Annotated in this window: 52 protein-coding genes, 4 tRNA genes and 1 pseudogene (2 of these 57 only partly in view); 21 read left to right on the top strand and 36 right to left on the bottom strand. The window is 67.8% G+C overall.

Going from position 1 to position 56,063, the window contains the following annotated elements:
* Together ssuC and ssuD are read right to left on the bottom strand one after the other, a co-directional pair.
* Nucleotides 1-367, bottom strand: the 5' portion of a protein-coding gene (gene ssuC / locus BM43_RS32395) for an aliphatic sulfonate ABC transporter permease SsuC (RefSeq protein ID WP_025101273.1). Its footprint begins 467 nt before the window's first position; 367 of the gene's 834 nt are visible here — the first part of the coding sequence; it begins with the start codon at nt 365-367; the stop codon falls past the left edge of the window.
* 11 nt (nt 368-378) lie between these two features.
* Complete coding sequence (gene ssuD, locus BM43_RS32390; RefSeq protein ID WP_036051718.1) at nt 379-1,536, bottom strand: FMNH2-dependent alkanesulfonate monooxygenase; 1,158 nt, start codon at nt 1,534-1,536, stop codon at nt 379-381.
* Between the two features lie 378 nt (nt 1,537-1,914).
* Here ssuD and BM43_RS32385 point away from each other — a divergent pair, with 378 nt between their 5' ends.
* Complete coding sequence (locus BM43_RS32385; RefSeq protein WP_036041198.1) at nt 1,915-2,343, top strand: hypothetical protein; 429 nt, start codon at nt 1,915-1,917, stop codon at nt 2,341-2,343.
* A gap of 161 nt (nt 2,344-2,504) precedes the next feature.
* Here the strand turns inward: BM43_RS32385 and BM43_RS32380 are convergent, their stop codons facing one another.
* Complete coding sequence (locus BM43_RS32380; protein ID WP_013697836.1) at nt 2,505-2,843, bottom strand: DMT family transporter; 339 nt, start codon at nt 2,841-2,843, stop codon at nt 2,505-2,507.
* A gap of 6 nt (nt 2,844-2,849) precedes the next feature.
* Nucleotides 2,850-3,328 (bottom strand): annotated as a pseudogene (locus BM43_RS32375) (heme-degrading domain-containing protein).
* Between the two features lie 193 nt (nt 3,329-3,521).
* On the opposite strand from BM43_RS32375, the gene BM43_RS32370 reads away from it, so the two are divergent.
* The 7 genes from BM43_RS32370 (at nt 3,522) to BM43_RS32340 (ending at nt 9,177) form a co-directional block, all read left to right on the top strand.
* Nucleotides 3,522-3,598 (top strand) — tRNA-Met (locus tag BM43_RS32370).
* Nucleotides 3,599-3,815: 217 nt separating this feature from the next.
* On the top strand, nt 3,816-4,361 hold the full coding sequence (locus BM43_RS32365; protein WP_036051719.1) for an NUDIX hydrolase: 546 nt from the start codon (nt 3,816-3,818) through the stop codon (nt 4,359-4,361).
* Nucleotides 4,362-4,371: 10 nt separating this feature from the next.
* Nucleotides 4,372-5,115, top strand: coding sequence for a leucyl/phenylalanyl-tRNA--protein transferase (gene aat / locus BM43_RS32360; RefSeq protein ID WP_036051720.1), 744 nt, complete (start codon nt 4,372-4,374; stop codon nt 5,113-5,115).
* Nucleotides 5,116-5,546: 431 nt separating this feature from the next.
* Nucleotides 5,547-6,404: an arginyltransferase gene (locus BM43_RS32355; protein ID WP_036051722.1), complete on the top strand. Its 858-nt coding sequence runs from the start codon at nt 5,547-5,549 to the stop codon at nt 6,402-6,404.
* A gap of 77 nt (nt 6,405-6,481) precedes the next feature.
* A complete protein-coding gene (locus tag BM43_RS32350; RefSeq protein WP_036051723.1) occupies nt 6,482-7,510 on the top strand; it encodes a quinone-dependent dihydroorotate dehydrogenase in 1,029 nt (342 codons plus the stop codon).
* A gap of 105 nt (nt 7,511-7,615) precedes the next feature.
* On the top strand, nt 7,616-8,410 hold the full coding sequence (locus BM43_RS32345) for a cystine ABC transporter substrate-binding protein (protein ID WP_013697830.1): 795 nt from the start codon (nt 7,616-7,618) through the stop codon (nt 8,408-8,410).
* Between the two features lie 107 nt (nt 8,411-8,517).
* Nucleotides 8,518-9,177 carry an amino acid ABC transporter permease gene (locus BM43_RS32340; protein WP_036051724.1) on the top strand — a complete coding sequence of 220 codons (660 nt, stop codon included), beginning with the start codon at nt 8,518-8,520 and terminating at the stop codon, nt 9,175-9,177.
* 49 nt (nt 9,178-9,226) lie between these two features.
* Here the strand turns inward: BM43_RS32340 and BM43_RS32335 are convergent, their stop codons facing one another.
* The 6 genes from BM43_RS32335 to rnr all read right to left on the bottom strand — a co-directional run bounded on the left by BM43_RS32335 (nt 9,227) and on the right by rnr (nt 16,632).
* The gene (locus BM43_RS32335) at nt 9,227-10,246 is read right to left on the bottom strand and encodes a Gfo/Idh/MocA family protein (RefSeq protein WP_036051725.1); all 1,020 of its coding nucleotides are present in this window, start codon (nt 10,244-10,246) and stop codon (nt 9,227-9,229) included.
* Nucleotides 10,247-10,365: 119 nt separating this feature from the next.
* The gene (locus tag BM43_RS32330) at nt 10,366-11,085 is read right to left on the bottom strand and encodes a FadR/GntR family transcriptional regulator (RefSeq protein WP_013697827.1); all 720 of its coding nucleotides are present in this window, start codon (nt 11,083-11,085) and stop codon (nt 10,366-10,368) included.
* Between the two features lie 340 nt (nt 11,086-11,425).
* On the bottom strand, nt 11,426-12,121 hold the full coding sequence (gene rpiA / locus BM43_RS32325) for a ribose-5-phosphate isomerase RpiA (protein WP_036051727.1): 696 nt from the start codon (nt 12,119-12,121) through the stop codon (nt 11,426-11,428).
* Nucleotides 12,122-12,249: 128 nt separating this feature from the next.
* Nucleotides 12,250-13,230, bottom strand: coding sequence for an N-acetylmuramoyl-L-alanine amidase (locus BM43_RS32320; protein ID WP_230676281.1), 981 nt, complete (start codon nt 13,228-13,230; stop codon nt 12,250-12,252).
* Between the two features lie 24 nt (nt 13,231-13,254).
* Complete coding sequence (rlmB, locus tag BM43_RS32315) at nt 13,255-14,004, bottom strand: 23S rRNA (guanosine(2251)-2'-O)-methyltransferase RlmB (RefSeq protein WP_036051729.1); 750 nt, start codon at nt 14,002-14,004, stop codon at nt 13,255-13,257.
* A gap of 153 nt (nt 14,005-14,157) precedes the next feature.
* The gene (gene rnr / locus BM43_RS32310; protein ID WP_036051730.1) at nt 14,158-16,632 is read right to left on the bottom strand and encodes a ribonuclease R; all 2,475 of its coding nucleotides are present in this window, start codon (nt 16,630-16,632) and stop codon (nt 14,158-14,160) included.
* Between the two features lie 216 nt (nt 16,633-16,848).
* Between rnr and BM43_RS32305 the strand changes: the two genes are divergently transcribed.
* Nucleotides 16,849-16,935, top strand: a tRNA-Leu gene (locus BM43_RS32305).
* A gap of 214 nt (nt 16,936-17,149) precedes the next feature.
* On the opposite strand, the gene BM43_RS32300 is transcribed toward BM43_RS32305, so the two are convergent.
* The 5 genes from BM43_RS32300 to BM43_RS37700 form a co-directional block, all read right to left on the bottom strand.
* Nucleotides 17,150-17,788: a DNA-3-methyladenine glycosylase I gene (locus BM43_RS32300; protein WP_036051731.1), complete on the bottom strand. Its 639-nt coding sequence runs from the start codon at nt 17,786-17,788 to the stop codon at nt 17,150-17,152.
* A gap of 136 nt (nt 17,789-17,924) precedes the next feature.
* Nucleotides 17,925-18,986: an NAD(P)H-dependent flavin oxidoreductase gene (locus BM43_RS32295; protein ID WP_036051733.1), complete on the bottom strand. Its 1,062-nt coding sequence runs from the start codon at nt 18,984-18,986 to the stop codon at nt 17,925-17,927.
* A gap of 163 nt (nt 18,987-19,149) precedes the next feature.
* A complete protein-coding gene (locus BM43_RS32290; RefSeq protein WP_036041216.1) occupies nt 19,150-19,401 on the bottom strand; it encodes a tautomerase family protein in 252 nt (83 codons plus the stop codon).
* Between the two features lie 71 nt (nt 19,402-19,472).
* Nucleotides 19,473-20,186, bottom strand: a complete 714-nt coding sequence (locus BM43_RS32285; RefSeq protein ID WP_036041217.1) for an SDR family NAD(P)-dependent oxidoreductase — start codon at nt 20,184-20,186, stop codon at nt 19,473-19,475.
* 78 nt (nt 20,187-20,264) lie between these two features.
* The gene (locus BM43_RS37700) at nt 20,265-20,963 is read right to left on the bottom strand and encodes a hypothetical protein (RefSeq protein ID WP_111946467.1); all 699 of its coding nucleotides are present in this window, start codon (nt 20,961-20,963) and stop codon (nt 20,265-20,267) included.
* A 77-nt stretch (nt 20,964-21,040) separates the two neighbouring features.
* On the opposite strand from BM43_RS37700, the gene BM43_RS32275 reads away from it, so the two are divergent.
* Nucleotides 21,041-21,928, top strand: coding sequence for a LysR family transcriptional regulator (locus BM43_RS32275; protein WP_036051734.1), 888 nt, complete (start codon nt 21,041-21,043; stop codon nt 21,926-21,928).
* A 55-nt stretch (nt 21,929-21,983) separates the two neighbouring features.
* On the opposite strand, the gene BM43_RS32270 is transcribed toward BM43_RS32275, so the two are convergent.
* Nucleotides 21,984-22,718 carry an alanyl-tRNA editing protein gene (locus BM43_RS32270; RefSeq protein WP_036051736.1) on the bottom strand — a complete coding sequence of 245 codons (735 nt, stop codon included), beginning with the start codon at nt 22,716-22,718 and terminating at the stop codon, nt 21,984-21,986.
* A 175-nt stretch (nt 22,719-22,893) separates the two neighbouring features.
* Between BM43_RS32270 and BM43_RS32265 the strand changes: the two genes are divergently transcribed.
* Both BM43_RS32265 and BM43_RS32260 read left to right on the top strand, forming a co-directional pair.
* Nucleotides 22,894-22,980, top strand: a tRNA-Leu gene (locus BM43_RS32265).
* A 180-nt stretch (nt 22,981-23,160) separates the two neighbouring features.
* A tRNA-Leu gene (locus tag BM43_RS32260) sits at nt 23,161-23,247 on the top strand.
* 65 nt (nt 23,248-23,312) lie between these two features.
* Here BM43_RS32260 and BM43_RS32255 read toward each other — a convergent pair.
* From BM43_RS32255 to BM43_RS32245, 3 genes are all read right to left on the bottom strand, one after another.
* Nucleotides 23,313-24,998 carry a SulP family inorganic anion transporter gene (locus tag BM43_RS32255; RefSeq protein ID WP_036053494.1) on the bottom strand — a complete coding sequence of 562 codons (1,686 nt, stop codon included), beginning with the start codon at nt 24,996-24,998 and terminating at the stop codon, nt 23,313-23,315.
* Between the two features lie 31 nt (nt 24,999-25,029).
* Nucleotides 25,030-25,656, bottom strand: coding sequence for a ParB-like protein (locus BM43_RS32250; protein ID WP_036041224.1), 627 nt, complete (start codon nt 25,654-25,656; stop codon nt 25,030-25,032).
* A 101-nt stretch (nt 25,657-25,757) separates the two neighbouring features.
* Complete coding sequence (locus BM43_RS32245; protein WP_036051738.1) at nt 25,758-26,312, bottom strand: GNAT family N-acetyltransferase; 555 nt, start codon at nt 26,310-26,312, stop codon at nt 25,758-25,760.
* Between the two features lie 270 nt (nt 26,313-26,582).
* On the opposite strand from BM43_RS32245, the gene BM43_RS32240 reads away from it, so the two are divergent.
* The 5 genes from BM43_RS32240 to hfq all read left to right on the top strand — a co-directional run bounded on the left by BM43_RS32240 (nt 26,583) and on the right by hfq (nt 32,651).
* The gene (locus tag BM43_RS32240; RefSeq protein WP_025102162.1) at nt 26,583-27,803 is read left to right on the top strand and encodes an MFS transporter; all 1,221 of its coding nucleotides are present in this window, start codon (nt 26,583-26,585) and stop codon (nt 27,801-27,803) included.
* Between the two features lie 214 nt (nt 27,804-28,017).
* On the top strand, nt 28,018-28,815 hold the full coding sequence (locus tag BM43_RS32235; protein WP_036053496.1) for a TetR/AcrR family transcriptional regulator: 798 nt from the start codon (nt 28,018-28,020) through the stop codon (nt 28,813-28,815).
* Between the two features lie 108 nt (nt 28,816-28,923).
* Nucleotides 28,924-30,678, top strand: a complete 1,755-nt coding sequence (locus BM43_RS32230) for an AMP-binding protein (protein WP_036051739.1) — start codon at nt 28,924-28,926, stop codon at nt 30,676-30,678.
* A 32-nt stretch (nt 30,679-30,710) separates the two neighbouring features.
* Nucleotides 30,711-31,643, top strand: a complete 933-nt coding sequence (locus BM43_RS32225) for a DUF1571 domain-containing protein (RefSeq protein WP_036041236.1) — start codon at nt 30,711-30,713, stop codon at nt 31,641-31,643.
* Between the two features lie 411 nt (nt 31,644-32,054).
* Complete coding sequence (hfq, locus tag BM43_RS32220; RefSeq protein ID WP_036041239.1) at nt 32,055-32,651, top strand: RNA chaperone Hfq; 597 nt, start codon at nt 32,055-32,057, stop codon at nt 32,649-32,651.
* Between the two features lie 119 nt (nt 32,652-32,770).
* Here the strand turns inward: hfq and BM43_RS32215 are convergent, their stop codons facing one another.
* From BM43_RS32215 to BM43_RS32150, 14 genes are all read right to left on the bottom strand, one after another.
* Nucleotides 32,771-33,502, bottom strand: coding sequence for a DUF2968 domain-containing protein (locus BM43_RS32215; protein WP_017921110.1), 732 nt, complete (start codon nt 33,500-33,502; stop codon nt 32,771-32,773).
* Nucleotides 33,503-33,551: 49 nt separating this feature from the next.
* The gene (locus BM43_RS32210; protein ID WP_013697807.1) at nt 33,552-34,946 is read right to left on the bottom strand and encodes a sigma 54-interacting transcriptional regulator; all 1,395 of its coding nucleotides are present in this window, start codon (nt 34,944-34,946) and stop codon (nt 33,552-33,554) included.
* 25 nt (nt 34,947-34,971) lie between these two features.
* Nucleotides 34,972-36,852 (bottom strand): TadG family pilus assembly protein, encoded by a 1,881-nt coding sequence (locus BM43_RS32205; RefSeq protein ID WP_036051740.1) that lies wholly within the window; start codon nt 36,850-36,852, stop codon nt 34,972-34,974.
* A 20-nt stretch (nt 36,853-36,872) separates the two neighbouring features.
* A complete protein-coding gene (locus tag BM43_RS42525) occupies nt 36,873-37,541 on the bottom strand; it encodes a DUF3613 domain-containing protein (protein WP_267908801.1) in 669 nt (222 codons plus the stop codon).
* Between the two features lie 20 nt (nt 37,542-37,561).
* Nucleotides 37,562-38,416, bottom strand: a complete 855-nt coding sequence (locus BM43_RS32190; RefSeq protein WP_036051743.1) for a tetratricopeptide repeat protein — start codon at nt 38,414-38,416, stop codon at nt 37,562-37,564.
* Nucleotides 38,417-38,443: 27 nt separating this feature from the next.
* Nucleotides 38,444-39,430: a type II secretion system F family protein gene (locus BM43_RS32185; protein WP_025101200.1), complete on the bottom strand. Its 987-nt coding sequence runs from the start codon at nt 39,428-39,430 to the stop codon at nt 38,444-38,446.
* Nucleotides 39,431-39,440: 10 nt separating this feature from the next.
* Nucleotides 39,441-40,448, bottom strand: a complete 1,008-nt coding sequence (locus tag BM43_RS32180) for a type II secretion system F family protein (RefSeq protein WP_036051745.1) — start codon at nt 40,446-40,448, stop codon at nt 39,441-39,443.
* Nucleotides 40,441-41,784, bottom strand: coding sequence for a TadA family conjugal transfer-associated ATPase (locus BM43_RS32175; protein ID WP_036051746.1), 1,344 nt, complete (start codon nt 41,782-41,784; stop codon nt 40,441-40,443). The genes BM43_RS32180 and BM43_RS32175 overlap by 8 nt, the downstream gene beginning before the upstream one ends.
* Before the next feature lie 3 nt (nt 41,785-41,787).
* Nucleotides 41,788-43,041 carry a fimbrial protein gene (locus BM43_RS32170; protein ID WP_036053497.1) on the bottom strand — a complete coding sequence of 418 codons (1,254 nt, stop codon included), beginning with the start codon at nt 43,039-43,041 and terminating at the stop codon, nt 41,788-41,790.
* Between the two features lie 75 nt (nt 43,042-43,116).
* Nucleotides 43,117-44,556 carry a type II and III secretion system protein family protein gene (locus tag BM43_RS32165; protein ID WP_036051747.1) on the bottom strand — a complete coding sequence of 480 codons (1,440 nt, stop codon included), beginning with the start codon at nt 44,554-44,556 and terminating at the stop codon, nt 43,117-43,119.
* Between the two features lie 65 nt (nt 44,557-44,621).
* On the bottom strand, nt 44,622-45,548 hold the full coding sequence (gene cpaB / locus BM43_RS32160) for a Flp pilus assembly protein CpaB (RefSeq protein ID WP_036051749.1): 927 nt from the start codon (nt 45,546-45,548) through the stop codon (nt 44,622-44,624).
* A gap of 100 nt (nt 45,549-45,648) precedes the next feature.
* Nucleotides 45,649-46,119: a TadE/TadG family type IV pilus assembly protein gene (locus tag BM43_RS32155; protein ID WP_036051751.1), complete on the bottom strand. Its 471-nt coding sequence runs from the start codon at nt 46,117-46,119 to the stop codon at nt 45,649-45,651.
* Nucleotides 46,116-46,616: an A24 family peptidase gene (locus BM43_RS39640; RefSeq protein WP_080741954.1), complete on the bottom strand. Its 501-nt coding sequence runs from the start codon at nt 46,614-46,616 to the stop codon at nt 46,116-46,118. The genes BM43_RS32155 and BM43_RS39640 overlap by 4 nt, the downstream gene beginning before the upstream one ends.
* An 89-nt stretch (nt 46,617-46,705) precedes the next feature.
* Nucleotides 46,706-46,882, bottom strand: a complete 177-nt coding sequence (locus tag BM43_RS32150) for a Flp family type IVb pilin (protein ID WP_025101208.1) — start codon at nt 46,880-46,882, stop codon at nt 46,706-46,708.
* 642 nt (nt 46,883-47,524) lie between these two features.
* Here BM43_RS32150 and BM43_RS32145 point away from each other — a divergent pair.
* The 4 genes from BM43_RS32145 to BM43_RS32130 all read left to right on the top strand — a co-directional run bounded on the left by BM43_RS32145 (nt 47,525) and on the right by BM43_RS32130 (nt 53,251).
* Entirely contained in the window at nt 47,525-49,393 is a 1,869-nt protein-coding gene (locus BM43_RS32145) for a collagen-like triple helix repeat-containing protein (protein ID WP_042283631.1), read from the top strand.
* A gap of 40 nt (nt 49,394-49,433) precedes the next feature.
* Nucleotides 49,434-50,795: a collagen-like triple helix repeat-containing protein gene (locus BM43_RS32140; protein WP_036051753.1), complete on the top strand. Its 1,362-nt coding sequence runs from the start codon at nt 49,434-49,436 to the stop codon at nt 50,793-50,795.
* Between the two features lie 126 nt (nt 50,796-50,921).
* On the top strand, nt 50,922-52,604 hold the full coding sequence (locus BM43_RS32135; RefSeq protein WP_036051755.1) for a ShlB/FhaC/HecB family hemolysin secretion/activation protein: 1,683 nt from the start codon (nt 50,922-50,924) through the stop codon (nt 52,602-52,604).
* A 185-nt stretch (nt 52,605-52,789) separates the two neighbouring features.
* Nucleotides 52,790-53,251: a DUF2147 domain-containing protein gene (locus tag BM43_RS32130; RefSeq protein ID WP_013697791.1), complete on the top strand. Its 462-nt coding sequence runs from the start codon at nt 52,790-52,792 to the stop codon at nt 53,249-53,251.
* 91 nt (nt 53,252-53,342) lie between these two features.
* Here the strand turns inward: BM43_RS32130 and BM43_RS32125 are convergent, their stop codons facing one another.
* From BM43_RS32125 to lpdA, 3 genes are all read right to left on the bottom strand, one after another.
* Nucleotides 53,343-53,798, bottom strand: coding sequence for a transposase (locus BM43_RS32125; protein ID WP_017919162.1), 456 nt, complete (start codon nt 53,796-53,798; stop codon nt 53,343-53,345).
* A gap of 149 nt (nt 53,799-53,947) precedes the next feature.
* The gene (gene zapE, locus BM43_RS32120) at nt 53,948-55,045 is read right to left on the bottom strand and encodes a cell division protein ZapE (RefSeq protein WP_036041394.1); all 1,098 of its coding nucleotides are present in this window, start codon (nt 55,043-55,045) and stop codon (nt 53,948-53,950) included.
* Nucleotides 55,046-55,170: 125 nt separating this feature from the next.
* Nucleotides 55,171-56,063: the 3' portion of a dihydrolipoyl dehydrogenase gene (lpdA, locus tag BM43_RS32115; RefSeq protein ID WP_036051756.1), read on the bottom strand. The gene runs 538 nt beyond the window's last position; the window shows 893 of its 1,431 coding nt (coding positions 539-1,431); its start codon lies off the right edge, out of view — the gene reads right to left on this strand; its stop codon occupies nt 55,171-55,173.

Here is a 56,063-nt window from a genome sequence, read left to right as displayed (position 1 = left end):
GAATGTTGCGGATCATCTGGATGGTCGAATCGAGCGCGACCTCGGCGGCCTTCGACAGCCCGGTGGCGAGGCCGAGCACGAGGCCCACGCCGCCGCCGATCGCGAAGCCGACCAGCGCGCGCCAGGTGCTGACCTTGACGTTGGCCCACATGTCGCCCGATTCGATCAGCGACCAGGCCGCGCGCACCACCGCGAGCGGTTCGGGCAGCACGCGGGTGGACAGCGCGCCGGTACGCGCGGCCAGTTCCCAGGCCACGATCAGGCCGATCGGTACCAGCCAGGGGGCGATCGCGCGCCAGCCGCGTCGTGCCACGCCGCGGCCGATCGAGCGGGACCGGGCCTGAGTCTGCAGTGCAGGAGTTGCCATGCGCGCCTCCCTCAGCTCTGGCTCGCCTTGGGCGCGTAATGATTGCCGACCACCTCGCCGAACGGCCCCGACAACGGCCCGCTGCGGCGCGTGGCGCTCTCGCCCTTGATCAGCGGGAACACCAGCTCGGCAAAACGATAAGACTCCTCGAGATGCGGGTAGCCCGACAGGATGAAAGTCTCGATGCCGAGCGCCTGGTACTCGCGCATGCGCTCGGCCACCTGCTCGGCGCTGCCGACCAGGGCCGTGCCGGCGCCGCCGCGCACCAGACCGACGCCGGCCCACAGGTTCGGATAGACCTCCAGGTCCTGGCGCGAACCGCGCTTGCCGCCGTGCAGCGCGGCCATCCGGCGCTGCCCTTCCGAGTCCATCTTCGCGAAGGCCTGTTGGGCCCGCGCGATGGTGGCGTCGTCGAGGCGGCTGATCAGCTTGTCGGCATCGGCCCAGGCCTCTTCCTCGGTCTCGCGCACGATCACGTGCAGGCGAATCCCGAACTTGATCTTGCGGCCGCGCGCCTCGGCACGCGCCCGAATGTCGGCGATCTTCTTCGCCACCGCCTCGGGCGGCTCGCCCCAGGTCAGGTAGGTATCGATATGGTCGGCCGCGATCTGGTGCGCCGCCGGCGAGGAACCGCCGAACCACAGCGGCGGATGCGGGTCCTGGACCGGCGGATAGAGCAGCTTGCCGCCCTTCGACTGCAGGTGCTTGCCGTCGAAATCGACCGTGCCGTCCTGGTGCGATTTCGCCAGCAGCTCGCGCCAGATATGCAGGAATTCGTCGGTGATCTGATAGCGCGTATCGTGGTCGACGAACACGCCGTCGCCCTCGAGCTCGGCGGTGTCGCCGCCGGTCACCACGTTGATCAGCAGGCGCCCTTCCGAGAGCCGGTCGAAGGTCGAGGCCATGCGCGCCGACAGCCCCGGCGAGGACAGCCCGGGCCGCACCGCGACCAGGAACTTCAGGCGCTTGGTGGCCGGGATCAGGCTCGAGGCGACCACCCACGCGTCCTCGCAGGAACGGCCGGTCGGCAGCAGCACGCCTTCGTAGCCGAGCGTGTCGGCCGCCACGGCGACCTGCCTGAAGTAATCGTAATCGGCCGCGCGCGCGCCTTCGGAGGTACCGAGGTAGCGGCTGTCGCCGTGCGTCGGAATAAACCAGAACACATTCATCTGCTGCTCCTGCCTGACTGTTCTTGCAAAAATTCGGGCAAAGCGAGGCCCTCGGCGCCAATTGGGCACCGAACAGGATCGTCTGCCGGGAATGGGTCTCGCCGGATCGAAACCGGATCGAAGCGCGCGGCGGCCGAGCTCGCCGTGCACGGGAAGACGGGCTTTACCGTCTCTGGGAAATCAGTCTAGGGAGGGGGGCATCGTTTAGGAACGATTTTTTTGAGCTTAGGTTTTCCGCTTTCGTGATTTGCGCGCTGCTGCAGCGAATATCGCGGCGCGTGGACGGTCGGACCCCGACTCACCCCTCTATAATGGCGAACCCGAATCCGACCAACCCGCGCACCCGGCCCGGCGCCGTTCGCGCCCAAGCTCGCTCCGATGCAGAAAGTCATCCTGCCGTTCCTGTCCGGCTTCCTCGCCGCCCTGTTCTTCCGCGAAGCGACGCTCGCCCTGCTGCACGCGGCCGGGCTGATCGACACGGCCGGCTTCTCGGTCGAGCCGTTCCTGCCGTTCGGCATGCCGGAGTTCATCGTCAACGCGCTGATCAGCGCGTGCTGGGCGATCCTGATGGCCTGGCTGCTGCGCGTCGCGCCCGAGCGGCGCGCGCCGTGGATCCAGGCGCTGGTGTTCGGCGGCATCGTGCCGACCGCGGCGCGCGTGTTCGCGATCGATCCGCTGCGCGGCATCTGGCCGGCCGGCAACATGCTCTCGCCGCTGGCGGTGGGCTTCGCGGCCAATGCGATCTGGGGCTGGGGAGCGCTGGTGTTCATGCGCGCCTTCATGTCGGACGACGATTACGAGGACTGAGCGGCACGCCGCTCGCTCGCCCCCGGGCGCGGCACGCAGGATGATCATGCCGGCCGCGCCGCCCTGCTCTCTCCTGCACCGTTATCTTCTCTCTCCTGGCCACACGGCTCGATCACGCAGCGGATGCGTATCGACGGACCAGGAACTCCAAAAGCTCCCGATCAGTGCGCCTGCATCTTCGAGAACAGGTTCAGCACCACCACGCCGGCGATGATCAACGCGAGGCCGATCACGGCCGGCAGGTCGGGCACCTGACGATACAGCACGATCGCCACCAGCGTGATCAGCACGATGCCGGCGCCGGACCAGATCGCGTAGACGATGCCGACCGGCATGCTCTTGAGCGTGAGCGACAGCCCATAGAACGCGACGCCGTAACCGGCGATCACGATCACGGTCGGCAGCAGGCGGGTGAACCCTTCGGAAGCGCGCAAGGCGGAGGTGCCGATCACCTCGGCGACGATCGCGATGGCGAGCCAGGCATAGGCGGGCAGCTTCATGATCGATTACTCCCCGGCCAGCGCGAGCGCGGCATAGTCATGGCCGAGCTCGGCGCACAAGGCCTCGACCACCAACTCGTGATCGGCGCGCTGCGGCAGCCCCGAGACGGTGATCGTGCCGATCACGCCGGCGCCCGCCACCGTCAGCGGAAACGCGCCGCCATGCGAGGCGTATTCGGTATCGGGCAGGCCGTGCTTCTCGGCCAGCGTGGTGCCGGCCTGCTTCATGCGCAGGCCGATCGCGTAGGAACTGCGCCGGAAGTGCGCGACCGTGTTGCGCTTGCGCGCGACCCAGGCGACGTTGTCGGGCGTGGCGCCCTCGAGCGCCGCGAAGAATAGCGGCAAGCCGAAGCCGGCGATCTCGATGGCCACAGCGTGGCCGCGCGCCACTGCCATCTCGCGCAGGCGCGGGCCGTGTCGAATCGGGGAAAGACCAGGGTGTGTTCCTGAACCAGGATCGATTGCAGATCGTGTGCGAAGTCCATAAGCAGGCGTCGAGATGGGCAGGCATCGTGAGCTGCGCGCATCGGCGCACGCTGCCCCGCCACGTGATGGGAAGGATCGGAAACCTCCGGGAGATTCTAGCCCAGCGTCCCTCGCCAACGGCGAGATGACGGGGACAGATAAAACGCTTGCACGATCTTCGAGAAGTCCATATAATTTAATTCTTCTGACGGACGCGGGGTGGAGCAGTCTGGCAGCTCGTCGGGCTCATAACCCGAAGGTCGTAGGTTCAAATCCTACCCCCGCAACCAAGTTGGACAGATGATGGGTCACGGCACTTGAGGCTGGTGGCCCATTTTCTTTTTCGGCGTCCCTTCCGCTATCCTCGGCGGTTCGTCCGTCGCAGCGACCGACCGGCACGAACCGCCTCGAGGACATCGCGCCGACGCGCTTCGCGGCGCCGTCCGAGCGTTCGAGAATGCCCCCGCCCGGTGATACACTCGCATCACCTTTTCGCTCCCCATCCCTATGAAATTCTGCTCAGTCTGCGGCCACGAAGTCATCTCGCGCATCCCTTCCGGCGACAACCGCGAACGCTTCGTCTGCGACCAATGCGGCACGATCCACTACCAGAATCCGCGCAACGTGGTCGGCACGGTGCCGGTGTGGGGCGATCAGGTGCTGCTGTGCCGGCGCGCGATCGAGCCGCGCCACGGCTACTGGACGCTGCCGGCGGGCTTCATGGAGATGGGCGAGACGACCTCCGAGGCCGCCGCGCGCGAGACGCTCGAGGAAGCGGGCGCGCACGTCGAGGTGCAGAACCTGTTCACGCTGCTGAACGTGCCGCACGTGCACCAGGTCCATCTGTTCTACCTGGCGCGCCTGACCGGCCCCGAGTACGAGGCCGGCGAGGAAAGCCTGGAGGTGCGCCTGTTCGACGAGTCCGAGATTCCCTGGGACGACATCGCCTTCCCGACCGTCAGCCAGACCCTGCGCCTGTTCTTCGCCGACCGCGCCGCCGGCAGCTTCGGCGTTCACACCGGCGACATCTTCCGCTCGCTGCGCAACGGCTGACGGGCGCCGCATGGTTCCCTGGCTCGCGGCCGACGATCCCTTCCCGAGCGTCGAACAGGCCCTCGGCCCCGCCAGCGGCGCACCGGGCCTGCTCGCCGCGAGCGCCGAGCTGCGGCCCGAGCGCGTGGCCGAGGCCTATCATCGCGGCATCTTCCCCTGGTATTCCGACGGCCAGCCCGTGCTGTGGTGGAGCCCCGATCCGCGCATGATCCTGGCGCCGGCCGAGTTCCGCGTCTCCGTCACGTTTCGCAAGACGCTGCGCCGCGTGCTGCGCGACACGCGCTGGGAGATCCGCGTCGACCATGATTTCCCCGCCGTGATGCGTGCCTGCGCGCAGGCACCGCGCGAAGGCCAGCGCGGCACCTGGATCACCGACGAGATCGTCGCCGCCTACAGCGCGCTGCATCGCGATGGGCACGCCCACAGCATCGAGACCTGGCACGACGGCGAACGCGTCGGCGGGCTCTATGGCGTGGCCTTCGGCACCATGTTCTTCGGCGAGTCGATGTTCGCGAAGGCCAGCGACGCCTCGAAGATCGCGCTCGCCGGCCTGGTCGCGCACCTGCTCGCGCACCAGGTGACGATGATCGACTGCCAGCAGAACACCGCACACCTGGCTTCGCTCGGCGGCCGCGAGATCGATCGCCGCGAGTTCGTCGCGCATGTGAGAGACAACGTCGGCCGCGAGCCGATCCCCTGGCGCTTCGACAAGCAGGTGCTCACGCGACTGACCGGCTCCGCCGCCCAGGACTGACCCGCCGCGCGCAACGCGCGAGTTCGGCCGCCGCCCCGATCTATTAACGTTCCCGCCTCGCGCCGTCGCACTACAGCGCAACAGGCGCCGGACACCGCCCGCAACCCGCAGCAAGCCTGCTCGCGACAATGCCGCCGAAGCCCGCGCCGCCCCCTCCTCACGGCGGTATTTTTCATGTTACCTTTGTCGTCATCCGACCGGCCGGCGCTCGCCGAGGCCGGCACCATCCGACAAGACATCCGATGCCCACCCTGACGATTCGTCCCCCGTTCGCGCCGCGTCCCGCGTCGGTTGCCGCACGCGCCTCGCGCGTCGTGAGCCGCCGCGCCGGGCCCGCCTGCGGGATCCGTTCGGGCCCGGCTCGGCACGCACTGCGGTCCGGCGATCTGCGCCGGGCCCGCTGACGCGAACCTCCGCCTCGAGAGCTGCCCATGACTCATCCCACCGAGTTGCCGCTTTCACCGCTTTCGGCCCTGCAGTTCTATGCAACGGCGCCCTACCCCTGCAGTTATCTCGATGGCCGCGTGGCCCGCTCGCAGGTCGCCACGCCCAGCCACCTGATCAATTCCGACATCTACACCGAACTCGTCAAGGCCGGCTTTCGCCGCTCGGGCGTGTTCACCTATCGCCCCTACTGCGACGGCTGCCGCGCCTGCATCCCGGTGCGCGTGCCGGTCGACGCCTTCGAGCCGAATCGCACCCAGCGCAAGATGTGGAGCCGGCATCGCGGCCTGGTGGCGACCGTCTCGCCGCTGCACTACGACGAGGAACACTACGCGCTCTACATGCGCTACCAGTCGGCGCGGCACGCGGGCGGCGGCATGGATCGCGACAGTCGCGACCAGTACGAGCAGTTCCTGCTGCAGAGCCGGATCAATTCGCGGCTGGTCGAATTCCGCGACGCGAGCCCCGCCGAGACGGCGGACCGCGACGGCCAGCCGGCCGACGCGCCCGGCACGCTGCGCATGATCAGCATGATCGACATCCTCGGCGACGGGCTGTCCTCGGTCTACACCTTCTTCGAGCCGGAAGACCCGCGCCGCAGCTACGGCACCTACAACATCCTCTGGCAGATCGAGCAGGCACGCAGCCTGCGCCTGCCCTACGTCTATCTCGGCTACTGGATCCGCGAGAGCCAGAAGATGGCCTACAAGGCGAACTTCCGTCCGCTCGAGGGCCTGGTCGACGGGCGCTGGCGGGCGCTCGATCCGGCCACCGTGAACCTGCCCCCCGTCGACGCGGCGCTGGCCCGCGCGCCCTTGCCCGGCGGCATCGGCGGCCAGCGCTGAGGCATGGGCTGGCCGAACGCCGGTCGCGTTCGGTTAAAATGCCGGGTTATCCATTTTCAGGCCCCGGCCCCCTCGTCGTGTTCAGTTCCCTTTATCCGCTCGCCCGCGCGTCCCTGTTCAAGATGGACGCCGAAGATGCCCACCACCTGACGCTGCGCATGCTCGGCGCCGCCGGCCGCACCGGCCTCGCGAGCCTGCTCGCGCCCAGCGTGCCGGACGTGCCGCGCACCGTGATGGGCCTCACGTTCCGCAACCCGGTCGGGCTCGCGGCGGGACTCGACAAGGACGGCGCCTGCATCGACGGCCTGGCCGCGCTCGGTTTCGGCTTCATCGAGGTCGGCACGGTCACGCCGCGCGCGCAGCCGGGCAATCCGCGCCCGCGCATCTTCCGCCTGCCCGAGGCGAACGCGGTGATCAACCGGATGGGCTTCAACAACCACGGTGTCGACCAGTTCGTGAAGAACGTGCAGGCGGCCCGCTATCGCGGCGTGCTGGGCCTGAACATCGGCAAGAACGCCGATACGCCGATCGAGCGCGCGGCCGAGGACTATCTCTACTGCCTCGAGCGCGTCTATCCGTTCGCGAGCTACGTGACGATCAACATCTCCTCGCCGAACACCAAGAACCTGCGCCAGTTGCAGGGCACCAACGAGCTCGACGCGCTGCTCGCCGCGCTCAAGGACAAGCAGGCGCGCCTGGCCGACCTGCACGGCAAGCTGGTGCCGCTCGCGCTGAAGATCGCCCCCGATCTCGACGACGAGCAGGTCAAGGAAATCGCCGCGCTGCTGCTGCGCCACCGGATCGAGGCGGTGATCGCCACCAACACCACGCTCTCGCGCAGCGCCGTGCAGGGCCTGCCGCATGCCGAGGAAACCGGCGGCCTGTCGGGCCGCCCGGTGTTCGAGGCGTCCAACGAGGTGATCCGCAAGCTGCACGCCGAACTCGGCGCGGCGGTGCCGATCATTGGGGTTGGCGGCATCTTTTCGGGCGAGGACGCGCGTGCGAAACTCGCCGCCGGTGCCGCGCTGGTGCAGCTCTACACGGGCTTCATCTATCGTGGCCCGCCGCTGGTGGCCGATTGCGTGAAGGCGATCGCGCGCGGCTGAAACCGGTTATATAGAAATAGACAAACGATAGTTAGACATCGATTGCCTCGTCGCTATGATGCCTGCCTGTCGTCAACGCCCGCTGCGGGCATTACAGGGTAAAGAATGAAGATTGTGTCGCTGAAGAAGCTCCTGACCGCCGCCCTGATCGGCGCCTCGTTCGTCGCCGCCACCTCCCACGCGGCCGACCTGCTCGACGAGGCCAAGCAGCGCGGCACGCTGCGCATCGGCCTGGAGGGCACCTTCCCGCCGTTCAACTCGAAGGCGCCGTCGGGCGAGCTGGTCGGCTACGACGTCGACATCGCCAAGGCCGTGGCCGCCAAGCTCGGCCTCAAGCCGGAATTCGTCACCACCGAATGGAGCGGCATCATCGCCGGCCTGCAGGCGGGCAAGTTCGACGTGATCGTGAACCAGGTGGGCGTGACCGACAAGCGCAAGGAAGTGCTGGACTTCTCGCCGGCCTATACCTACTCGGCCGCGCAGCTGATCCAGCGCAAGGACGACACGCGCAACTTCAAGTCGCTCGACGATCTGAAGGGCAAGAAGCTCGGCGTGGGCCTCGGCACCAACTACATGGACATGGCCAAGTCGGTACCCGGCATCGACGTCAAGACCTACCCGGGCGCGCCCGAGTACCTGCGCGACCTGGCCGCTGGCCGCCTGGACGCGGCGCTCAACGACCGCCTGATGCTGGCCTACCTGCTGAAGAACTCGCAGCTGCCGCTGCGCACCGGCGCGACGCTGGAAGCCGGCCAGCCTTCGGCGATCCCGTTCAAGAAGGGCAATCCGAAGTTCGCCAAGGCGATCGACGACGCGATGACCCAGCTCGAGGCCGACGGCACCTTCACGAAGATCTCGGACAAGTGGTTCGGCATCGACGTCTCGAAGCCGCTCAAGTAAAGCGGCACGCGTGACGACGAAGGGCGGCATCGGTGACGATGCCGCCCTTCGTTTTGTTTCCGCTCGGTTTATTATTGCGCTTTTCGCGCCCGCCCCAACCGCCCCACATGTCGATCCCATCCCTGCTCGTCGATTCGCTGCCCGTGCTTGCGCAGGGCGCGGTCCTGACCGTCAAGTTCGCCGTCCTGTCGATGGTGTTCGGCCTCGTCCTCGCCATGGTGCTGGCGCTGATGGGCATCGCCCGCAACCGCGTGCTGAACGCGATCGCGCGCGTCTACGTGAGCCTGATGCGCGGCACGCCGCTGCTGGTGCAGATCTTCGTGATCTACTACGGCCTGCCGAGCCTGGGCATCTCGCTCGATCCGACGCCGGCCGGCGTGATCGCGCTGTCGGCCAACGTCGCGGCCTACATGTCCGAAAGCATGCGTGGCGCGATCCTCGGCATCGAGAGCGGCCAGTGGCTCGCCTCGTACAGCCTGGGCCTGTCCTGGGGGCAGACGCTGCGCTACGTGATCGGCCCGCAGGCGCTGCGCATCGCCGTGCCGAGCCTGTCGAACAGCCTGATCAGCCTGATCAAGGACACCTCGCTGGTATCGGTGATCACCGTCACCGAGCTGCTGCGCAGCGCCCAGGAAATCATCGCCTCGACCTACCAGCCGCTGCCGCTCTACCTGGCCGCGGCTGCCGTCTACTGGGTGCTCTGCCAGGTGCTCGAATGGGTGCAGCGCTGGTGGGAACGCCGGCTCGCCCTGCCGACTCGCCACTGAAGTCGCGCGAGCGAGCCGGGCTCGCTCGCCCCTTCGTTCACCCTCTCGCTCAAGCCGCGCCGGAATCCCGGTCCGCCGCGAAACGCACGCCGAGCGCCGCGCGCGCGGCATCGGTCATCGCGATCATGCGACGCGAATGCGCGTGCGTCATCACCGGGCTTTCGGTCAGCCCCTCGCGCAGCAGCGCGCAGAAGTGCTCGGTCTCGTAGTTGAGGCCGCCGCCCGAAAACGGCTCGTCGAGCTCGACCACCCGGCCGTCGACATAGCGGATCGTCGCCTTGGCCGGGTTCCACCAATTCTCGTGGATCGTCACGGTGCCGCCCTCGGCGGCCAGCAGCGCGTCGCCGCGCCCCGCAAGGTCCAGCCCGCAGAACAATTGCGCGATGCCATGCTCGTGGCGGCTGTTCAGGCTCGCGAACAGGTCGACGCCGGTCGCGCCGAGCCGGCCCAGCGTCTGCACCTCGAGCGGCTCGCCGAGCCAGTCGACCGCCAGGAACATCTCGTAGATGCCGATATCGAGCAGCGCGCCGCCCGCGCCCTCGAAGCTGAAGCTGGGATGATCGGCCGGCACCGTCGCGATCGAGCAGCCGGCCCGCACCAGCCGGATCGGGCCGACCGGATCCTGCGCCAGGTGCTCGCGCAGGCGCCGGTACAGCGGATAGAACGGCGGCTTCATCGCCTCCATGAACAGCAGCCCGGCCGACTTCGCGGCCGCCAGCACCGCGTCGAGCTCGCGCGCGTTGACGGTGGCCGGCTTCTCGCAGAGCACGGCCTTGCCGGCCGCGAGCGCGGCCAGCGCATAGGCGGCATGGCTGTCGTTGTGAGTGGCGATGTAGATTGCGTCGAGATCGGATGCGCAGAGCGCCTCGAAACTCGCCACCGGCGAGCCGCCGAGCTCGGCGCAGAAGCCGGCGGCCGCTTCGGCGCGGCGCGCCCAGACATGGGTGAGCGTGGCGCCCGCCACGTGCTGCAGCGATTGCGCGAAGCGACGCGCGATCGCGCCGGCACCGACGATGCCGAAACGAATCGTGCGGATCGCGTGGTTCGATTGAGGGGAAGAAAGGCTCATGGGAATCGGAAGGAAGCGGGACTGCCAGACGGAACTGCCACGCCGGCCGGGCCGGCGGCGAGCCGTCATGATAACGGGCCGCCGCCTTGCACGGCAGCCCGCCTTCCTCCCGTTCCGACTCAGCCGTGCGCGCGCGCCTCGAGCGCGACGCCGGCCGGCGCCTCGGTGGTCATGTCGATCAGCTCGCGCGAGGCGCTTTCCGCCGCGCGCGCGTCACGCTGCTCGATCGCGCTGACGATGCGCCCGTGCAGTTCCAGCAAGCGATCGTGCGCGCCCTCGTGGGCCGCCACCTGCTGGCGCACCAGCCGCAAGGCACCGACGATGATCGCGCTCATCTGCTGATAGAACTGGTTGCCGCTGGCGTGGACGATGCGGGCATGCAGCCGCTCGTCGGCCTCGTCGTAACCGGCCTCGCCCGCCTGCAGCGAGCGGAAGGCCTCGAAGGCCTCGCGAATGCCGGCGATCTCGGCCGCATTGGCACGCTCGGCCGCCTGCCCGGCCGCGCGCGGTTCGATCAGCATGCGGAACTCGAGCACGTCGCGCATGAACTGCGGATCGGGCTTGGCGCGAAAGCGCCAGTCCACCACGTCCTCGTCGATCATGCGCCAGTCGCGCATCGGCCGCACCCGCGTGCCGACCTTGGGCCGCACGTCGAGCATGTCGCGCGCGAGCAGCATCGAGAGCGCTTCCCGCATCACCGTCCGGCTGACGTCGAAATCCTTCGACAGCACGTCCTGCGGCGGCAGGATTCCGCCGTACTTGTCCTCCACTATCCCTGTCACGAGCCCGTCCATGACCTTGCTGACGAGCGACCTTTCTTTGTCTTTTGGCTGTTCCATACGAGACCTCCCCGTTACGACGTATCTGTGTTGGCGTGCTGCCCCCGCAGTCCGGCCCGGCCCCATTTACTCTCTCGATCAAAAACTGCTCGCGAATCCGATTGTTCTTATGTTCGATACGTTGCTGAGTTCGCGATCACAACGCTATCTGGTAAACACCTGACAGGGTAATCCCTCTTACGATTTCGATTAGACATCCTATAGCAAAAAAAAGCCCGACAGGCCTGGAAAAGGCCGTCGGGCGATTTATCAGGATCGCAAAACGTTTGCGGGTTTCAGGGCGCCGGCGATTCGTTGTTTTGTGGAATCGCGCCGCGCCCCGAGGTTTTTAAATCCCTGTTTAACGCGAGCGGTAATCGATCGTTTCCACGCCGGTTTCGCCGCCGAGCAGGCAGAGGTCGGCGCCGCGCTCGGCGAACAGGCCCACCGTCACCACGCCGGGCCAGCCGTTGATGGTCGCCTCCAGCGCGCGGGGCTCGCTGATCGCGAGGCCCTTCACGTCGAGGATCTCGTTGCCGTTGTCGGTCAGGAACGGCGCGCCGTCCTTCGTCACGCGCAGCACCGGCACGCCGCCGAGCGCCGTCAGGCGGCGGCCGATCGCGGTGCGCGCCATCGGCACCACCTCGACCGGCAGCGGGAAGGCACCGAGCGTGGCCACCCGCTTGCTGGCGTCGGCGATGCACACGAAGGTTTCAGATACCGAGGCAACGATCTTCTCGCGCGTCAGCGCCCCGCCGCCGCCCTTGATCATCGCGCCGCTCGCGTCGATCTCGTCGGCGCCGTCCACATACACCTGCAGGCCCTCGATCTCGTTCAGGTCGAACACGCGGATGCCGTGCGATTCCAGGCGCTGCGTGGTGGCGATCGAGCTCGACACGGCACCGCGGTAGCGCGTCTTGATCGCGGCCAGGGCGTCGATGAAGCAGTTCGCGGTGGAACCGGTGCCGACACCGATCACCGAGCCTTCCGGCACGTTTTCCAGCACGTAATCGGCGGCGGCCTGGCCGACCAGGCGTTTGAGTTCGTCTTGAGTCATGGGGAGGTAAAGCGCTGATTGCGAAAAGACGCGAGTTTACCGGAGTCGTCCGACGCGGCGTCGATTTTCGTCCGCCGCGCGGCATCGGCGCGACAGGCACGGCAGCCCGCTGCTCGCGCTACCTTGAATCAGGGCGCCTCGGGTTCGACGCCGGCCGGCGCGGATGCCGGTGCCGACGCGGGGGGCGTGATGCCGGCCGAGGGTGCCGCGCCGGGAAAATACTTGTCGAGCAGGGCCTGCGCGATCGCATCGGTCTGCGCGTCCGGGTTGCCCGAATAGTCGGCCGGACGGAAATGCATCTGGAAGGCCGCGAACACGCGCCGCGTGCGCGCGTCGAGCACGCCGTCGGTGGCCACCTCGTAGCCGTAGCGCGCCAGCTTCAGTTGCAGGCCGCGCACGTCGACCGGGTCGCCCGGCGCACGCCCGGCCATCCTGGCCGCCACGGTCGCGTCGTCGGGCCAGGCGCCGATGCCGGCGCGCGCCAGCGCCTGCCACGGGAAGGCCGGGCCCGGATCGATCTTGCGCTGCGGGGCGATGTCGCTATGGGCGACCACGCGCGTGGGCGGGATGCCATAGCGCGTGACGATGTCCTTCGCCAGCTTCACCACGGCCTCGATCTGGTCCGGCGCATAAGGCTGCCAATGACGATTGGTCGGTGCGTCGAGCGGGCCGGCGTTGACGATCTCGATGCCGATCGAGGCCGCGTTGAGTTCGGTGGTGCCCTGCCAGTCGCTGACGCCAGCATGCCAGGCGCGCTGGTTCTCGGGCACCAGTTGCAGCACCACCGGCTCGCCGTTGCGGCGCGGCGGATGGCTCGGCACCAGGTAGTGCGCGCTGACCTCGTTGTGGGTCAGCACGAACAACGCGCGCTGGTCGTCCGACTCCGTGTAGTGCAGCACCAGGAAGCGCACGCGCGAATCGGTGCCGCGCGCCGGGTGGCTCGTATCGGCGACGTAACCATCGCGATCGACCAGCGTCGGCGAGGCGCAGGCGGCGAGCAAGGCAGCCGCGCAGCCGAACACCAGCACCCGCGAGGCGAATGCGGCCGGCGCGCCGGCCACGCGAGCGAGCCGCGCCACCGTGGCGATCGGGGCAGGCGATTTCATCATCGCGCGCGCTCCTCGCCGCCGTGCCTACTTCGCGAGCGCCGCGCGACGCTGGCGCACCGCCTCGTACAGACACACGCCGCTGGCCACCGAGACGTTCAGGCTCTCGACGCTACCGGCCATCGGGATGTTCATCACGTCGTCGCAGGTGTCGCGCGTGAGACGGCGCATGCCCTCGCCCTCGGCGCCCATCACCAGCGCGACCGGGCCGTCCAGCTTGGTCTCGTAGAGACTCGCGCCGGCGTCGTCGGCGGTGCCGATCACCCACACGCCGGCATCCTTGAGCTCGCGCAGCGCGCGCGCCAAGTTGGTGACGGTGATGTAGGGCACCGTGTCGGCGGCGCCGCTGGCGACCTTGGCCGCCGTCGCGTTGAGGCCGACCGCGCGGTCGCGCGGCGCGATGATGGCATGCGCGCCGGCCGCGTCGGCCACCCGCAGGCAGGCGCCGAGATTATGCGGATCGGTCACGCCGTCGAGCACCAGCAGCAGCGCCGGGCCCTGGATGCCGTCGAGCAGCTCGGCCAGGTTCTGCGCGAGCGGCAGGTCCTCGACGCGCGCCACCACGCCCTGGTGGCGCTCGGTATGCGCGAGCCCCCAGAGGCGCGTCTCGTCGGCCGCGATCAGCCGGACCCCGGCCTCCTTCGCGGTGGCGAGGAAATCGGTCATGCGGCGATCGCGCCGCGTCTGGTCGTACAAGACCTCGGCGACCGTCGACGCATCGTGGCGCAGCCGCGCGGTGACCGCGTGAAAACCGTAGAGAACCTTCAAACGTGACATGACTGGAGCTACCTTCATCTGGGCACGGCGCGCACGGCGCGCATCGCGCAATGGTAAAACGCAAGCGCCGCGTGACCGGCGGCGGGCCGGACAACGCGGCGTCTTCTGGGCTTCGGCTCGACGGGCCGGCACCTCGTGGCGCCGGCCGCGGCATCAATATTTCTTGCGCGGTCGCGCCTTCTTGGCCGGCGACTTCGAGGCCGGCCCACCGCCCTTCTTCTTCGCGGCGGGATGCGCGGGACGCGCTTCCTTGGCGGCCGGCGCGCCCGGGCTCGCGACGGGCTTCTTGCGGCGTGCCGGCAGTTCGTCCTCGCTCGCGGTGATGCCCGGCATCGCCCGCACGCGCGCGCCGCCGCGCTCGGCCGCGGCCGGCGTCGGTGCCGGCCCGCGCGGCGTCTTCACGGGTGTGTCGCGCACCAGGCGGAAGTCGATCTTGCGTGCATCGAGATCGACGCGGCTGACCTGCACGCGCACGCGATCCGAGAGCCGGTAGCGGATGCCGGTGCGCTCGCCGCGCAGCTCGTTCTTGATCTCGTCGTACTGGAAGTAGTCGGAGCCGAGCTCGGTGACGTGCACCAGCCCTTCGATGAACAGCGTGTCGAGCTGCACGAAGATGCCGAACGGCGTCACGCCGTTGACCATCCCGCCGTATTCCTCGCCGAGCTTGTCGCGCATGAAATAGCACTTGAGCCAGGCCTCGACGTCGCGCGAGGCTTCGTCGGCGCGGCGCTCGTTGGCCGAGCAATGCAGGCCGAGTTCTTCCCAGATCGCGTTGTTGCTGCGGGTGCGATTGCGCGCGGCGTCGTCGTCCTTCTGCATCGCGCGGGCTCGCGGCGAGATCGCCGTGTTCAGCTCGACGCCCTCGGGCGCCTTGGGCGTGTACTTCTGGCCCGACAGGATCGCGTAGATCGCGCGGTGCGTGAGCAGGTCGGGATAGCGGCGGATCGGGCTCGTGAAATGCGCGTAGGCATCGTAGGCGAGACCGAAGTGGCCGATATTGTCCGGGCTGTAGACGGCCTGCTGCATCGAGCGCAGCAGCATCGGCTGCAGCATCTGCGCATCGGGCCGGTCGCGGATCTTCGCCATCAGCGCGGCATAGTCGCTGGCGTGCGGGGTATCGCCGCCGCCCAGCGTGAGCCCCATGCCGCGCAGGAAGGAACGCAGGTTCTCGAGCTTCTCGGCGGTCGGGCCCGCGTGGATGCGGTACAGGCCCGGCTGCTTGTGACGCTTCATGAAGTCGGCCGCGCAGACGTTGGCGGCCAGCATGCATTCCTCGATCAGCTTGTGCGCGTCGTTGCGCTGGCGCGGCAGGATCTGCTCGATCTTGCCCTGCGCATTGCAGACGATGTAGGTCTCGGTGGTGTCGAAGTCGATCGCACCGCGCTTCTGGCGTGCCGCGAACAGCGCCTTGAACACGCCGTAGAGATTCTGCAGGTAGGGCAGCAGCTCGGCGCGGCGCGCGGCCTCGGGGCCCTTGGTGTTGCCGAGCACGGCCGCCACTTCGGTGTAGGTGAGCCGCGCGGCCGAGTGGATCACGGCCGGGTAGAACTGGTAGCCCTTCACCTCGCCGCGCGCGGTCACCACCATGTCGCAAACCAGGGTGCAGCGGTCCACCGCCGGGTTCAGCGAACACAGGCCGTTGGACAGCTTCTCGGGCAGCATCGGGATCACGCGGCGCGGGAAGTACACCGAGGTGCTGCGCTCCAGCGCGTCGACGTCGAGCGCCTCGCCCGGCTTCACGTAGTGCGAGACGTCGGCGATGGCGACGATCAGGCGGTAGCCATCGCCGCGGCCGACCTTCATCGGCTCGCAGTAGACGGCATCGTCGAAGTCGCGCGCGTCCTCGCCGTCGATCGTGACCAGCGGCACGTCGCGCAGGTCCACGCGGTAGCGCAGGTCGATCGGGCGAACCTTGTCGGGCAGCGCGGCCGAGGCGGCCAGGGCCGCCGGGCTGAACTCGTGCGGCACGCCGTACTTGCGCACCGCGATCTCGATCTCCATGCCGGGATCGTCGATATCGCCGAGCACCTCGGTCACGCGGCCGAGCGGCTGCGAATGACGGCTGGGGAAATCGGTCAACTCGACCACCACCACCTGGCCGACCTTGGCCTTCTTGGCGTTCTGCGAGATCAGGATGTCGTGGCCGATCCGCTTGTCCTCGGGGGCCACGATCAGCGCGCCGTTCTCGTTGAGCAGGCGGCCGATCACGCGCTTGTTGGCGCGATCGGTGACCTCGACCACATGCCCTTCCGGGCGGCCGCGACGGTCGTAGCCGACGATCCGCGCGAGCACGCGATCGTTGTGCATGACCTTCTGCATCTCGCCGCTGGGCAGGAACAGGTCGTCCTGGCCGTCGTCGCGGATCAGGAAGCCGTAGCCGTCGCGATGGCCCTGCACGCGGCCCGCGACGAAGTTCGAAGGATGGGTCAGTTGATAATGCCCGCGCTTGTCGAGCCGGATCTGGCCGTCGCGTTCCATGGCGGCGACGCGCCGGAAGAAACCCTCGCGTTCCTGGCGCTTGATCGACAGCGCCTCGGCGATGTCGTTCGCGGCCAGCGGTGCGTCGCTCGTACGCAGCACGCCGAGAATTTCCTCGCGGCTCGGAATGGGATACGGATACTTGCTCAAGGGCTTGTCGATGGTTGTTCTCGTTGCGTGGACTTACCTGTCCGGTTCGAACGATCGGACGCCAGGTTGCGGGCCATTCTATCACCCGTGGCCGCGCCAAAAACCGCGAAGCGCGGACGGCCCGCCGCGAGCGGCCCGTCCGGCGCGGTGATGCAAAAACTTGTTGACACGCCCATTCATCATGCTAAGATTGCGGTCTTGCTTGATGCAGCTTGTGCCCAGGTGGCGGAATTGGTAGACGCACTAGGTTCAGGTCCTAGCGGTGGCAACACCGTGGAGGTTCGAGTCCTCTCCTGGGCACCACAAGTTCTAAAAAGGTCGGCTTTATGCCGGCCTTTTTTCATTTCAAGCCCAGGAAGCAAAGCGCCTGCGCGCTTTGCGGGAGGACTCGAAAGGCCTGGCTTGCAAGCCAGGCCGGGGTCGCGCCGGCGTGACCGAGTCCTCTCCTGGGCACCACAAGTTCTAAAAAGGTCGGCTTTATGCCGGCCTTTTTTCATTTCCGGCTCGCCCTCGCGCCCTACCGCTCCCACACTCCCGAGCACCCGCGCCGATGGCTCGCCATCAGATGCGTATCCACGATCCCCGTCGCCTCCATCAGCGCGAACATGGTGGTCGGCCCGACGAACACGAAACCGCGCTTGCGCAGCCCCTTGCTCAGCGCCTCCGATTCGGGCGACGTGGTCGGAATCTCGTCCACCGTGCGCGGCTCGGGCGTCTTGTCCGGCCGGAACGACCAGATGAACTCGGCCAGGCCGCCCTCCTCGCGCAGGCGGATCGTCGCCGCCGCGTTGTTGATCGCCGCGAGGATCTTCGAGCGGTTGCGGATGATCCGCTCGTCTGCCAGCAGCCGCTCGACATCGCGCTCGCCGAAGGCAGCCACCTGCTCCGGGACGAAACCGCGAAATGCGTCGCGGAAGGCCTCGCGCTTGCGCAGGATGGTCAGCCAGGACAAGCCCGACTGGAATGCTTCCAGGCTCAGCCGCTCGAACAGGCCCTGCTCGTCGCGCACCGGCATGCCCCACTCGGTGTCGTAATAGTGCTTGAGCAGCGGATCGACCGCGGCCCAAGGCGGGCGCGCGAGTCCATCCTCGCCGACGACGACCTCGACGGGTCGGGCTGCCTGGGGTTTCGTGGCCTTCTTCGGGATCGTGCTCATCGGGCAATGACGCGGGTTTCGTTGCGGAAAAAAACAGCGCGTGACACCGGATCTCGATCCGTCGCCACGCGACTGCTCACTATCTCACACGAAACCCGCCGCGGGCGGGCGGCCCGCTCAAGTCCGCAAGCGGCGCTCAGGACGCATCGGCCTCGACCAGGTAACGCGTCAGCGCGGCCGAGGACATCTCGCGCGCCAGCCGCGCCGCCTGCCCCGACCACATGTTGCTGAAATCGGAACGCCCCGTCTTCTCGGTCACCGCGCGCAGCGGCGCCAGCGCGCCGCCGGCGGTCGGGAACGCCGGCGCCACCTTGGACATCGGGCCGATCTCGCGCATCAGCCGATTCGCGATACCGCGCGCGGGCCGCCCGGTAAACAGGTTGGTCAGCGCGGTCTCGTCCTCGCCGGCGGTACGCAGCGCATCGCGGTGGAAGGCGCTCACCTTGGCTTCGGGCGTCAGCAGATAGGCCGTGCCGACCTGCACGGCCGAGGCGCCGAGCGCGAAGGCGGCCCGCACGCCGCGCGGATCGGCGATGCCGCCGGCGGCGATCACCGGCACCGGCACCGCGTCGACGATCTGCGGCACCAGGGCCAGCGTACCGACCTGGGTCGACATGTCGTCCGAGAGGAAATTGCCGCGATGGCCGCCGGCCTCGTAGCCCATCGCGATCACCGCGTCGACGCCGCGCTCGACCAGCCAGCGCGCTTCCCTGACCGTGGTGGCCGAGGCGATCACGCGCGCGCCGGCCCGCTTGACGCGCGCCAGCAAGGCGGCTTCCGGCAGGCCGAAATGGAAGCTGACGACCTCGGGCCGATAGGCCTCCACCACCTCGCAATAGGCGGTATTGAAGGGCGCGCGCCCGGCCGACGGCACCGGCTCGGCCGGATCGAGCCCGAGCTCGACGTAGTAGCGCGCCAGCGCCGCCCGCCAAGCGAGCTGCCCGGCCGGATCCGGCGCGGGATCGGTATGCGCGAAGAAATTGAGGTTGATCGGCCGGGTGGTGGCGCCGCGAATCCGGTCGAGCGCCGCCTTCATCTGCTCGACCGACAGCATCGCGCCCGGCAGCGAGCCGAGCCCGCCCGCCTCGCTGGTGGCGATCACCATCTCGGGCGTGGTCGCCCCGGCCATCGGCGCCTGGATGATCGGCAGTTCGATGCCGAACAGGTCGAGAATTCGATTGTCTTGCCAGTTGCCCATGCTTGCGTTCTCCCTGCGGCGATGCCGCTCATCGCGCGCCGCCTGCTTCGCGAAACGCGCCGGTCGTCGACGCGCGCCATCCTACCTCAGCGGCGCGTTCGGCATCCGGCTCGCCATCTGCCGCCCGCAGCCCGCGCGCTTCGTGGTTCCGGCGCTTCGCGCCTCAAGCGTCGCCGCCGGCCTTGGCGGCGGCGCGCTGCTGCTCGCGCCATTCGGGAGTCGTGACGCCGCCCACGCCCCAACTGTCGAGCTCGACCTCGTCGATCACCACAAAGGTGGTGTGATGCGGCTTGCCCATCACCTCGAACAGCAGGTCGCTGACGCCCTTGATCAGCGCCTTCTTCTGCTCGGGCGTGGTGGCGCTGGCGCCGGGTGCGGTGCCCTCGCGGGTGACCTTGATATTGACGTACGGCATGGTGCTTCTCCTTGTTCGGATGTCCAGGACGGCGAGGGCCGGCGGTGACAACGCCGGCCCTCGCGCGGTGCTTACCAGCGGCCGGCGTGCTGGCCGCCGTCGACACTGAGCGTCTCGCCGGTCACGAAGCCGGCGCGCTCGAGGTACATCACCGCGTCGACGATCTCGGACACCTCGCCCATGCGGCCCATCGGATGCAGGTTGTCGAGGAAGGCATGGGTTTCGGCCGGATGCATCGGCGTCTTGATGATGCCGGGCGCCACCGCGTTCACGCGCACGCCGCTCTTCGCGTACTCGATCGCCAGGCCGCGCGTGACCGCGTCGAGGCCGCCCTTGGTCAGCGTGGCGAGCCCCGAGGGCGCGCCGCTGATCGCCTGGCGCACCAGCGTGGTGGTGATCTGCACGACGTGGCCGTGACGCTGCGCGAGCATCGGCTCGAGCGCCAGCTGGGTGACGTGGAAGAAGCCGCCCAGGTTCACGCTCAGCACCCGCGTGAACTCCTCGGGCGTGTATTCGGTGAACGGCTTGCCGATGAAGATGCCGGCATTGTTGATCAGCGTATCGATGCGGCCGAAGCGATCGAGCGCCGTCTTCACCACCTGCTGCGCGACCTCGCGATCGCTGATGTTGCCCGGCACCGCCACCACGCCCGCGTCGTCGCCCTGGCGGATGTTTCGCGAATTCGCGACCACCGCGTAACCCTGCCTGCGATAGGCCTCGACGATGCCGGCGCCGATGCCTTGCGATGCGCCCGTCACGATGGCGACTTTCTGTTGATTGCTCATGATTCTGCTCCACTGATTAGGTTGACTAACTACCAGGATGTCCGTTCGGGCATCCATCGCGGGTCCAGCTTCAGGCTGTCACGTGATCGTGAGCGGCCTGCCCTTCCTGAAGAATGTCAAGCGCCCGGCCAGATCGGGGCGCGCACGTCCGGCCAAGGGCGATCGGCCTGCCTCGGGCCATCCATCGCCCGCTAGCAGCACGGCATCCGGAAACGCCCGCGCCACCATCCACGCCAGGTCGTGGTCACGGCTGCCCGGCCCGCATCGACGAACGAACCAGGTCGCACCCAGCAGCACCGCTCGTGGCGCGAAGCGGTCGGCGACGTCGGTCACGCCTTCGGGCGATACCCCAACGCCCGGCAGGTACAGCAGGTCGCCCGGCCGCACCGACCCCAGCACGAATCCGATCCCCGCGTCGCCCGCGCTGCCGGCCGGCGTGGCCGTGACCAACAGGCGCGTCAGGCCATCGCGGCAGAGCGTGCCGGTCTCGTACGCTGCGAGCCCGACCGCGCCGCAGCCAAGGCATGCCGCCACCGGCTTGCTCGCGTAGACGCGTCGAGCGGCCGGCAAGCCTGCCTCGCGTTTGCCGCTCCACACGCCGCCGCCGCCGAGCAGCACCGCATCGAGCTCGCCGATGCCGGCGGCACCGGCCGCCGCGTGCCGCAGCGCCGCCGGGCCGTCTCGCCACTCGGGAATCACCAGCATCCGCATCGAATCGATCTCGATCCGGATGACGACGCCCTCGAGCGCGCTGAGCTTGGTGGTTGCGGATGGCATCGGAAGCACCGTGTTGCATGGCATGGACGCAAGCGTAAGCCGCTTGCCGCCTCCGAAAAATCCGCTATCCTCTCTCAATGGCTGAGAAAAAACGCACAGAGGTCGATTGGCAGGATGTTCGCGTGTTCCTGGCATTGGGGCGGCACGGGAGCCTGTCGGCGGCCGCCCGCGCACTGGGGGTCAACCACGCGACGATTTCGCGACGAATCCAGTCGCTGGAGGCCACGCTCGGCGAGAAGCTGGCGGAACGCCGGCCGGAAGGTTATGTGCTGACGCCGGCCGGCACGCGCGCCCTGAGCGTGGCAAGCGACATGGAGACGGCGGTGCAGACGCTGGGACGCGGCGGTACCGACGATGCGCCGAAGGGCATCGTGCGCGTGAATGCACCGCCGGCGCTCTCGCAGGCCTTCCTGACGCGCCGTCTGGCCGAGGTGCCGATCCTGTTCCCCGGGCTCGACATCGACCTGGCGACAGACCTGCGCTCGATCAGTCTCGAGCGGCACGAGGCCGACATCGCGGTGCGCATCGACAAACCCGAGGATGGCGACTTCATCGCCAAGCCGGTCGGGTCGATAGATTTCGGTTTTTATGGCACGCCGGCCGTCTGCGAGCGCGTGGAAGGCGGCGAGGCACCGATCCTGGTGGGTTTCGACGAAGCGAACAGCCATATGCCGGATGCGAGCTGGCTCGGCCAGCACTATCCGCAGGCGCGGATCGCGTTTCGCGCCAACAACCACGTCGCACAGGCCACCGCGGCCTGCGCGGGCGTCGGGCTGGCGATGCTGCCGCACTACGTGGGGCGCCAGTTGCCCGAGTTGCGCGCCTGCGCGCTGAGCCCGGTGCGGCCCTCGCGTGACATCTGGCTGCTGATCCGGCGACCGGACCGCAAGGACCTGCCGATCCGAACCGTGGTCGACTACCTGACGCGGCGCTTCGAGGAAGCGCGGGACCTGTTCGAGGCCTGAGCGGCGCCCGGCCTGCGGCCTCGCGGCGAGCCGGCTCGCCCTGCCCGCGCCGGCCTCACTCGATGAAACCGAGCACGACGCGGCGCGTGCGCGCGGTTTTCTTCTCCATCTTGGTCACGTGGATCGGCCCGATCTCGGCCGTGTTGGCGACATGCGTGCCGCCGCAGGGCTGCAGGTCGATGCCGTCGATGCGCACCAGGCGCACCGTGCCGAAACCGCTCGGCGGCTTGACGCTCATGGTGCGCACCAGGTCGGGATTGGCCTGCAGCGCCTCGTCGCTGATCTGCTCGATCGTCACGGCGCGCGCGGCCTCCACCCACTTCGCCAGGGTCGCGTCGATCTCCTCGCGCGCCAGCGGCTCGCTGGTCACGAAATCGAGTCGCGCGTAATCGGGCGTGATGCTGCAACCATCGACGGGATACGGCAGCGCGCCGCACATCAGGTGCGATGCTGTGTGCAGGCGCATCATCCGGTTGCGCCGTGCCCAGTCGATCTCGATCGCGACTTCATCGCCGACGGCGAGCTTCGACAGCACGGCAAGCTGGTCCGGCGCGGGTACGTGGAGCACATCATCCGGCGTGGCGCCGGGGAGCTGGCTCTTGCGCGCATCGGCGATCGCGAGGCGGCTGCCGTCGCCCAGCGTGATGACACCCGTGTCGCCGAGCTGACCGCCGCCATGCGGGTAGAACACGGTGCGCTCCAGCGTGAGACCGGATTCGTCGATATGCGTGACGCGGGTGGTGCATTGGCGCAGATAAGGATCGTCGCGGAACAGGGCTGACGTGGGCATCGAATAACCTCGGGGATCTTGGTTGGAGGAATGGCGAGGCAGGCTTCGTGCTCGCGGCACGATGGCTATCGCGATCATGGGGCATGCCGAGGGAAAATGGACGACGCGCTTCAAAAAGTATTGACAGCGCTCTTGGGCACGCTATAATCGCATTCTTGCTTGAGATGCAGCTTGTGCCCAGGTGGCGGAATTGGTAGACGCACTAGGTTCAGGTCCTAGCGGTGGCAACACCGTGGAGGTTCGAGTCCTCTCCTGGGCACCACAAGTTCTAAAAAGGTCGGCTTTATGCCGGCCTTTTTTCATTTCAAGCCAAGCGCAAGCAAGAAGCGCCGTTTCCCGCGATGAACATGCTCAACGAAAAAAATTTCGATTCGTCCCGAAAAACCGTTGACAAGGGATCCGGCTCCTCTATAATCGCATTCTTGCTTGAGATGCAGCTTGTGCCCAGGTGGCGGAATTGGTAGACGCACTAGGTTCAGGTCCTAGCGGTGGCAACACCGTGGAGGTTCGAGTCCTCTCCTGGGCACCACAAGTTATAAAAAGGTCGGCTTTATGCCGGCCTTTTTTCATTTCAAGCGTTCATTTCCAGCGCCCTCACCCACAGCGCGCCACCGCGTCATCCACACTCAGCTCCGACAGCGCCTCCTCCCGCAGCCCGTCGTCACTGGCTCGCCGCAGCACCTCGAGCACCTCGGGCTTCAGCCGCACCAGCCGCAAACGCCAGCCCCGCGCCTCGCACTCGGCAGCAAAGGTCTTCAAGGCCTCGATCGCCGTTCCGTCGAGATCCGGCGATTCCTCCAGGCTCAGGACGATCGTCGTCAGGGCCCCGGCCGCATGCGCGAGTTGCCGCACACGCGCCAGCACACGCTCGGCGTTCGCGAAGAACAACGGCCCTTCCGGCCGCACGATCAGCATGCCGGGCACCGGCGTCGCATCGGCATGGATCGACACGTCGACGAAATCACGGCTGTCGCGCAAGCGCCCCAACTCACTGATCTTGGGCTCGGACAGCTTGCGCACGGTAAACAGCAGGCTCATCGCGATCGACACCAGCAAGCCGTTGAGCACGCCCAGCACGAGTACCGCCAGGATCGCCGCGACCACCAGCAGGCGGTCGCGATGCCAGCGCCAGTAAGGCCCGAACGCGGCCGGATGCAGCGAATGGCTGACCGCGAAGATCACGATCGCGGCCAGCACCGGCTCCGGCGTGCGCGCCAGTTGCGGCAGCAGCAGCCAGACGATCAGCGCGATCACGAGCGCCGCGCAGGCGCCCGAGAGCCGGCTCTGCGCGCCGGCCGCCTCGTTCGCCGAACTGGCCGAATAACCCGCGCCGACCGGCATGCCATGCAGCAGCCCCGACACCAGGTTGGCGCAGCCGAGCGCGACCAGATCGCGATTCGGCGAGACCGTGTCGCCATGCTTCAACGCGAAGTTGCGGATCGAACCATAGGACTCCGCGTACAGGATCAGCATCAGCGCGAAGCCCAGCTCGATGGTCTGGGTCCAGGCCGTGCGATCGAGCGAAGGCAGGCCGAGCGCCACATGCTGCAGATCGATCCGGCCGACCACGGCCACCCCGTGCACGCGCCAGTCGATCCCGTAACCGGCGGCGATGCCAAGCACGATCACGATCAGCGTCGCCGGAGCGCGCGAGCGATTGCCGAGCAGGAACAGGATCGCGAGCGCGACGGCCCCGACCACGACGCTGGACGGATTCGCCTGCGGCAGCCCGCGCAGCAGATCGAGGAACACATGCGGCGTGTCGCTGTGATGGACCGGCACCACGAGGATCTTCGGCAACTGCTTGATCACGATCGTCAGGGCCAGGCCGAAGGTGAATCCGCGCAGCACCGGCCGGGCGATGAAGTCCGAGATGCCGCCCAGCCTCGCGGCCCCGGCGATCAGGAACAGCACGCCGGTGGTGGCCACCAGGGCGGCGGCCAGGGCCAGTTGCGCGGCGGCCGTGGCGCCCGTTTCCGACAACACGGTGGCGGCCAGCACGGCCGCCGAGGACGAGGTCGACGAGACGATCGCGAAACGGCTGCTGCCGAGCACCGCGTAGACCACCAGGCCGACCAGCAAGGCGATCAGGCCGGCCTGCGGCGGCAGGTTCGCGAGTCCCGCGTAGGCCACCGCCTCGGGGATCAACAGGCCCGCGATCGACACGCCGGCCAGCGCATCGCGCCAGTTGCGCTCGCCACGCGGCATCGCCGGCGCGGCGATGGCCGCGAAGTGCGCGGGATCACGCGGCGCCACGTCGGGCACCGGCTGCACGGGCATCGCTCCCGCCGGCTTGCGTCCCACCGCCATCTCAGGGCCTCGGCTCGAATACGCCGGTCCAGCCCGGCAGGTAGCGCGCATCCAGCGCATGCGCATGGGCCAGCGCCTCCTTGAGCGCCTTGGCGAAATGCTTGCGGATCCGCTCGACCGGAATCTTGCCGCGCAGGTAGTCGGCCCACAGGAATTCGCTGAACGGCGTGGTGTCCTTGGCGTAACCGCCGGCGGTGCGCAGCTCGCCGGCCAGGCTGCGATAGGGATCGTCGCGCAGCGCCGTCAGCACGCCCGGCAGGCGGTCGTAGTCGTGACGCGAACCGTCGGGACCGAAGGGATGCACCCACTGGTTGTGCTCCATCATCCGCCAGAAGATCGTGTCGTCGAGCCAGGACAGGTCCTTCAGCAGCATCGCCTTCACATCGGTCACGCCCTCTTCCAGCAAGGCACGGCCGAGATGATGGTGATCGACGATGAACAGCGCCTGCCCCGGGCCGAGCACGGCCGGAAACCAGTGCAGGTCGATCGCCTCACGGCGCGCCTTCTTGCCCAGCGACTGCCAGTGCTTGCGCTTGGCCTCGACCTCGCGAAAGCCGATCGTCATTTGCGTGGGTTTCAGCGCCGCCAGCCTGGCGGGAATCAGATGGACATCGCGGCCCAGTGCCATGGTCGGTCTCCCAGGGAAATATCCGCCACGATACCCTCGCGAGCCGCGGTCGTGCCGTTCGGCACGCCCCTCGGGCGAACCTCGAACTCGCGCCTCGCGGTTCAGGGCGAACAGGCCGCGCCCGGGGCATCGAGCCGGTGCCGCAGCCACGAGCCGGATTCGTCCTCGACGACGTCGAGCGCTCGCATGCCCAGCTTGCGCGCCAGCTTCAGCGAGGCGGCATTGTCGACGGCGATGTCGGCGATCAGCGCCGAGACCTGCACGGCATCGAAGGCATGCCGGATCACGCAGGCCGCCGCCTCGCTCGCATAACCCTGCCCCCAGGCATCGCGTACCAGGCGCCAGCCGATCTCGGGCGCCTCGCTGCCCTCGACGGGCAGCAGCAGGACCCAGCCGAGGAAACGCGCCGGCTCGCGCGCCTCGGCCAGCACCCAGTAGCCATGCCCCGGCGGATAGCCGCGCGTGATGCGATCGAGCACGAAGCGCCGATGCGCGAGCGGATCGCCCCACGGCCCCGGGATATGGCGGGTGACCTCCGGATCGCGGTCCATCGCCAGGCAGGCCTCGAGATCGTCGAGCGTGCGCGCACGCAGGATCAGTCGCTCGGTCCGCAACGGCGGCACCCCGTTTCCGGGTCGATGGCAGGCATCCGTCATGAACGCTCCGGGCAGGATTCCGATCAATAATCGGATTACGAAAATTGAAACGACATGCATTCAATTCCAATACATGTCTTTCATATTCAATTCAATCCTGCGCATTCTGCCATTTACCCGCGAAAATCGACTAGGGATTAATCCCGAGCCTGAAATCAAACGGAACGCGATCCTTATTCCTCGGCGTACACTGAACCGGCCGTCCGCGCCCGGCGCCGCGCTGGGCGGGCCTTGCCGCCGCGCGGCGCCGCCACCAAGGAGACCTGCCCCATGAGCTGGACCCGGGAACAAAGAAACGTAACGATCGCTGCCTATCTCGGCTGGACCCTCGACGCCTTCGATTTCTTCCTGATGGTATTCGTGCTGAAGGATATCGCCGCGGAATTCAATACGAAAATCCCGGCGGTGGCCTTTGCCGTCACCCTGACCCTGGCCATGCGTCCGCTCGGCGCCCTGATCTTCGGCCGTCTCGCCGACCGTTTCGGCCGTCGGCCAACCCTGATGGTCAACATCGCCTGCTATTCGGTGCTGGAGCTCGCCTCGGGTTTCGCGCCCAGCCTCGGCGCCCTGCTCGTGATGCGCGCGCTGTTCGGCATCGCGATGGGCGGCGAATGGGGCGTCGGCTCCGCGCTGACCATGGAAACCGTGCCGCCGCATTCGCGCGGCATCGTCTCGGGACTGCTGCAGGCCGGCTATCCGAGCGGTTATCTGCTCGCCTCGGTGGTGTTCGGCGTGCTCTACCAGTACATCGGCTGGCGCGGCATGTTCATGATCGGGGTGGTGCCGGCGCTGCTGGTGCTCTACGTGCGCTCGCACGTGCCCGAGTCGCCCGCCTGGAAGCAGATGGAAAAGCGCCCGCGGCCGAGCCTGGTCGCCACGCTCAAGCAGAACTGGAAGCTGTCGGTCTACGCGGTGGTGCTGATGACGGCCTTCAACTTCTTCTCGCACGGCACCCAGGATCTCTACCCGACCTTCCTGCGCGAGCAGCATCACTTCGACCCGCATACGGTGTCGTGGATCACCATCGTCCTGAACATCGGCGCGATCGTCGGCGGCCTCGCCTTCGGTTCGATCTCCGAAAAGATCGGCCGGCGCCGCGCGATCTTCATCGCCGCGCTGATCGCGCTGCCGGTGCTGCCGCTGTGGGCCTTCTCGAGCGGCGCGCTCGCGCTGGCGGCCGGCGCCTTCCTGATGCAGATCTCGGTGCAGGGCGCCTGGGGCGTGATCCCGGTCCACCTCAACGAGATCTCGCCCGACGAGATCCGCGCGACCTTCCCGGGTTTCGTCTATCAGCTCGGCAACCTGCTCGCCTCGGGCAATGCCACCATGCAGGCGCAGCTCGCCGTGGACAACGGCAACGACTACGGCCACGCGCTGGCCATCGTGGCCGGCACGGTGGCCGTGGTGATCGCGGTGCTGATCCTGTTCAGCCGCGAACGACGCGGCATCGACATGACGCAGAGTGCCGCGCAAGCCGCCGCCACCCACTGAGCCTCACCCGCAGCGCATCATCGCGCGAGGCGCGCCGCCGCGCGCATTCCCGCGCGATGATGCTGCAACGCACACCAGCACTAGAGGATTCCGCCCACAGACAACGCTTGCCGCCCTCCCGCGACGCTTCTTATCTTAATAAAAAACGCTTGTTTCAATTACAGATTTGAATCGCCTGTTCGGCAACGAAACGGTGATCAAAAGGGAGGCGCACATGGCGGTTCGTCAGGCCAGCCGGCAAAGCGGCGGCACGAAGGCGCGCATACTCGACGCGGCCGAAGACCTGTTCGTCGAACACGGCTTCGAGGCGATGTCGATGCGGCAGATCACGTCGCGTGCCGCGGTCAATCTCGCGGCGGTCAATTACCACTTCGGCAGCAAGGAGGCGCTGATCCACGCGATGCTCTCGCGCCGCCTGGACCAGCTCAACGACGAACGCCTGCGCATCCTCGATCGCTTCGAGGCGCAGCTCGGCGCCTCCATCACCTGCGAGCACGTGCTCGGCGCGATGTTCATCCCGGCGCTGCAGGCCTCGCGCGATCCCCAGCGCGGCGGCCGCGCCTTCCTGCGGCTGATCGGGCGCGCCTACACCGATCCCTCGACCTTCGTGCGCAGCTTCCTGTCGGCGCATTACGCGAGCGTCGCGGGACGCTTCTTCGAGGCGTTCCAGCGCGCGCTGCCGCAACTGCCGCGCAGCGAACTCGGCTGGCGCCTGCACTACGCGATCGGCGCGCTGTCCGGCGCCCTGGCGGGCGCGGAAACCGACAGCCTGCTCGACGATTTCTCGCAGGGCCGCAGCATGAACGACGTGCAGATGATCGCGCGCCTGTCCTCGCTGATCGTCGCCGCGCTGAAGGCGCCGATGCCCGACGCGGCGCAGATGTCGATCTTCGCCGCGGTGCTCGAGGACGCGCAGCGCGGCAGCCCGCTGGTCGCCGGCGGTGGTGAATTGCAGGCCGGGCCGTTCAGCGCCTCGGCCGGTACGCTGCTGCACGCGCGGCACGCTTCCTGAGGCGCGACGCCCGACGGCGCGTGCGGTCGACTCCCTCGCGCCCGTTCGCCGGCGCGAGGCGCCCGCTTGCCGCCGATCACGATTCCAATGAACCTGGAGACATCAGCGATGAACGCCACCGTTGCCCCCGTCGGCGCGCCGGCGCCGAATACCGACGGCATCTGGTTCCCGGCTTATCCGCGCGGCGTGCCGCAGGAGATCGACCTCACGCAGTACGACTCGCTCGCCCAGTATTTCGACGAATGCACCTCGCGCTACGCCGATCGCGTGGCCTACCTCAGCGCCGGCTCGCAACTGAGCTATGCCGCGCTCGGGCGCAAGGCCGAAGCCTTCGCGTCCTACCTGCAGCACCAGCTCGGCGTGAAGCCCGGAGATCGCGTCGCGATCATGCTGCCGAACTCGTTCCAGTATCCGATCACGCTGTTCGGCGCGCTCAAGGCCGGCGCGGTGGTGGTCAACGTCAACCCGCTCTACACGGCGCGCGAGCTCGCGCATCAGTTGAAGGACAGCGGCGCGGAAACCATCGTCGTATTCGAGAACTTCGCCCATACGCTCGAGGAAGCGCTGCCGGAGACGCGCGTGCGCAACGTGATCGTGACCGCGCTCGGCGACCTGCTCGCCGATGGCTTCAACGCCAAGGGCCGCCTCATCAACTTCGTGCTCAAGCGCGTCAAGAAGCTGGTGCCCGCCTACCGGCTGCCGCAGGCGGTCAGGCTGCGCGCGGCGCTGGCCCAGGGCGCCGGCCGGCGCGCCGTGCCGGTGACGCTCACGCGCGAGGACCTGGCCTTCCTGCAATACACGGGCGGCACCACCGGCGTGGCGAAGGGCGCGATGCTGACCCACGGCAACCTGATCGCGAACCTGCTGCAGGCGAAGTCGTGGATCGCCGACCAGGTCTCGGGCGAGATCGAGACGGTGCTCACGCCGCTGCCGCTTTATCACATCTATTCTCTGACCGTGAATGCGCTGATCTTCATGGGCCTGGGCGGGCGCAACATCCTGATCGCCAACCCGCGCGACACGAAGATGATGATGAAGATCCTGCGCAACGAGACCTTCACCGGCATCACCGGCATCAACACGCTCTACAACGCCTTCCTCGACAACGCGGAATTCCGCGCCCGCGATTTCTCCAAGCTCAAGCTCGCGATGGCGGGCGGCATGGCGATGCAGCGCGCGGTGGCCGATCGCTTCAAGGAGGTCACCGGCTGCCCGGTGGTGGAAGGCTACGGCCTGACCGAATGCTCGCCGATCGTCACCATGAACCCGGTCGACCTGAACGACATGCACGACTTCAACGGCTCGATCGGCATCCCCGCGCCCTCGACCCTGGTGCGCTTTCGCCGCGAGGACGGCAGCTGGGCCGGCATCGGCGAGGCCGGCGAGCTGTGCGTACGCGGCCCGCAGGTGATGCGCGGCTACTGGCAGCGCCCCGACGAAACCGCCAAGGTGCTCGACCGCGAGGGCTGGCTCGCGACCGGCGATATCGGCGTGATGGACGAGCGCGGTTTCGTGCGCCTGATCGACCGCAAGAAGGACATGATCCTGGTGTCGGGTTTCAACGTCTATCCGAACGAGATCGAGGAAGTGCTGGTGATGCATCCGGGCATCAGCGAGGCGGCCGCGATCGGCGTGCCCGATCCCGCGCAGGGCGAGCGCATCAAGGCCTTCGTGGTGCGGCGCGACCCCGCGCTGACGATCGAGGAGGTGCTCGCGCACTGCCGCAAGAACCTCACCGGCTACAAGATGCCGAAGACGGTCGAATTCCGCGATGCGCTGCCGCAGACCAATGTCGGCAAGATCCTGCGCCGCGCGCTGCGCGACGAGGAACTCGCCCGGCTCAAGGCAGCCGCATCGCAATGATTCGGGCTACCGAACAACATCAGGAGACAGGCATGGTTTCAATTTCCCCCTCGCCGCGCTGGCGCCGCGCCGCCCTGCTCGGCCTGCTCGCAACGGCGGCGGCATGCGCCGCCACGCCGACGATCGCGCAGGAGGCGGCCACCGCGCCAGCCTCCGCCGCGGCCGGTACCGCCGCCGCGCTGCCGCCCGAGCTCGCGCGCGTCACGCAGCAGCCGGTCGCGCAGCAGGCCGCCTGGCTCAAGACGGCCGCGCGCGACGGCACGCTCGAGAAGCTCGACGACGCGACGCTCACCGCCCTGTTCAGCGCGCTCGACCCGATGACGGTGCCCGCCTACATCGCGGCGGGCCCGAACGGCTACCCGTCCTACGAATTCACCATGACGCGCCAGGAGCGGCTCGGCGACAAGTGGGCCGACAAGCCCGATCACATGAGCGTGAAGATCACGCGCGAACCGCTGCGCATCTACGCGAAGTGGCTGCCTGACGGCGCGCATTCGGGCCAGGAAGCGATCTATGACGAGACCAAACGCAAGGACGAAATGTACGGCCATCTCGGCGGCCTGCTGGGCAAGATCCCGCTGTGGACCTCGATCACCGGCACGCTGGCGCGCGCGCAGTCGAATCACACGATCCGCGATCTCGGCACCGAGTACGTGACCGGGCTGTATCTGAGCGAAGGCAGGAAATACGAGGCCGCCGGCGTGAGCAAGCCGACCCGCGTCGAAGCCAGAACCATCGACGGCGTGCGCGTGGTGGCCCTGACCTACGAGACGCCGACCGGCCGCCCGCAGTTCTATGCCAAGAAGGAAACGCTGGGCCTGGACCTGCGCCACCCGTATTTCCGCACCGTCGAGTCCTATGACAACGACGGCCGGATCTTCGAGCGGATCGTATTCCAGAAGATCACGCCGACCAGCTTCGACGATTCCGCCTTCGATCCGAAGAACCCCGACTACAAATACTGATCGAAGCGATCCGCACGGCCCGATGGCATGCCACCTCCATCCGGCCGTGCCGGCAACCTCCCCGCCGGAGAGCACCACCGCGACAGTTCGTCACGTCGAACGGCTGGCCCCAGCCCTTGATTTTTCGCATCGCCACCCCAATTTCCGCTGTTCGGCACCGTCAAGGTGCAGCGCATGGCGGGGATTCCGGCCTCAACTTCAGGCCGCTCCCCGTCCCAGTGCAAAGCCGCCTGGCCGTCCGGCCGGCTCGCACTTCCCGCGCCAAAACGTCTATAGTGGGTAACGGTTCGACACAAAGGTCCACGTACGCTTCTCAAACGAACAGGGTAGAATCCCGCTCAAGCGCTCCGCCAGATAGCGCGGCGCATCCAAGCAAAACCCTCATCTGACGCCGGCTCAAGCCGCTTCTCAATGGCCAATCCTGCAGAATCCCATCCGCAAAACGACTTCATCAACGCAGCGCGCAAGGAACGCAAGCGCGTGGAAATCTACCTCGTCAACGGTATCCGTCTGACGGGCTGCATCGAGTCGTTCGACCAGTACCTGGTGATGCTGCGCACGCCCGTCGGTTTGCAAGGCATCTACAAACGCGCGATCTCGACGATCCAGCTCGACATGGGCGGTTCGCGCCCCGGCGGCGGTGGCGGCCGCGGCGGCCCCCGCACCGGTGGTGGCGGCGGCCATGGCGGGCACGGCGGCGGCCGGCCGCCCCGCGAAGGTGGCGGCCACAGCCCCTACGGCTCGCATGGCGGCTCGCGCGAATCGCGCGGCGAAGGCCGCGAAGGCGGCGGTTATCCCCCGCGCGAGCCGCGTGAACCCCGCGAACCGCGTGAATACGGCGCCCCGCGCGAATACAGCGCGCCGCGCGACTATCCCCGCGAATCGCACGAAGGCGTGTCCACGCCGTCCGAGCGCAGCGGCAGTCCCACCGTGATCGTCACGCGCCGTCGCCGGCCGCTCGGACCGACGGGCGGCAGCAGCGGCAGCGGTAACGGCGGCAACGAGTAAACGCAAAAAGGGCAAGCCAACTGGCTTGCCCTTTTTCCTTCCGGCACGTGTTGCCGCGAGCCTTCCAACGATCCGGCGCGCCAAGCAGCAAATCTCGCCCGGCAGCGCCCTGCCCGCGCTTACTGGTTGCCCGGCAACCCGGCGTCAGCCTGGCGCTGCAGCGAACGAACCTGCATCTGCAACTGCCGCAACTGGGCCTGCAGCGCATCGCGCTGGGCCTGCAGCGAAGCCGTCTCGCTACGCGTGGCCTTCTGGCGGTTGTTGACCGCCGCCTGCTGCTCGCGTGCGATCTGCAGATCGGCCTGCAGCCGGTTGGCGCGATCCTGGACCACCGCGATCTGCTTGTCGGTCTGTGCCTTCTGCGCTTCCAGGCGTGCCGCCTGCAGTTCCGAGGCGGCCAGCGATTCGGCCTGCTTCGAGAAATCGCGGAATACCGCCTCGGCGCGCGCCTCGTTGCTGGTCTTGATCACGCGCCAGAACGCCTTCTGCTGGAACAGCGCGACGTAATAGGTGCCGTCCTTGATGTTGAACAGCAGGCTCGCGCCATAGCTGCCGTTGTACGCGGTCCGCATTTCGGTCAGCGCGTGGGACTGGATCTGCTGCTGGAGTTCGTCGATGGTGCTCTGCGTGGTACCCGCGCCATCGCCCGCCGTCGGCTGGGCGGCCTGCGGCAAGGCGCTCGGCGCGGCCGGCGCCGAATTCACCACGCCGCCCGAGGACTGCGCAGCAGGAGAAACCGCGGGCGCCGCGTTGTCGCTACCCGCCAGGCCTTGAGCCTGTGCCACCTGAAACCCGCCCGCCACCACCAATCCTGCAATAAATGTCCGCCCCAAAACCCGTTTATGGCTCATGTAGAGATTCCTGCACAGATTAGTTGTAATTCTGACCGCAATCCTCGCATTATCCCTCACTTTCACGCGCTTCGGGCTCTTCGTCGAAAATCTGGTATTTGCGCATCTTTTCCCACAACACCTTGCGGCTGATGCCCAGATGCTGGGCGGTATCCTGGCGGCGCCAGCCGTTGGCGTCAAGGGCCGCGATCACGCGATTGCGCTCGCCCATGTCCCACTTGCTGCGATCCACATAGACCTCGGCCGCGCTTTCCACCGGCACCGGCTGCGCGGCGCGCGCATGGGCCACCAGGCGCTGCAGCCGCGCCGCGTCCCAGGCGCCGGTCTGGCGTACCGTCACGCCGACGCGCTCGGCCAGGTTGCGCAACTCGCGCACGTTGCCGGGGAAATAGGTATCCGCCACCGCGTCGGCCAGCCAGTAAGGCAGGTCCGGCAAGGCCGCCAGCCGCTCCTCGCCCACCACCTGCGCCACGAAGGACTTGAACAGCGCGATCTTGTCGACCGCGCCGCGTTCCTCGAGCGAGGGAATGCCCAGCTCGATCACGGCCAGCCGGTAGTAGAGGTCGGCGCGGAACGATCCTTCCTTGACGAGCTGCGGCAGCTTCTTGTTGCTCGCCGCCACCAGCCGGAAATCGACCTTCAGGGGCGCGGAGGCGCCGACCCGCAGCACCGTGCCGTCCTCCAGCACGCGCAGCAGCTTGACCTGCTGGTAGAGCGGCAAGTCGCCGACTTCGTCGAGGAACAGCGTGCCGCCCGCGGCCTGCTCGAAATAGCCCTTGTGCGCCACCACCGCGCCGGTGAACGATCCCTTGGCATGGCCGAAGAACAACGATTCGAACAGGCCGTCGGGAATCGCGCCGCAGTTGACCGGCACGAATTCGCCGTGCCGGTAGCGCGAGTGCTTCTCGTGCAGCAGTTGCGCGATGCGCTCCTTGCCGACGCCGGTCTCGCCGTGCAGCAGCACGTTGGTATCGCAGTCGGCGAAGGTGTCGACCTCCAGCAGCAGGGCCTGCATCGGCTCGGAATGCGCCACCAGCATGGCCGGCTCGGAGGTCTGCGCGGCGTGCGCGCGCAGTTGCGCGACCAGCTTCGAAACCAGCCCGCGCAGCTCGGCGCAGGTGAAGTCGAGCGGAAGAATGTGCGAGTACTCGGGCGGATAGCTGGCGGCGTCGCCACCGCCGCGCGCGGCGCCCACCCAGACCACCGGCATGCCGATATTGGCTTGCCATTCGCTGAGGAAGGCCGCGCCGCTCTCGATCATGCTGACGCTGATGATCGCCAGCGACGCACGCGCGGCCGCGCGCTCGGCCGACAGCACCACGTTGTCGGCCCGGATCACCTCCACGTCGAAGCTGGCCATGCAGCGGGCGACACGGTCGACGATGTCCGCCTTGCCTTCCCAGACATAGAGGTCGAGCCCTTCGATTGCAGGTGTGTTTCTCATCGGATGCCAATACCAGTCAATGCGTTCAATAGACCGTCTGCGCGACCCCGCAGGTCAGCGAGATCTGGTGCACGGTGGCCGCGCCGACCTGCACGCCGAGCAGGTTCAGGAGCGGAACGATAACCGCGTCGAGGGCGGACAGCAGCGGGCCCAGGACCGGCTGCAGGATGCCGAGGATGGTCCCGACGAAGTTGGAGGGCAGGGCAACCGAGATCAGGTTCCCAAGCAGGCCCAGATTCGGCGAAATCTGCGCGGTGGCGAGCTGGGCCAGCGCATTGGCGAGCGCCGAGCCGAGCGCGTTCGAGTTGACCGTCCAATAGTCGGAATCGAGGCCGGCTACACCGCTGAAGGTATGGGTCTGCGCCGCCCCCTGGACCTGTACCGAAATATTCGAGACCGAAACGGTCAATTGCAGCAGATTGAGAATGCCAAACGGCGCGATCTGCGCGTTGATGATCTGCGCTGGCGACTTGCAGCTGTAGGTCGACGACAGGCTGATCATGCCTTTCGAATTGAGCGGTGGCGTGCCGATGCAGAGGTTCGCGACGCCCGGTGTGGCCGTGATGGTGGCGGTACTCGCGGCGGCTGTTTGCGCGCACTGAGTCGAGTTGAGCACGGCCTTGCCGGTACCGACCTGCAGATAGAGCGGCAGCGTCACGTCGACATTGACGCCGACTAGTTGCAGCAGAGGCCCTACGATCGGCACCTGCTTGAGGCCGAGATCGACCACCAGGTACAACCCGACGGCCGCCGTCGAGGCCTGGGTGCGCCACTGCCCGGTGGCCGGATTGATGCCGCCTTCGCCGATCCCGATCGACGGCGGGCTGATGATCTGCACCTGCAGCTGGGTGCCGGTCAGCCCACCTAGCGCCACCGACGGGATGTTGACGGCCACCGCGTTGTTCGAGTTCGCCACCTCGGCGCCGACCATGATCAGGTCGAGCAGGCTGACGGTGGCGGTGGCGGCCGACTGGGTATTGGCCAGGGCGATGTTCAGCAGGCCGTTCGGGCCGCCGAGGTTGAGATTGCCGCCGTTCACGTTGGCCGAGATCATCGCCTGTAGCGCGCCGAGGCTGGCCTGCAGGTTGGCATTGACCACGCTGGTCTGCTGCAGCGCATTGGCGATCAGCTTGAGGAACTGCGACAGCGAGAGATTCAGCGCGAGCAACTGGTCGATCGTGCCGACCCCGGCCGAGGTCGCGATATCGGCGAGCCGCACGTTGGTGCAGGCCAGCGCCTGGTAGGACACCAGGCTCAGGTTGAGCCCCGACTTCGAGCCGAGCAGCGCGCCGAGCAGGCCGTTGACCAAACCCGGATTCGCCGACGACGAGGCCGGCGTGCCCGAGCAGCTGGTACCGCCGAGCTGCGCCAGCGTCGCGCCGACCGAGAACACGTCGATCGCGGTGGCGCGCGCGGTCGAGCTGGCACGCACGGTCTGCGTCGGTCCCACGAAGAAGTGCCGCACCTGCCGCGTCAGCTTCACCTGCACCCCGTTGAGCTGCAGCGCATTCGGGTTCGACGAGCCGGTGCCGACATTGGCGGCCGGCACGTAGTAGCTCGGCGCGGCGTTGACGCTCGGATCCCAGCGCCCGCAGCCGACCGTGATGGTATCGCCGGTGCCGGTGTTCAAGCCGTTCTTGGTCGCCGCGGCCGTGGCGGTGACCGGTGCCTGGGCACAGGCGTTGTCGAGCCGTTGCGCCCCCGCCAGCGCGGCCATGTCGGCGATGCGCTGCAGGTCGCGGCGCTCGAAGAACGCGTTGCCGATATCGATGACGCCGAGGATCGAGATGGTGGCCGCCAGGAAGATCAGCGTCATCACCGCGAACGCACCGCGCTCCCGGCGTCGGCCGACGATCGTGCGTCCGGGGATCGACAAGCCGATACGGCGGGATTGAGCGGGTTTCATGATTGCCTCTGCCTCGACGATTATTGCGACTGCGAGCCGCCGCCGAACGACGAGCCGCCACTGCCGCCGCCGCCCGAACCCTGCTGGACCGAGGTGAACCAGGTCGGGATCGGCGAGTTGAACGACTGCAGGTAGCGCTGATAGGCATACGACGCGGCCGCGCCCTCGAACGGATGCGGCTCGGACGACGCGGCGCGATTGCTACGTTGCAGATCGAGCCAGGCCTCGGTGCTCGGGCCGACGTCGGAGCGCCGACGGGCCGGCTCCATCGCAGCGGGCGGCGCTGGGGCCGGCTGCATCGCCACCTCGACCGGCGCGGGCACCGGCTGGGCCGCGACCGCCGGCCGAGGCGGCGCCACGTCCTGCGGTGCCGCCTGCTGCTGGAGCGCCACCGGCTGCGGCTGGGCTGCCTGGACCTGCGTCGACGGCGCGACCGCCGGCAAGGGCTGCGATGAACCCTGCACCTGCTGCACCGCCGCCTGCGGCGCAGGCGCGGCATCGGCGGGCGCCAGCAGTTGCGGCTGCAACTGGGCACCCGAGATCGGTTGCAGTTGTTGCTGCAATTGCGCGAGCGCCGGATCCACGGCCTGCGCCCGCGCCACCGTGGCGCCGAGCACGCCGGCCAGCACCGCCAGCGCGAACCCGATGCGTCGCGGGTTGGCGCGCGGATGGGATGGGAAATGTCGCATCGTCGACTCCGTGTGGTTCGTCATTTTTGCGAGAAGCGCTGCAACAGCGGCGCAGCCAGGTCGAAGCCGTCATTGCTGGCGATCGGCTGGGCGCCCACGTCGCCGCTAGCGGTCGCGCCGGCGCGCGCCGGCGCCGGCGCCGGCACCACCGTCAGTTGGCGCATGCGCTGGGCGGCCGTCACGCGCGCCGCGTCATCGCGGATCTCGTTGCGCAATGGTTGGGACATGCGCTGCTGGTCCATCAACCCCTGCGCGTCGCCGTCGTGGCCCGTCGCCACCAGGAACAGCGCGACATTGCTGAGGATCCGCGCATTCTTCTGGTCGAGTTCGGCCGCCTTCATGAGGGGCACGCGCGCCAGCGCGAGATCGCCGGTGCGCATGCGCGCATAGGCGAGATCGGACAAGGTCGAGGCGTCGGTCGGCGCCAGCAGCGTGGCCTGGTCGAGCAGCTTAGCCGCGCGCGTGAAATCGCCGCGCGTGCCCGCGATCAGGCCGATGCCGCGATAGGCGCGCGCCGCCAGCGTGGTATTCAGCAATTGCGTGTAGACCTGCTCGCTCGCCTCGTACTGCCCGGTCGAGCGCAAGGCGTCGGCGCGCAGCAGCTTGGTGTCCGGCGTCGAGCCGTACAGCTTCTCGTATTCGTCGATATGCGCCAGCGAGGCATAGAACAGTCCCTGCTGCTGCATCCGGTCGATCAGCCCCAGGTACATGCCCGGCGTGTCGGGCGGATCCGGTTTGTCGGCCGCCTGCATCAGCGCCGCGCGCTCGGCCTGCGCACCGATCCCGTAGTTGGACTCCTTGAACAGCGAACAGCCGCTCGCCAGGGCGCCGACCAGCACGCCGGCCAGCATGACGCGCCAATTCGATCGATTCATCTCGCTCCACTCCTTCGTCGTATCGCGTCAATGCCTCATGTTCGCCAGCGCGGACACGACGGTCATGATCCCGGGCCCGGCCGTCACGATCAGCAGCGCGGGCAGCAGCGTGACGATCATCACGCCGGTCATCTTCACGGTCAGCTTGCCGATGCGCTCGCGCAGCGTCGCGCGCCGCCCGTCGCGCAGGCGATCGCCGAACAGCCGCAGCGGTTCCTGCACCGCGCCGCCGTGCTTGTCCACCTGGATCAGCAGCCGCACGATCGAGCGCAGATCCTCGTTGTCGAAGCTGTTGGTCAGGCGCGCCAGCGACTGCTCGCGCGTGCGTCCCGCCGCGAACTGCCGCTGGGCCACGCCCAGCTCCCAGGACAGCACCGGCATCATGGTCGTGAAGTCGTGCGTGATCACCTGCATGCTCTGGTCGAGCGACAGGCCGACGCCCTGCAGCAGGCGCAGCATGTCGACGAACAGGGGCATCTCGTCGGTGACGCTTTCACGCCGTGCCGTCGCGCGGCGGCGAATATAGATCTTCGGGACCATGAAGCCGACGGCGATCGCGAACAGCACCACGAACAGCGAGCCGCCCGCCGAGACACGCGCGGCGAACGGCAGCGCGACCAGGGGCAGCACGACCGCGCAAAGCAGGCGCGCCGTCAGGAACAGGCCCCGCGAGCGGGCCTCGACGAAGCCGCATTGCTCGAGCAGTTGCCGGTCCTCGTCGGCAACCAGCTGACGGCCGAACCCGGTTTCCATCCAGCGCATCCCGAGCTGTTCGGCGCGTGCGCGCCAGGCGGCGAAGCCCGTCGGCGGCGCCTCGACCGGCTTGATCTCGGCAGCCCGCCCGGCACGCGCGGCCGCGGCGTGGCTGGCCGCCACCCGCTGGTCGAGCGCCTTCATCAAGGCCCGTTCGCTGCGCTGTACCAGCAGGCTGCGCACGATCGCCAGGCCGGCCAGCAGCAGCACCCCCGCCGCCCCCAGCACCAGCGCCATCGCCCCCAAACGATTTGCATCCATTCCGCTTCCTCTACCTGAGCCGCGCCATCCGGTACAGCAGGAAACCACCGAAGACCTGCAGCCCGAAGGCGACGTACAGCACCGAGCGTCCCGAGTCGTTGGTCCACATCGCCGTGAAATACGCGGGATTGGTCGAGATGACGAAACTGCCGACCGCGATCGGCAGCAGGCCCAGTACCCACGCGGACAGGCGCGTCTCCGCCGACATCGCATGCAGCTCGCGCTCGGCCTGCTCGAGATCGCGCATGAAGGTCGCCATGCGCTCAAGCATCACGTCCGCCCGACCGCCGTACTTGACCGACAGCCGCAGCACCGAGCCCACCAGCTCGAATTCGCGGATCCGGTATTCCTTGGCGATATGCAGCATGGCGCGATCGATCTCGACGCCGGTGCGCAGCATGCGCGACACCTGGTCCAGGCAATAGCGCAGGGGCATCTCGGTGGTACCCAGCGCCCCCTGGAACGCCGCCGGCACGCTGTTGCCGAGCGTCACGAGACGCACCACGCCGTCGAGGAACGAAGGCAGTTGCCGCACGATCTTCAGGCGGCGCGCCGAAATCCGGCGCAGTACCCACAGTGCCAGCAGTGTGCTGCTGCCGATCAGCGCCGCGACGGCCGCCACCCAGCCGCTGCGCAGGCCGGCCAGCAGCGTCACCAGCGCGACGATGCCGAGCAGCATGCGAAAAAGTCCGCGCACCTCGTCGAGCCCGGCCCGGTCGTTGATGCCTCGCAACACCGCCTCAGCCCGGGCCCGCCACGCCGCCAGCCCGACGGCAGGCGTCGCGGCCTGCCCGGGCTGAACCGCCGCGCTCGACGCCCCGCGTGCCGTCGAGCCGGCTGCCGCGCCGCCCGGCACGACTCCCGCACCCGCGGCGCGCGTGGCCTGCTCGAGCCGGCTGTCGAAGAAACGCCGCGTATGGGCGCTCTCCTCGCGCATCTGGCTGCCGCGCCAGAGCCAGACGCCGGCGGCAGCGAGAATCAGCGCGAACGACAGGGCCCAGAGCACGCCGCTAGACATTGAAGCCCCCGCTGCGCCCGAAGCCGCCTGCCGCGCTCATGTTGCCGATCAGCACGTTGCGGAAACGCGCGAGCTTCGGCGAATGCGGATGGATGCCGAGCGCTTCCCAGTTGTCGATTTCCTCGCCCTCGGGCGTGACGCGCGCGTCGTAGCGATAGAGCTCCTGGGTCGCCACGATGTTGTCGGACATGCCCGTCACCTCGGTAATCGAGAGGATCCGGCGGCGACCGTTCGAGAGCCGGCCGATCTGCACGATGAAGTCGATCGCGTTGGCGATCTGGCGGCGCAGGCTCGACTCGGTGCCCTGGAAACCGGCGAAGCCGGCCAGCATCTCGAGGCGATACAGGCATTCGCGCGGCGAGCTCGCGTGGATCGTGCCCATCGAGCCGTCGTGGCCGGTGTTCATCGCCTGCAGCATCTCGAGCACCTCGCCGCCGCGGACTTCGCCGACGATGATGCGGTCCGGGCGCATCCGCAGGGTGTTGCGCAGCAGGTCGCGGATGCTCACCACGCCAGTGCCGTCGAAGCCGCCCGGGCGGCTTTCGAGCCGCACCACGTGCGGGTGGTTCAGCGACAGCTCGGCGGTGTCCTCGATGGTGACCACGCGCTCGGTCTCGGGCACGTGGAAGGCCAGCGCGTTGAGCAGCGAGGTCTTGCCCGAGCTGGTGCCGCCCGATACCAGGATGTTGCAGCGTGCCTGCACGGCAGCCTCCAGCAGCACCGAGATCTCGTCGTTGTAGGTGCCGTTCTCGAGCAGGTCCGAGGGCTTGAGCGGATCCTTGCGGAACTTGCGGATCGACACCACCGGGCCGTCCAGCGACAGCGGCTCGATCACCACGTTGACGCGCCCGCCGTCGGGCAGCCGCGCGTCGACCATCGGGTTCGATTCGTCGAGCCGGCGGCCGACCGGCGCGAGGATGCGGCGCACGATGCGCAGCAGGTGGGCGTTGTCGGTGAAGCGGATCGGCAGCTTGGCGAGGATCCCGCGGCGCGACACGTAGATGTCGTTGTAGCCGTTGATCAGGATGTCCTCCACCAGCGGATCGCCGAGCAGGTCCTCGATCGGGCCGAAGCCGGCCAGTTCCTTGGTCAGCGCCTCGGCGATCTCGCGCACCTCGCTCTCGTTGAGCGGGATCCGGCGCAGCCGCACGAAGCTGTCGATCTCGAGATCGACGAACTGGTTGATCGCCTGGCGCGACCAGCGGCCGAACTCCGAACCGAGCTCCTCGATGCGGGTCAGCAGGTGCTCGTGCGCGGCGTTCTTGATGTCGTGGAACTGCTGCGTCTGGGAGAACGGCGCGGCGCCGTCGGCAAATTGGATGTCGTCGTGTGCCATCGCTTACGACCGCTTCGTGGTGGAGTGGATGAATCGTTTCAACGCCGACAGCCCGCCGGCCGGCGCCTGGGCTGGCGGCAGCGCGCCGGGCAGGCTCGGCACGCCGGCCGTGAGCCGCTCGCTCAGCGCATCGAGCGCCTTCACGTAAGGGTCGCGCTCGGCGGCCTCGACGATCAGCCGCCCCTGGTTCGCCGCATGTCCGATCGACACGCGCCGCGACGGCAGCGTCGAGAGCAGCGGGATCTCCAGCCGCTCGGCGATCTGCGCCGGCAACAGGCCGATCGCCGCGTCGTACTGGTTCACCACCAGCTTGACGCGCTCCAGGTTGATGCCCTTCTCGCGCAGGTCGCCGAGCAGCTCGACGGCCGACACGACCGAGGCCACGCCCTGGTCGCAGACCAGCCAGACCTCGTCGCTCAGGGAGACGATCTGCGAGATGAATTCGCGGTTGGTGAAACCGCCGAGATCGACCACCTGCTGGTCGACGAAGGCGCGCAGGCGATTGAACAGCCCCGTGCAGGCGGCCGCGGACACTTCGCGCAGGTCGGCCAGGTTGGGCGGCAGGGTGGTCAGCGCGACACCGCTCGCGTGATGGGCGAAGGCGGTATTGACGAAGGTCCGGTCGAACCGGCGCAGGTTGCGCACCGCCTCGACGAAATGGAGTTCGCAGCGCGTGTTGAGGAACAGCGCGCCGTCGCCGGCCGGCAGGCCCAGGTCGATCAGCGCGGTACGGCGGCTTTGCGCGGCCGCCTTGCGCTGCAGCAGCACCGCGAGGTTCGCCGCCAGCGTGCTGACACCCATCCCTGGGCGCGCCCCGAGCAGCGACAGCACCTTGCCGTGGCGGCTGGTCGGTTCGCCGAGGTTGTCGAGCAGGCCGCGCGTGATGCGCAGGGCCTCCTCGGCCGGCGCCGAGAGGTCGACGAAATCGCGCACGCCCGCGCGCAGCGCGGACAAGGCGCTCTCCGGCTCGACCAGGGTGCCCAGCGCCACCACCGGCAGGCCCGGATAGGCCGTGCGCACGGCCGCCACGGCCGTGCTGGCGGCGGCCTGGTCGCCCGCGAAGTCGATGAAGACCAGGGCCGGGTTCAGGCCACCGATGCGCTGCGTGAGCGCGGCCGCCTCGAGCGGCGACGACTCGACCGCGCCCGTCGAGACGAGCGTCTGCGCCAGCCAGCGCACATGCTCGACACGCGTGGAAGCGCAGATGAAATGATCGGTGACGGCAGGCTCAGCCAACGATTGAGTTCTCGCGTTCATGTGGAACACTCCCCGTAGAGCGGCGCGTGAACGTGCACCGCATCCGGCCGCTCACTACCCCATGGTCCGGCGCTCTCATTTCGAGAACCCCGGAGCCGTATCCGGCACCAGCATGCCGCCCAGGTACGAGCGCCATACCGGCCCGTCGTGCTGTTCCGACAATTCGCCCGGCGTGCTCGGCAGCTTGGTGCCGGCCGCGATCGGCGACACCAGGTGCGGCGTCACGATGATCACGAGTTCCTTGTCGCTCTGCGAATAGCTCAGGCTCTTGAAGAAGGCGCCGATGATCGGCAGATCGCCGAGGAACGGCACCTTGCTCAGGTTCGAGGTGGTCTCGCGGTCGACCAGCCCGCCGATCACGTAGCTTTCCCCGTCGCCGAGCTCGACCGTGGTGTCCGCGCGACGCGTGGTCAGCGCCGGCACCGTGATGCTGTCGATCGTGATCGCGTTGAGGAAGTCGAGCTGGCTCGCCTCCGGCGCGACCTTCAGCGCGATCCGGTTCGGCCCGAGCACGGTCGGCGTGACCGTCAGCCCGATGCCGTACGGCTTCCATTCGATCGAGATGGTGCCGAGCGACTGCGGCACCGGCACCGGGATCTCGCCGCCGGCGAGGAAGCTTGCGCTCTGCCCCGACAGCGCCACCAGGGTCGGCTGCGCGAGGATCCGCGCCAGGTTGTTCTGCTCCAGCACCGACAGGTTGGCGGCGATGCCGCGCGTGGTCGAGCCGACCACCAGGTTGAACGCCGAGGCGATCGGGGTAGTCGCGGAGACCGTCATGCCGTTCGACGGGGTGTAGCTCGAGGACTGCAGCGAGCTCGGCGCGAAACTGCCGAACGAGAAACCGTTGTTAGTCTTGAACAGGTTGAGACCGGCCTGCTTGGCCACCGAGCGGCTGAATTCCACCACGCGTACGTCGACCTGCACCACGTTCTTGCCGCTGATGGTCGACGCATCGACCACGCCGGGCGTTGCGCCGCCGCCCGCCTGGCCGGCACCCGCGCCGAAGGCGCCACCGCCACCACCGCCACGGCCGCCCCCCGCACCGCCCCCTTGCGCGCCGCTCGACTGCTTGGCGGCCGTGCGCGCCGCCGCGGCCGCGGTCGCGACATCGACCGCGCGCTGATGCGCCTCGAGCGTGCTCGCCGAACCCGAAATCACGGTGGTATCCCCATAGGTACTGACCCGCGGCGTGTTCTCGTCGAGCAAGGCGTTCGCCGCTCCGCTCGTCACATGCACCGTGTAGACGGCGGGATCGGCCCGGCCGCGCTCCCAGACCATCACGTTGGTGGTACCCGCGCTCTTGCCGATCAGCAGCACGCCGCCGCCCTTCACGACCAGCACGTCGGCGACGGCCGGATCGCCGACCGCGACGCGCTGCAGGCTGCGCCCGGCCGCGATCTGGCGCTGCGCGCCCACGGCGATGTCGACGCTCGCGTCTGGGCCGGCTGCGCTTGCCACGGACGACAGCGTCAAGGCACTCAATGCAATGGCCAATGCAATCAGATTCTTTTTCATTGTGTCGGAGGTCCGCAGCCGGACCTCTCCGTGTCGGTTACGACCTGCTGCCTGCTGCCGTTGACTCAATAGGACGCCGAATCGACGCGCCCACCCCGTATCACTTCGATGCTGCCGCCCTCCGGATTGCGCGCCACCACTCGCGCCGGCCTGCGCGGCGGGGGCGGCGCCGTGTCGGCCACGCCTCGCGACAATTCCGACAGCGACAGGCCGAGCGCCGCGCGTGCGGACGGGTCCTTGCCCGCCAGGTTGGCGCTCACGCGCATCGCGGCCGTGTCGGTGGCCACCTCCTCGTCGCGCGGGCTGCGCAGCGCCAGCGTCAAGGCGCCGGCGGCCTCGGCCAGCGTCAGCGCGTCGATCTGATCGGTCGGCACGGCGAGCACCGCGGTGCGCACCGCGCCGCCCACGCCATTGGAGGGATCGCGCGCGGTGGTGGCATCGCCGAAGGCAAGTACCCGGATTTTCGAGAGCAGCAGCTTGGCCTGGGTCTTGGTGATTTCCGGGCCACTCGAACCATTGCCCGGCAGGCCACCTGCGGATTGATCCCGCTTCAGGTTGACGAACACGTCGACGAAATTGCCGGGCCGCACCCGGTTGCCGACCGCGTTGGTCTCGTCGACCTTGACGGCCACCGCGCGCTCGCCGGCCTGGATCTGGTCGGCCACGCCGGAAGACAGCGAACTCTCGACCACCGCGGCCTGCTCCGGAATATCGGCGATCGGCACGCGTCCGATGATCTGCACCGGATCGGCGAACGCGCCTTCGGGCAGCCCCGCCGCCTGCTGCACCTTGAGACCGTCGGCCGGAATCGGCTGGCCCGCCTTGAGCGGATGCGCGGCCACCACCACCGGAAACAGCTTGGCGGGCGCCGCCTGCTGCGTCTGGTTTACCACGGGCGCCGGGCGACGTCCCAGCACCCATGCATAAATTCCGAGCAGCAGCGCAATCCCGATCAGCACTACCGCGAGAACCTTCGTCAAATTATTGGCCATGGTGTTGTTATGCGAACTTGCAATCCATGAAATGATTGGCGCTTGCCTACCTGCACTCGGGCCCCGTCAGCCGGTGCAATCTCATGCACGTTCCTCCCCGCTAGATGATGTTCACCGGGCTGATCTGGACCGTCGCCGTACCCGTCAGGGCGGTCGGCACCGGCAACAGGAAACCCACCAGAGGTAGCGGCGCGATCAGCGGACTGGTGGCATAGGGATAGGTCAGCGTGACCTTGATGCAGTACATCGTCGCATCGTAGGAACAAGTCCCGCCCGAGGTGGTCGTGCAGGTCGCGCCCTTGATCCAGGCCGTCAGGTTGGTGGCAGCCGTGCAGGCCGCCGTGGCGCGCGCGGTCAATGCCGCCTGGGCGCTGGCGCTCACCTGGTAATTGAGTGCCGCCCGGGCACCCTCGGTCGCGGCAAGGGTCAGGTTCTGCTGCGCGGCAAAGATCAGGCCATAGGTCACGACCGCGTACAGCACCATGAAGAATGCAGGCAGCATCAGCGCGAACTCCACCGACATCGAGCCGCGTTCGCCACGCCGCCTCGGCGCGCGAAGAATCGGTTTCATCGCATATTCCCCGTAACAATCTGAACGATCAGCCATGCCGCGGCTGGTATTACGAGAAACGCCGCATATGGCGAACCACGGCGCCCACCCAGCGAAAATGCCGGCGCACTCCGTTGCCATAACGCACTGACCGGGGTACGGGTCAGGTACAAAATGCCGAGTACGTGAATCAGGGCCACCAGGCTGGCGAGAATCCAGCACCAGAACAGGCCACGAACGCCGCACCAGGCACCCAGCACCAGAAATACCTTGACGTCAGCCGCCCCCATCATTCGCCATGCAAAAAATGGAAACAATCCGACGAATCCAACCACAGCACCGATTATTGCGTCGACTCGCGTTATACCGAATGGGTTATGCCCGGCCGCAACCGATGCAATGGCGCATATCAACCCCGTCACTACCAAGGAATTGGGAATACGCCGATAACGACAATCGCCGACCACAACCATCGCCGCCCAGGCCAGGAATACCCCGACACTCAGAAGCAGAATCATCCAGATTCTCGAAGGCGCGCGTAATCAGTGCGGGCGCCGAATCGGCACCCGCACATCCTGGAACGGAAAACGACAACGGAATCGCCCGATCAGTTGCCGAGTGCGTTCAGGTGCCCCGCGATGAAGTTGAAGGCGGCGTTGATGCCCCCGGTGAGAACCCCCAGACCAATGACCAGCGCGGCTGCCATGAGGCCTGCAATGAGGCCGTATTCGACAGCGGTAACCCCGTCTTCTTCCTTGAGGAAGCGATTGATAAGTGCGTTCATGGTAATCCTCGTGCCTTGAGTTTCGTTGGCCTTATGCGCCTCGCATTCTGGCCGTCCCACCTTCACCGGCTTCGACGTCCGGCTCCGGCCATTTCTTTATAGCTCGTTTTTCCAGGAGCTCTTAACATATTTCGATGCCAGTTAACACTTTTGCAATGCTTTCGATAGGCACCTCCACTTTGGTGTTGCAGTGCATTCGTGGGCATGCACGGACGAATCTTAATCCGAAGATCTTTTCTTTCCAACTTTTTTTATGAATTTCGCGATCGGCGGTTCCCCCGGCATCACAATTTTTACTATCTTTCGGCGGCAGCCCCATAAGGGCTAACGATAGGTTAGATCACCCTGTCTAATCCACCAGTAAAACAATCGTTCGAGTGAACCGTATCGCGCCGCACCACGTTACGAGAGCGGCGTAACGGAAATCCTGTGACGTTACGTTACGGAACCCCAAATATCGGGCTCCAGACGATCGTTTCGAAACGATTAAAAATCGTTTTCGGCAATCGTTAAACCTAGATGGAACAAGGCTTTCCGAGGCGCCGTGAATCGTCTTCGAGAGGCATTCGAATCGCGTGGCACGAGTGTTGCAGAGTCTTCGTCGCGGTAACACAGATCACACAACACCACTGCGAGGACGAAATGGACACTCAACCGATCATGCAGGGCACGCTCCGGACGACTTTGATCGCGGCCACCGTGGCAGCCATGCTTTCCCTCTCCGCCTGCGGCGGCTCCGGCACCCTGAGCCAGGGCACGGGCGGCTCCAGCGGCGGCAACAACACGCCGCAAGGCACCAGCGGCACGTCCTCGGGCACTTCGTCCGGTACCAGCAGCGGCACGTCCTCCGGCACCAGTTCCGGTACGTCCTCAGGTACCAGCAGCGGCACCTCCTCGGGCACCAGCTCCGGTACGTCCTCAGGTACCAGCAGCGGCACCTCGTCGGGCACCAGCTCCGGCACGTCCTCCGGTACCAGCAGCGGTACCTCCTCGGGTAGCAGCTCCGGCACCAGCAGCGGCACCTCCTCGGTCAACGCGCTCGGCACGGTGGTCGCCAATACCGGCAACGTGGTCTCGAACGCGGGCACGGCGGTGTCCGGCATCGGCTCGACGATCGCCAGCCAGTCCCTGCCCGGCCTCGGCAACGCGCAGACGCAGGCCCTCGGCGGCGTGGTGAACAGCCTGGGCGGCGCGGTCAGCGCGCTCGGCAACGGCCTGGCCGGCGGCCTCGGCCAGCTCGGCGCCTCGACCAACCCGCTGGGCACCACGCTCGGCTCGACCGGCAACGTGGTATCGCAGCTCGGCAACGCCGTCACCGGCACCGGCCAACTGGTCAGCAGCCTCGGCAGCGGCCCGCTCTCGCCGCTCGCGCCGGTCACCTCGGTGGTCGGCGGCCTGGTCTCGACGCTCGGCACCGCGGTGGCCAACGGCGGCACCACACTCGGCACGGTCCTGACCACCGGCCCGGTCCAGCAGATCACGCAGACCGTCAGCTCGGCGATCACGCCGATCACCTCGGTGATCGCCAACACCACGCAGACGATCGGCAGCGCCACCGGGCTCGGCGCGCCGGTCAACACGCTGCTCGGCACCATCGGCGGCGGCCTGAACCAGGCCGGCAACCTGATCTCGTCGACCGGCGGCGGCAATGCCATCACCAAGGGCCTGGGCTCGACGGTATCGGCCACCGGCACCACGGTCGCCTCGCTCGGCGGCCTGCTCACGGGCGGCAACGGCTCCAACCCGCTGGCGCCGATCACCGGCGCGCTGGGCAGCCTGACGGGCGCGCTGGGCGGCCTCGGCGGCAGCTCCGGCAGCGGTTCGAGCGGCCCGCTCGCCCCGATCACCGGCCTCGTGTCGACCGTCACCGGCGCGCTCGGCAGCCTCGGCGGCAGCTCGGCCGGCGGCGGCGCGGGCGGCCTGCTGGCACCGGTCACCGGCCTGCTCTCCTCGGTCACCGGCACGCTCAGCGGGGCCGCCGGCGGTACCAGCGGCAGCGGCGCAGGCGGCCTGCTGGCCCCGGTCACGGGCCTGGTCTCCTCGGTCACGGGTGCGCTCGGCAGCGCCACGGGCGGTGCCACCGGCGGCGGTGCCGCGGGCGGCCTGCTGGCCCCGGTCACGGGCCTGGTGTCGGGCGTCACGGGTGCGCTCGGCAGCGCCACGGGCGGCGCCACCGGCGGCGGTGCCGCGGGCGGCCTGCTGGCACCGGTCACGGGCCTGGTGTCGGGCGTCACGGGCGCGCTCAGCGGCGCGGCTGGCGGCAGCAGCGGCTCCGCCGGCGGCGCGGGCGGCTTGCTGGCGCCCGTCACCGGCCTCGTGTCGGGCCTGACCGGCGCGCTCGGCTCGGCAGCCGGCGCGGCGACCGGCGGCGCGGCCACCTCGGGCACCGGCACCACGGTGGCCGGGTTGAGCGGCTCGAGCAGCACCACCAGCACCAGCGGTTCGGGCGGCGGCCTGCTCTCGCCCGTGACCTCGCTGGTCGGCGGCCTGCTCGGCGGCGGCAAGCACTAAGCATCGACCACATAGACCAAATAGCGTTAGGAGCCCAACCATGAACTCGATCCACTCGACCCCGTCGGCGCTGCGCGTCGCACGCCTTGCCCTGACCGTGATCGCGGCCGCCACCCTGTCCGCGCTCGCGGCCTGCGGCGGCAGCGACGTGACCACCGCAGGCGGCGGCAACAACACGCCGCAGGGCACCAGCGGCGGCACCACCACCAGCGGCACCAGCTCGTCCTCGAGCAGCGGCACCACGGGCCTGTTGAGCACCACCGGCAAGACCGTCAGCGACCTCGGCAACACCATCGGCTCGGTCAGCATCCCCGGCCTGAGCAGCGGCGTCACGCAAGGCCTCGGCAACAGCGTGTCGGGCGTCGGCACGGTGGTCGGCGCGGCCGCCGATGCACTGTCCAACGGCCTCGGCCAGATCGGCACGACCGCCAACCCGGTGGGCACCACGGTCGCCGGCCTGGGCAACGTGGTCAGCGCCGCCGGCACCACGGTGGCCGGCCTCGGCCAGACCGTGACCTCGCTCGGCACCGGCCAGCTGTCGGCGCTCTCGCCGATCACCACGCCGCTGGGCACCCTGCTCAACACGGTCGCCAACGGCGTGCAGGCCGGCGGCATGACGCTCGGCACGGTGCTCTCCTCGGGCCCGGTCACGGCCGTCACGCAACCGATCAGCTCGGCCATCACGCCGATCGTCACCACGGTCGGCCAGACCACCCAGACGGTGGGCGCGGCCACCGGCCTCGGGGCCCCGGTCTCGGGCCTGCTGCAGCAACTGGGCGGCGCGGTCGCCTCGGTCGGCACCAAGATCGGCAGCACTTCCTCGCAGCCGCTGGTCGGCGACGTCGGCACCCTGGTCTCGTCGATCGGCAATACCGTCAGCAATGCCGGCGGCCTGGTCAACGCCTCGGGCCCGAATGGCGCGAACCCGATCTCGGGGCTCATCACCAGCCTGGTGGGCAGCTCCAGCGTGACGGTCGCCAACGGTTCGTCGAGCGGCAGCCCCGCGAGCAATCCGCTCACCGGCCTGCTCGGCTCACTGGGCGGCGCCACCGGTGGCACGGGTGCGGGCGGCCTGCTCGCGCCGGTCACGGGCGTGGTCTCCTCGCTCACCGGCGCGCTCGGCTCGGCCACCAGTGGCGCGGGCGGCACAGGCAGCGCGAATCCGCTCGCGCCGGTCACGGGATTGCTGAATACTGTCACCGGGACGCTCGGCAGCGCGACGGGCGGGGCCAGCACCTCGGGCAGCGGCGCCGCCGGCTCGCTGCTCTCGCCGGTCACCACCCTGGTCGGTTCGCTGACCTCGACGCTGGGCTCGGCCACCTCGGGCGCCAGCGGCGGCTCCACCGGCCTGCTCGCGCCGGTGACGGGCCTGCTCGGCACGCTGGGCAGCGTCGGCAAGTAAGGCAGCATCCGTGCGTGCCGGCGGGAGGCACGCACGGTCATCACCAGTTGCACGGAACGGGCGGCATCGCGATGCCGCCCGTTCGCAGTAGAAAACTAAAAGCTGGCCTACGAGGACTTACCCATAATGAGATCCACTCACCAGGTTTGGACGATGCTGTTCGCGCTTGCCGCGACAACCGCCGGTCCCGCGCATGCCCAGAGCCGCCCCGCCGGCAACCCGCTCGAATCGCTGCCGCAGATCAACGCCCCGCAGCGCTCGACGGTGACCGTCCAGGTCGAACCGCAGGCGCAACAGGTGCAGGAGCTGCTGGCCCGCCATCTCACGCCCTCGACGATCCGCATCGAGGGCGTCAAGTCGATTCCCTTCGATCTCGTGTCCGCCCGCTTCACGCCGCTGGTCGGCAAGGACGTCACGATCGGCCAGTTGATCGAGACCGCCAACGGCGTGACCAAGCTCTACCAGGAACGCGGTTATGCGCTGTCGTTCGCCTTCGTGCCGGCGCAGACCTTCGAGGACGGCGTGGTGCGGATCACGGTGGTCGAGGGCTTCGTCTCCGACGTGCAGATCACCGGCAAGCCCGGCGCGATGGAGTCGAAGCTGCGCGCGGTGGCGGCCCACATCACGGCCGACCGGCCGCTGCGCAAGGATACTTTCGAGCGCTACGTGAATACCTTCGGCCTGCTGCCCGGCATCACCGTGAAGGCCAACGTGCCGCCGCCGCAGAACACCGACGGCGCCACCACCATGACGCTGGACGTGACGCGCAAGCCGATCAACATCAGCAGCGGCATCGCCACCACCAATCCCGGCGTGCAGGGCGTGTTCACCGTCACCGAGAGCGGCCTCACCTCGCTGGGCGAGCAGTTGAGCATCTCGGCGCTCGCGCCCAAGGGGCCGAACAACGTCACCTACGTGGCGGCCAGTGCCGCGGTGCCGATCGGCAGCAATGGCTGGACCGCGCGTGTCGATGCCACCCACTATCGCGGCAATCCCAGCGACAACCCGGGCCTGCCGTCCTACGTGAAGCGCACCGTGGTCAACGACAAGATCGGTATCTCGACCTCCTACCCGATCCTGCTCAACAACCAGCGTAGCCTGCTGGCCACCGTGTCCGGTTATGCCTCGCACAGCGAGGACAACTACCAGAACCAGCTCGGCGGACAGTTCATCGGCCTGCGCTCCCAGGTGCGCGTGCTGCAGGCGCAGATGGACTACACCGCCGTGCGGACGAGTTCGGTCACCAAGCTGAGCTTCAATGTGGCGAAGGCGTTCGACATCCTGGGCGCCTCGAAATCGGGCGAGACCAACATCCCCGGCACGGTCCAGAACAACCCGGCCTCGATCACATTCGTGCGCACCGGCGGCACCGTCGTGCAGAGCAACCAGTGGCCGTTCAAGATCGGCACGACCGTGCAGCTGACCGGCCAGTTCAGCCCCGTGTCGCTGCCGACCACCGAACAGATCGCGTTCGGCGCGCAGCGTTTCGCGCTCGGCTACGAGCCCGGCGAAACCTCCGGCGATTCGGGCTGGGGCATGTCGGCCGAGATCAACCGGCAGTTCTCGGTCGGCTATGCGTACCTGAAGTCGATCACGCCGTATATCGCCTACGACATGGCGCGCGTCTACCTGCACGCGGGCACGCCCCTGCCGAATCGCCTGTCCTCGGTCGGCATCGGCATTCGCGTGTCGGACGGCCAGCACTACAACCTCGACCTGAACGTGGCGAAAGCGATCGGCGACGCCCCAATCGAAAGCGCTTCACGCAGCCCGCGCATCAATGCGTCGTTCTCCTACCAACTGAACTGACCCCGGCCGCCAGCCCGCGCTCTCGATACACACGCGGGCCGTCTCGATTAGAGGCACCTCTATCAGACGCGGCAGTGGCTTTGACGTATTCTCCAAAGAGCTTTCCGGCAGGCCCGACCTCGATGCAGGACGGGCCGGCGCCGAGAAATCCCACGAAAAAGACAAGCTATCCAAGGAGGAAGACAATGCGCCATTTCACTCTTTCGCTGCGCAAGCTCGCCGTCGGCGGTGCCCTGCTGGCGGCCGCATGCAGCGCCTTCGCCCAGGCCGACAGCCCGATCGGCACCTGGCAGACGATCGACGATCACACCGGCAACCCGAAGGCCCTGGTGCAGATCTCGCAGGACAGCAACGGCACGCTCTCCGGCGTGGTGACCAAGGGCCTGGGCGCGAACGACACGCCCGACCGCCGGTGCACCGCCTGCACGGACGAGCGCAAGGATCAGTTGATCAAGGGTATGACGATCATCAAGGACATGCAGAAGGATGGCGATCACTGGGACGGCGGCAACATCCTCGATCCGGAGAACGGCAAGGTCTACAAGTGCAAGATGACGCTGGAGGATGGAGGCCAGAAGCTGGTGGTGCGCGGCTATATCGGCGTCTCGCTGCTCGGTCGTTCGCAGACCTGGGTGCGCCAGCAATAAAAGCCGATGGGTGCGACACCTAGCGTATCGCATGATGCGGCACGTGGATGAGAAGTCGCCGCGCGGATTTCGAAGGGAGACCGCGCCGCGCTCAGGCGCTGGAATGAGGATCGGATGGGGACGGCATGCGCGGCTCCAGGCGCGGCTTCACTTCCGGGCGTGGTTCCGTGCAGGCTACGTGGATCCGGTTAGGCACGAGGGCATGACGGATTTCGGCAGCGCGCGAATGGACGTGCTTGCGCATGCGCACGGTGACGGTTTCGTAGAGATCGTCGCAATCCGGCCCGAACAGTTCGTTCAGCACCGCGTGCAGCGTGCCCGATTCGTACCAGAGCATGAAACGGCGATGGCAGGTTTGGTAAGCCGGATAACGGCGAGGAATCGCCGACCATGATGCGCAACTGAATATCACCCAGAGCACGCCGTTGAGTACGTCGCGTGCGTCGGCAAGAGGACGCCCGCGCAGCTCCTTGCGCGGGCGCAATTCAGGCAGCAAGCGGGCAACACGTTGCCACTCGCTGTCGGTGATGTCTCGATACGGCCTCATGTCACCCCTCCGATTACGGGAACAGGACCAAGATATCGAGCCGGAATCGCAATGAATATTGGACGATTCCGAAAATTGCAGGGCGCTCCGGATCAATCCGACGCAGCCGGCGAGGTGCCCGGACGGCGGGACGGCGCCCGCACCGAGGCTCAGGTCAGCGAGGTATCGACCACGCGCCGCGGCGTCTCCAGATATTCCAGCGACTGCATCTCGACGATGCGCGAGACGGTACGGCTGAATTCGTTGGCCATCGGCCCTTCCACGTAGAGATCCTCGGCCGGCACCGCGGCCGACATCAGCAGCTTCACCTTGTGGTCGTAGAGCACGTCGATCAGCCAGGTGAAGCGGCGTGCCTCGGAGGCCATGCGCGGCGACATCTGCGGCACCTCGGAGAGCACGATCGCATGGAAGCGCGAGGCCAGCTCGAGATAGTCGTTCTGCGAACGCGGGCCGCCGCACAGCGTCGCGAAGTCGAACCAGACCACCCCATCGGCCTTGCGCAGCGCCTTCAGCTCGCGCTTCTCGATATGCAGCAGCGGGCTCTCGTCGGGCACCGCCGCGAGCCTGGCGAAGGCGCTGCGCAACTCGCGGTCGGCCTCGGCGCCGAGCGGCGTGTGATACATCTTCACCTGGGTCAGCGTGCGCTGGCGGTAGTCGACGCCGGCATCGACGTTCATCACGTCGAGCTTCTGCTTGATCAGCGCGATCGCGGGCAGCATGCGGTCGCGATGCAGGCCGTCCGGGTAGAGCAGGTCCGGATCGTAGTTCGAGGTCATCACGAACTGCACGCCGTTGGTGAACAGCCGGTCCAGCAGGCGGTAGAGGATCATCGCGTCGGCGATGTCCGAGACATGGAACTCGTCGAAGCAGATCAGGCGGTAGCGCTTGGCGATGCGGCGCGCGAGTTCGTCGAGCGGATCGGCCTGCCCTTTCAATTCCTCGAGCTCGCGATGTACCTCGCGCATGAATTCGTGGAAATGCAGGCGCGTCTTGCGCTGCACCGGCACCACGGCGTAGAAGCTGTCCATCAGGAAGCTCTTGCCACGGCCCACGCCACCCCACATGTAGACGCCCTTGGGCAGTTCCGGCCGGATCACGAGCTTCTTGAACGCGTTCGAGCGACGCGCCTTGTAGGCGACCCATTCGTCGAAGCATTGCTGCAGGCGCGTGATTGCGACACGCTGCGCGGTATCGGCCTGGTAGCCGCGCGCGCCCAGTTCGCGCTCGTAGTATTCGGTGACGTTCATCATGCAAACCGGAAAAACCAAAGGCGAGCGGAAAACTCCCGCCCGCCTTCGGCATCAAACGGCAGCGCCGGCCGGCCGGCCAGCAGGGCAGGCGCGGCGCCGTGGCGGCCCGAAGGCCGCCTCGATCAGCTGTTCAGCGAACGCTTGTCGGCGGCCAGGGCCGCTTCGCGCAGCACTTCCGACAGCGACGGGTGCGCGTGGCAGATCCGGGCGATGTCTTCCGACGCCGCCTTGAACTCCATCGCCACCACGGCTTCGGCGATCAGGTCCGAGGCGTTGGCCGAGATGATGTGCACGCCCAGCACTTCGTCGGTCTTCGCGTCGGCGATCACCTTGGCGAAGCCTTCCGGCGCGTTCATGCCCAGCGCGCGGCCGTTGATCGAGAACGGGAACTTGCCCGCCTTGATCTCGCGGCCCTCGGCCTTCAACTGCTGCTCGGTCTTGCCGACCCAGGCGATTTCCGGCGAGGTGTAGATCACCCACGGAATGCAGTTGTAGTCGATATGCGGCTTCTGGCCGTCGATCACTTCCGCGACCAGCACGCCTTCGTCCTCGGCCTTGTGCGCGAGCATCGGGCCGCGCACCACGTCGCCGATCGCGTAGACGTTCGGCACCGCGGTACGGCAGTGGTCGTCGACGTCGATGAAGCCGCGCTCGTTGGCCTTCAGGCCGATCGATTCGAGGCCGAGGTTGTCGGTGTTCGGCACGCGGCCGATCGACACGATCAGGCGGTCGGCTTCCAGCGTCTTGGCCGCGCCGTCCTTGTCCGTGTAGGCGATCGACACGCCCGCGTCCGAGGTCTTCACCTCGCCGATCTTCACGCCGAGGTTGATGTCCAGGCCTTGCTTCTTGAACAGCTTGGCGGCTTCCTTGGCGACGGCTTCGTCGGCCGCGGCGAGGAACGCCGGCAGCGCTTCGAGCACCGTCACTTCGGCGCCCAGGCGGCGCCACACCGAACCGAGCTCCAGGCCGATCACGCCGGCGCCGATCACGGCCAGCTTCTTGGGCACCGCCTCGA

It is taken from the genome of Burkholderia gladioli, from assembly GCF_000959725.1.
In the GTDB taxonomy this organism is placed as follows: Bacteria; Pseudomonadota; Gammaproteobacteria; order Burkholderiales; family Burkholderiaceae; genus Burkholderia; species Burkholderia gladioli.
Note: the sequence above shows the minus strand (reverse complement) of the source record. Positions and strands in the feature narration are given on the sequence as shown.

Bases quoted from the DNA above. Each gene is read 5' to 3' on its own strand.
- ssuD (WP_036051718.1), bottom strand. From the start codon at position 1,536: ATGAATGTGTTCTGGTTTATTCCGACGCACGGCGACAGCCGCTACCTC.
- BM43_RS32385 (WP_036041198.1), top strand. From the start codon at position 1,915: ATGCAGAAAGTCATCCTGCCGTTCCTGTCCGGCTTCCTCGCCGCCCTG.
- BM43_RS32380 (WP_013697836.1), bottom strand. From the start codon at position 2,843: ATGAAGCTGCCCGCCTATGCCTGGCTCGCCATCGCGATCGTCGCCGAG.
- BM43_RS32365 (WP_036051719.1), top strand. From the start codon at position 3,816: ATGAAATTCTGCTCAGTCTGCGGCCACGAAGTCATCTCGCGCATCCCT.
- aat (WP_036051720.1), top strand. From the start codon at position 4,372: ATGGTTCCCTGGCTCGCGGCCGACGATCCCTTCCCGAGCGTCGAACAG.
- BM43_RS32355 (WP_036051722.1), top strand. From the start codon at position 5,547: ATGACTCATCCCACCGAGTTGCCGCTTTCACCGCTTTCGGCCCTGCAG.
- BM43_RS32345 (WP_013697830.1), top strand. From the start codon at position 7,616: ATGAAGATTGTGTCGCTGAAGAAGCTCCTGACCGCCGCCCTGATCGGC.
- BM43_RS32340 (WP_036051724.1), top strand. From the start codon at position 8,518: ATGTCGATCCCATCCCTGCTCGTCGATTCGCTGCCCGTGCTTGCGCAG.
- BM43_RS32335 (WP_036051725.1), bottom strand. From the start codon at position 10,246: ATGAGCCTTTCTTCCCCTCAATCGAACCACGCGATCCGCACGATTCGT.
- BM43_RS32330 (WP_013697827.1), bottom strand. From the start codon at position 11,085: ATGGAACAGCCAAAAGACAAAGAAAGGTCGCTCGTCAGCAAGGTCATG.
- rpiA (WP_036051727.1), bottom strand. From the start codon at position 12,121: ATGACTCAAGACGAACTCAAACGCCTGGTCGGCCAGGCCGCCGCCGAT.
- BM43_RS32320 (WP_230676281.1), bottom strand. From the start codon at position 13,230: ATGATGAAATCGCCTGCCCCGATCGCCACGGTGGCGCGGCTCGCTCGC.
- rlmB (WP_036051729.1), bottom strand. From the start codon at position 14,004: ATGTCACGTTTGAAGGTTCTCTACGGTTTTCACGCGGTCACCGCGCGG.
- BM43_RS32300 (WP_036051731.1), bottom strand. From the start codon at position 17,788: ATGAGCACGATCCCGAAGAAGGCCACGAAACCCCAGGCAGCCCGACCC.
- BM43_RS32295 (WP_036051733.1), bottom strand. From the start codon at position 18,986: ATGGGCAACTGGCAAGACAATCGAATTCTCGACCTGTTCGGCATCGAA.
- BM43_RS32290 (WP_036041216.1), bottom strand. From the start codon at position 19,401: ATGCCGTACGTCAATATCAAGGTCACCCGCGAGGGCACCGCACCCGGC.
- BM43_RS32285 (WP_036041217.1), bottom strand. From the start codon at position 20,186: ATGAGCAATCAACAGAAAGTCGCCATCGTGACGGGCGCATCGCAAGGC.
- BM43_RS37700 (WP_111946467.1), bottom strand. From the start codon at position 20,963: ATGCCATCCGCAACCACCAAGCTCAGCGCGCTCGAGGGCGTCGTCATC.
- BM43_RS32275 (WP_036051734.1), top strand. From the start codon at position 21,041: ATGGCTGAGAAAAAACGCACAGAGGTCGATTGGCAGGATGTTCGCGTG.
- BM43_RS32270 (WP_036051736.1), bottom strand. From the start codon at position 22,718: ATGCCCACGTCAGCCCTGTTCCGCGACGATCCTTATCTGCGCCAATGC.
- BM43_RS32255 (WP_036053494.1), bottom strand. From the start codon at position 24,998: ATGCCCGTGCAGCCGGTGCCCGACGTGGCGCCGCGTGATCCCGCGCAC.
- BM43_RS32250 (WP_036041224.1), bottom strand. From the start codon at position 25,656: ATGGCACTGGGCCGCGATGTCCATCTGATTCCCGCCAGGCTGGCGGCG.
- BM43_RS32245 (WP_036051738.1), bottom strand. From the start codon at position 26,312: ATGACGGATGCCTGCCATCGACCCGGAAACGGGGTGCCGCCGTTGCGG.
- BM43_RS32240 (WP_025102162.1), top strand. From the start codon at position 26,583: ATGAGCTGGACCCGGGAACAAAGAAACGTAACGATCGCTGCCTATCTC.
- BM43_RS32235 (WP_036053496.1), top strand. From the start codon at position 28,018: ATGGCGGTTCGTCAGGCCAGCCGGCAAAGCGGCGGCACGAAGGCGCGC.
- BM43_RS32230 (WP_036051739.1), top strand. From the start codon at position 28,924: ATGAACGCCACCGTTGCCCCCGTCGGCGCGCCGGCGCCGAATACCGAC.
- BM43_RS32225 (WP_036041236.1), top strand. From the start codon at position 30,711: ATGGTTTCAATTTCCCCCTCGCCGCGCTGGCGCCGCGCCGCCCTGCTC.
- hfq (WP_036041239.1), top strand. From the start codon at position 32,055: ATGGCCAATCCTGCAGAATCCCATCCGCAAAACGACTTCATCAACGCA.
- BM43_RS32215 (WP_017921110.1), bottom strand. From the start codon at position 33,502: ATGAGCCATAAACGGGTTTTGGGGCGGACATTTATTGCAGGATTGGTG.
- BM43_RS32210 (WP_013697807.1), bottom strand. From the start codon at position 34,946: ATGAGAAACACACCTGCAATCGAAGGGCTCGACCTCTATGTCTGGGAA.
- BM43_RS32205 (WP_036051740.1), bottom strand. From the start codon at position 36,852: ATGAAACCCGCTCAATCCCGCCGTATCGGCTTGTCGATCCCCGGACGC.
- BM43_RS42525 (WP_267908801.1), bottom strand. From the start codon at position 37,541: ATGCGACATTTCCCATCCCATCCGCGCGCCAACCCGCGACGCATCGGG.
- BM43_RS32190 (WP_036051743.1), bottom strand. From the start codon at position 38,416: ATGAATCGATCGAATTGGCGCGTCATGCTGGCCGGCGTGCTGGTCGGC.
- BM43_RS32185 (WP_025101200.1), bottom strand. From the start codon at position 39,430: ATGGATGCAAATCGTTTGGGGGCGATGGCGCTGGTGCTGGGGGCGGCG.
- BM43_RS32180 (WP_036051745.1), bottom strand. From the start codon at position 40,448: ATGTCTAGCGGCGTGCTCTGGGCCCTGTCGTTCGCGCTGATTCTCGCT.
- BM43_RS32175 (WP_036051746.1), bottom strand. From the start codon at position 41,784: ATGGCACACGACGACATCCAATTTGCCGACGGCGCCGCGCCGTTCTCC.
- BM43_RS32170 (WP_036053497.1), bottom strand. From the start codon at position 43,041: ATGAACGCGAGAACTCAATCGTTGGCTGAGCCTGCCGTCACCGATCAT.
- BM43_RS32165 (WP_036051747.1), bottom strand. From the start codon at position 44,556: ATGAAAAAGAATCTGATTGCATTGGCCATTGCATTGAGTGCCTTGACG.
- cpaB (WP_036051749.1), bottom strand. From the start codon at position 45,548: ATGGCCAATAATTTGACGAAGGTTCTCGCGGTAGTGCTGATCGGGATT.
- BM43_RS32155 (WP_036051751.1), bottom strand. From the start codon at position 46,119: ATGAAACCGATTCTTCGCGCGCCGAGGCGGCGTGGCGAACGCGGCTCG.
- BM43_RS39640 (WP_080741954.1), bottom strand. From the start codon at position 46,616: ATGATTCTGCTTCTGAGTGTCGGGGTATTCCTGGCCTGGGCGGCGATG.
- BM43_RS32150 (WP_025101208.1), bottom strand. From the start codon at position 46,882: ATGAACGCACTTATCAATCGCTTCCTCAAGGAAGAAGACGGGGTTACC.
- BM43_RS32145 (WP_042283631.1), top strand. From the start codon at position 47,525: ATGGACACTCAACCGATCATGCAGGGCACGCTCCGGACGACTTTGATC.
- BM43_RS32140 (WP_036051753.1), top strand. From the start codon at position 49,434: ATGAACTCGATCCACTCGACCCCGTCGGCGCTGCGCGTCGCACGCCTT.
- BM43_RS32135 (WP_036051755.1), top strand. From the start codon at position 50,922: ATGAGATCCACTCACCAGGTTTGGACGATGCTGTTCGCGCTTGCCGCG.
- BM43_RS32130 (WP_013697791.1), top strand. From the start codon at position 52,790: ATGCGCCATTTCACTCTTTCGCTGCGCAAGCTCGCCGTCGGCGGTGCC.
- BM43_RS32125 (WP_017919162.1), bottom strand. From the start codon at position 53,798: ATGAGGCCGTATCGAGACATCACCGACAGCGAGTGGCAACGTGTTGCC.
- zapE (WP_036041394.1), bottom strand. From the start codon at position 55,045: ATGAACGTCACCGAATACTACGAGCGCGAACTGGGCGCGCGCGGCTAC.